61 protein-coding genes (1 of these 61 running past the window's edge) are annotated in these 57,671 nt (G+C 36.0%); all 61 read left to right on the forward strand.

The window, feature by feature from the left end:
- The first annotated feature begins 268 nt into the window (after nt 1–268).
- Complete coding sequence (rpsP, locus tag GHC26_RS10355; RefSeq protein WP_163971200.1) at nt 269–538, forward strand: 30S ribosomal protein S16; 270 nt, start codon at nt 269–271, stop codon at nt 536–538.
- Between the two features lie 14 nt (nt 539–552).
- Nucleotides 553–780: a KH domain-containing protein gene (locus tag GHC26_RS10360; protein ID WP_163971201.1), complete on the forward strand. Its 228-nt coding sequence runs from the start codon at nt 553–555 to the stop codon at nt 778–780.
- 62 nt (nt 781–842) lie between these two features.
- Nucleotides 843–1,232, forward strand: a complete 390-nt coding sequence (locus GHC26_RS10365; RefSeq protein ID WP_163971202.1) for a YlqD family protein — start codon at nt 843–845, stop codon at nt 1,230–1,232.
- A 21-nt stretch (nt 1,233–1,253) separates the two neighbouring features.
- The gene (gene rimM, locus GHC26_RS10370; RefSeq protein WP_404821789.1) at nt 1,254–1,757 is read left to right on the forward strand and encodes a ribosome maturation factor RimM; all 504 of its coding nucleotides are present in this window, start codon (nt 1,254–1,256) and stop codon (nt 1,755–1,757) included.
- Nucleotides 1,757–2,509, forward strand: coding sequence for a tRNA (guanosine(37)-N1)-methyltransferase TrmD (gene trmD, locus GHC26_RS10375; protein ID WP_163971204.1), 753 nt, complete (start codon nt 1,757–1,759; stop codon nt 2,507–2,509). Before rimM ends, trmD begins: the two co-directional genes overlap by 1 nt.
- 134 nt (nt 2,510–2,643) lie before the next feature.
- On the forward strand, nt 2,644–2,988 hold the full coding sequence (gene rplS, locus GHC26_RS10380) for a 50S ribosomal protein L19 (protein ID WP_163971205.1): 345 nt from the start codon (nt 2,644–2,646) through the stop codon (nt 2,986–2,988).
- 424 nt (nt 2,989–3,412) lie between these two features.
- On the forward strand, nt 3,413–3,973 hold the full coding sequence (gene lepB / locus GHC26_RS10385) for a signal peptidase I (RefSeq protein WP_163971206.1): 561 nt from the start codon (nt 3,413–3,415) through the stop codon (nt 3,971–3,973).
- Between the two features lie 6 nt (nt 3,974–3,979).
- Nucleotides 3,980–4,837 (forward strand): ribosome biogenesis GTPase YlqF, encoded by an 858-nt coding sequence (gene ylqF, locus GHC26_RS10390; protein WP_163971207.1) that lies wholly within the window; start codon nt 3,980–3,982, stop codon nt 4,835–4,837.
- 80 nt (nt 4,838–4,917) lie between these two features.
- The gene (locus GHC26_RS10395) at nt 4,918–5,691 is read left to right on the forward strand and encodes a ribonuclease HII (RefSeq protein ID WP_163971208.1); all 774 of its coding nucleotides are present in this window, start codon (nt 4,918–4,920) and stop codon (nt 5,689–5,691) included.
- Nucleotides 5,692–5,703: 12 nt separating this feature from the next.
- Nucleotides 5,704–6,972: a hypothetical protein gene (locus GHC26_RS10400; RefSeq protein ID WP_163971209.1), complete on the forward strand. Its 1,269-nt coding sequence runs from the start codon at nt 5,704–5,706 to the stop codon at nt 6,970–6,972.
- A complete protein-coding gene (locus tag GHC26_RS10405) occupies nt 6,969–7,238 on the forward strand; it encodes an EscU/YscU/HrcU family type III secretion system export apparatus switch protein (protein ID WP_163971210.1) in 270 nt (89 codons plus the stop codon). The genes GHC26_RS10400 and GHC26_RS10405 overlap by 4 nt, the downstream gene beginning before the upstream one ends.
- Before the next feature lie 124 nt (nt 7,239–7,362).
- Nucleotides 7,363–8,520, forward strand: coding sequence for an ADP-forming succinate--CoA ligase subunit beta (gene sucC / locus GHC26_RS10410; protein ID WP_163971211.1), 1,158 nt, complete (start codon nt 7,363–7,365; stop codon nt 8,518–8,520).
- A 60-nt stretch (nt 8,521–8,580) separates the two neighbouring features.
- Entirely contained in the window at nt 8,581–9,483 is a 903-nt protein-coding gene (gene sucD / locus GHC26_RS10415; protein ID WP_163971212.1) for a succinate--CoA ligase subunit alpha, read from the forward strand.
- A 325-nt stretch (nt 9,484–9,808) separates the two neighbouring features.
- The gene (gene dprA, locus GHC26_RS10420) at nt 9,809–10,591 is read left to right on the forward strand and encodes a DNA-processing protein DprA (protein WP_226376915.1); all 783 of its coding nucleotides are present in this window, start codon (nt 9,809–9,811) and stop codon (nt 10,589–10,591) included.
- A gap of 140 nt (nt 10,592–10,731) precedes the next feature.
- Complete coding sequence (gene topA, locus GHC26_RS10425; protein WP_163971214.1) at nt 10,732–12,810, forward strand: type I DNA topoisomerase; 2,079 nt, start codon at nt 10,732–10,734, stop codon at nt 12,808–12,810.
- Nucleotides 12,811–13,924: 1,114 nt separating this feature from the next.
- On the forward strand, nt 13,925–14,824 hold the full coding sequence (xerC, locus tag GHC26_RS10430; protein WP_163971308.1) for a tyrosine recombinase XerC: 900 nt from the start codon (nt 13,925–13,927) through the stop codon (nt 14,822–14,824).
- A 36-nt stretch (nt 14,825–14,860) separates the two neighbouring features.
- Nucleotides 14,861–15,391 (forward strand): ATP-dependent protease subunit HslV, encoded by a 531-nt coding sequence (gene hslV, locus GHC26_RS10435; RefSeq protein WP_163971309.1) that lies wholly within the window; start codon nt 14,861–14,863, stop codon nt 15,389–15,391.
- 20 nt (nt 15,392–15,411) lie between these two features.
- Entirely contained in the window at nt 15,412–16,806 is a 1,395-nt protein-coding gene (gene hslU / locus GHC26_RS10440; protein ID WP_163971215.1) for an HslU--HslV peptidase ATPase subunit, read from the forward strand.
- A gap of 30 nt (nt 16,807–16,836) precedes the next feature.
- Nucleotides 16,837–17,616, forward strand: coding sequence for a GTP-sensing pleiotropic transcriptional regulator CodY (codY, locus tag GHC26_RS10445; RefSeq protein ID WP_163971216.1), 780 nt, complete (start codon nt 16,837–16,839; stop codon nt 17,614–17,616).
- Nucleotides 17,617–18,011: 395 nt separating this feature from the next.
- Nucleotides 18,012–18,410, forward strand: coding sequence for a flagellar basal body rod protein FlgB (gene flgB / locus GHC26_RS10450; protein ID WP_163971217.1), 399 nt, complete (start codon nt 18,012–18,014; stop codon nt 18,408–18,410).
- 2 nt (nt 18,411–18,412) lie between these two features.
- Entirely contained in the window at nt 18,413–18,868 is a 456-nt protein-coding gene (flgC, locus tag GHC26_RS10455; RefSeq protein WP_163971218.1) for a flagellar basal body rod protein FlgC, read from the forward strand.
- Between the two features lie 51 nt (nt 18,869–18,919).
- Entirely contained in the window at nt 18,920–19,189 is a 270-nt protein-coding gene (fliE, locus tag GHC26_RS10460; protein ID WP_226376919.1) for a flagellar hook-basal body complex protein FliE, read from the forward strand.
- 37 nt (nt 19,190–19,226) lie between these two features.
- Nucleotides 19,227–20,825 (forward strand): flagellar basal-body MS-ring/collar protein FliF, encoded by a 1,599-nt coding sequence (gene fliF, locus GHC26_RS10465; RefSeq protein ID WP_163971220.1) that lies wholly within the window; start codon nt 19,227–19,229, stop codon nt 20,823–20,825.
- Between the two features lie 13 nt (nt 20,826–20,838).
- Nucleotides 20,839–21,849 carry a flagellar motor switch protein FliG gene (gene fliG / locus GHC26_RS10470; protein ID WP_163971221.1) on the forward strand — a complete coding sequence of 337 codons (1,011 nt, stop codon included), beginning with the start codon at nt 20,839–20,841 and terminating at the stop codon, nt 21,847–21,849.
- Nucleotides 21,842–22,582, forward strand: a complete 741-nt coding sequence (fliH, locus tag GHC26_RS10475; protein ID WP_163971222.1) for a flagellar assembly protein FliH — start codon at nt 21,842–21,844, stop codon at nt 22,580–22,582. The genes fliG and fliH overlap by 8 nt, the downstream gene beginning before the upstream one ends.
- A gap of 3 nt (nt 22,583–22,585) precedes the next feature.
- Nucleotides 22,586–23,908, forward strand: coding sequence for a flagellar protein export ATPase FliI (gene fliI / locus GHC26_RS10480; RefSeq protein WP_163971223.1), 1,323 nt, complete (start codon nt 22,586–22,588; stop codon nt 23,906–23,908).
- Nucleotides 23,905–24,351, forward strand: coding sequence for a flagellar export protein FliJ (gene fliJ, locus GHC26_RS10485; protein WP_163971224.1), 447 nt, complete (start codon nt 23,905–23,907; stop codon nt 24,349–24,351). The genes fliI and fliJ overlap by 4 nt, the downstream gene beginning before the upstream one ends.
- A gap of 5 nt (nt 24,352–24,356) precedes the next feature.
- Entirely contained in the window at nt 24,357–24,956 is a 600-nt protein-coding gene (locus GHC26_RS10490; protein ID WP_163971225.1) for a MotE family protein, read from the forward strand.
- 38 nt (nt 24,957–24,994) lie between these two features.
- Nucleotides 24,995–26,311: a flagellar hook-length control protein FliK gene (locus GHC26_RS10495; protein ID WP_226376920.1), complete on the forward strand. Its 1,317-nt coding sequence runs from the start codon at nt 24,995–24,997 to the stop codon at nt 26,309–26,311.
- On the forward strand, nt 26,312–26,818 hold the full coding sequence (gene flgD, locus GHC26_RS10500) for a flagellar hook assembly protein FlgD (protein WP_404821786.1): 507 nt from the start codon (nt 26,312–26,314) through the stop codon (nt 26,816–26,818).
- A gap of 1 nt (nt 26,819) precedes the next feature.
- Nucleotides 26,820–27,197 (forward strand): TIGR02530 family flagellar biosynthesis protein, encoded by a 378-nt coding sequence (locus GHC26_RS10505; protein WP_163971227.1) that lies wholly within the window; start codon nt 26,820–26,822, stop codon nt 27,195–27,197.
- A gap of 82 nt (nt 27,198–27,279) precedes the next feature.
- Nucleotides 27,280–28,374 (forward strand): flagellar hook-basal body complex protein, encoded by a 1,095-nt coding sequence (locus GHC26_RS10510; protein ID WP_163971228.1) that lies wholly within the window; start codon nt 27,280–27,282, stop codon nt 28,372–28,374.
- Nucleotides 28,375–28,434: 60 nt separating this feature from the next.
- A complete protein-coding gene (locus tag GHC26_RS10515) occupies nt 28,435–28,650 on the forward strand; it encodes a flagellar FlbD family protein (RefSeq protein ID WP_163971229.1) in 216 nt (71 codons plus the stop codon).
- Between the two features lie 17 nt (nt 28,651–28,667).
- The gene (gene fliL, locus GHC26_RS10520; RefSeq protein WP_318937002.1) at nt 28,668–29,066 is read left to right on the forward strand and encodes a flagellar basal body-associated protein FliL; all 399 of its coding nucleotides are present in this window, start codon (nt 28,668–28,670) and stop codon (nt 29,064–29,066) included.
- A 32-nt stretch (nt 29,067–29,098) separates the two neighbouring features.
- Nucleotides 29,099–30,097 (forward strand): flagellar motor switch protein FliM, encoded by a 999-nt coding sequence (gene fliM / locus GHC26_RS10525; RefSeq protein ID WP_163971231.1) that lies wholly within the window; start codon nt 29,099–29,101, stop codon nt 30,095–30,097.
- On the forward strand, nt 30,090–31,295 hold the full coding sequence (gene fliY, locus GHC26_RS10530) for a flagellar motor switch phosphatase FliY (protein WP_163971311.1): 1,206 nt from the start codon (nt 30,090–30,092) through the stop codon (nt 31,293–31,295). Before fliM ends, fliY begins: the two co-directional genes overlap by 8 nt.
- Nucleotides 31,296–31,317: 22 nt before the next feature.
- Nucleotides 31,318–31,680 carry a response regulator gene (locus tag GHC26_RS10535; protein WP_163971232.1) on the forward strand — a complete coding sequence of 121 codons (363 nt, stop codon included), beginning with the start codon at nt 31,318–31,320 and terminating at the stop codon, nt 31,678–31,680.
- Nucleotides 31,681–31,696: 16 nt separating this feature from the next.
- Nucleotides 31,697–32,392 (forward strand): flagellar biosynthetic protein FliO, encoded by a 696-nt coding sequence (locus tag GHC26_RS10540; protein ID WP_226376916.1) that lies wholly within the window; start codon nt 31,697–31,699, stop codon nt 32,390–32,392.
- A complete protein-coding gene (fliP, locus tag GHC26_RS10545; RefSeq protein WP_163971233.1) occupies nt 32,385–33,050 on the forward strand; it encodes a flagellar type III secretion system pore protein FliP in 666 nt (221 codons plus the stop codon). Before GHC26_RS10540 ends, fliP begins: the two co-directional genes overlap by 8 nt.
- Before the next feature lie 41 nt (nt 33,051–33,091).
- The gene (gene fliQ / locus GHC26_RS10550) at nt 33,092–33,361 is read left to right on the forward strand and encodes a flagellar biosynthesis protein FliQ (RefSeq protein WP_163971234.1); all 270 of its coding nucleotides are present in this window, start codon (nt 33,092–33,094) and stop codon (nt 33,359–33,361) included.
- 6 nt (nt 33,362–33,367) lie between these two features.
- Nucleotides 33,368–34,147: a flagellar biosynthetic protein FliR gene (gene fliR, locus GHC26_RS10555; RefSeq protein ID WP_163971235.1), complete on the forward strand. Its 780-nt coding sequence runs from the start codon at nt 33,368–33,370 to the stop codon at nt 34,145–34,147.
- A gap of 1 nt (nt 34,148) precedes the next feature.
- Nucleotides 34,149–35,237 (forward strand): flagellar biosynthesis protein FlhB, encoded by a 1,089-nt coding sequence (flhB, locus tag GHC26_RS10560; RefSeq protein ID WP_163971236.1) that lies wholly within the window; start codon nt 34,149–34,151, stop codon nt 35,235–35,237.
- A 20-nt stretch (nt 35,238–35,257) separates the two neighbouring features.
- Entirely contained in the window at nt 35,258–37,291 is a 2,034-nt protein-coding gene (flhA, locus tag GHC26_RS10565; RefSeq protein ID WP_163971237.1) for a flagellar biosynthesis protein FlhA, read from the forward strand.
- Nucleotides 37,288–38,409, forward strand: coding sequence for a flagellar biosynthesis protein FlhF (flhF, locus tag GHC26_RS10570; protein ID WP_163971238.1), 1,122 nt, complete (start codon nt 37,288–37,290; stop codon nt 38,407–38,409). The genes flhA and flhF overlap by 4 nt, the downstream gene beginning before the upstream one ends.
- A gap of 43 nt (nt 38,410–38,452) precedes the next feature.
- Nucleotides 38,453–39,262, forward strand: a complete 810-nt coding sequence (locus GHC26_RS10575) for a MinD/ParA family protein (RefSeq protein ID WP_226376917.1) — start codon at nt 38,453–38,455, stop codon at nt 39,260–39,262.
- 5 nt (nt 39,263–39,267) lie between these two features.
- Entirely contained in the window at nt 39,268–40,338 is a 1,071-nt protein-coding gene (locus GHC26_RS10580; protein ID WP_163971239.1) for a protein-glutamate methylesterase/protein-glutamine glutaminase, read from the forward strand.
- A 2-nt stretch (nt 40,339–40,340) separates the two neighbouring features.
- Nucleotides 40,341–42,371 (forward strand): chemotaxis protein CheA, encoded by a 2,031-nt coding sequence (locus GHC26_RS10585; protein ID WP_163971240.1) that lies wholly within the window; start codon nt 40,341–40,343, stop codon nt 42,369–42,371.
- An 18-nt stretch (nt 42,372–42,389) separates the two neighbouring features.
- Entirely contained in the window at nt 42,390–42,860 is a 471-nt protein-coding gene (locus GHC26_RS10590; protein ID WP_163971241.1) for a chemotaxis protein CheW, read from the forward strand.
- 5 nt (nt 42,861–42,865) lie between these two features.
- Entirely contained in the window at nt 42,866–43,498 is a 633-nt protein-coding gene (locus GHC26_RS10595) for a chemotaxis protein CheC (protein WP_163971242.1), read from the forward strand.
- Nucleotides 43,491–43,988: a chemotaxis protein CheD gene (locus tag GHC26_RS10600; protein WP_226376918.1), complete on the forward strand. Its 498-nt coding sequence runs from the start codon at nt 43,491–43,493 to the stop codon at nt 43,986–43,988. Before GHC26_RS10595 ends, GHC26_RS10600 begins: the two co-directional genes overlap by 8 nt.
- A 24-nt stretch (nt 43,989–44,012) precedes the next feature.
- Nucleotides 44,013–44,786 (forward strand): FliA/WhiG family RNA polymerase sigma factor, encoded by a 774-nt coding sequence (locus GHC26_RS10605; protein WP_163971243.1) that lies wholly within the window; start codon nt 44,013–44,015, stop codon nt 44,784–44,786.
- A 738-nt stretch (nt 44,787–45,524) separates the two neighbouring features.
- Nucleotides 45,525–45,812, forward strand: coding sequence for a hypothetical protein (locus GHC26_RS10610; RefSeq protein WP_163971244.1), 288 nt, complete (start codon nt 45,525–45,527; stop codon nt 45,810–45,812).
- A gap of 10 nt (nt 45,813–45,822) precedes the next feature.
- A complete protein-coding gene (locus GHC26_RS10615) occupies nt 45,823–46,275 on the forward strand; it encodes a DUF6115 domain-containing protein (protein ID WP_163971245.1) in 453 nt (150 codons plus the stop codon).
- A 193-nt stretch (nt 46,276–46,468) separates the two neighbouring features.
- On the forward strand, nt 46,469–47,206 hold the full coding sequence (gene rpsB, locus GHC26_RS10620; RefSeq protein ID WP_163971246.1) for a 30S ribosomal protein S2: 738 nt from the start codon (nt 46,469–46,471) through the stop codon (nt 47,204–47,206).
- 167 nt (nt 47,207–47,373) lie between these two features.
- The gene (gene tsf / locus GHC26_RS10625) at nt 47,374–48,258 is read left to right on the forward strand and encodes a translation elongation factor Ts (protein ID WP_163971247.1); all 885 of its coding nucleotides are present in this window, start codon (nt 47,374–47,376) and stop codon (nt 48,256–48,258) included.
- Nucleotides 48,259–48,474: 216 nt separating this feature from the next.
- On the forward strand, nt 48,475–49,197 hold the full coding sequence (gene pyrH, locus GHC26_RS10630) for a UMP kinase (protein ID WP_163971248.1): 723 nt from the start codon (nt 48,475–48,477) through the stop codon (nt 49,195–49,197).
- Nucleotides 49,198–49,199: 2 nt separating this feature from the next.
- Nucleotides 49,200–49,757, forward strand: coding sequence for a ribosome recycling factor (frr, locus tag GHC26_RS10635; RefSeq protein ID WP_163971249.1), 558 nt, complete (start codon nt 49,200–49,202; stop codon nt 49,755–49,757).
- Nucleotides 49,758–50,323: 566 nt separating this feature from the next.
- The gene (locus tag GHC26_RS10640) at nt 50,324–51,085 is read left to right on the forward strand and encodes an isoprenyl transferase (RefSeq protein WP_163971250.1); all 762 of its coding nucleotides are present in this window, start codon (nt 50,324–50,326) and stop codon (nt 51,083–51,085) included.
- Between the two features lie 15 nt (nt 51,086–51,100).
- Nucleotides 51,101–51,883 (forward strand): phosphatidate cytidylyltransferase, encoded by a 783-nt coding sequence (locus tag GHC26_RS10645; RefSeq protein WP_163971251.1) that lies wholly within the window; start codon nt 51,101–51,103, stop codon nt 51,881–51,883.
- A 201-nt stretch (nt 51,884–52,084) separates the two neighbouring features.
- A complete protein-coding gene (gene rseP, locus GHC26_RS10650) occupies nt 52,085–53,359 on the forward strand; it encodes an RIP metalloprotease RseP (RefSeq protein ID WP_163971252.1) in 1,275 nt (424 codons plus the stop codon).
- Between the two features lie 114 nt (nt 53,360–53,473).
- Nucleotides 53,474–57,671 carry the 5' portion of a PolC-type DNA polymerase III gene (locus tag GHC26_RS10655; protein WP_163971253.1) on the forward strand. The gene runs 92 nt beyond the window's last position, so 4,198 of the gene's 4,290 nt are visible here — the first part of the coding sequence; the start codon lies at nt 53,474–53,476; the stop codon falls past the right edge of the window.

A 57,671-nucleotide genomic window follows, 5' to 3' on the forward strand; every position in this document is an offset into this window, starting at 1 on the left:
ACTGTGAAAACGTAAAGTTTGAACAGATGTCGCACTTATGCCCATGGTGAAAGCGAAGTGTATTTCCGGAACGGGTAAACGTGCTAAACATCGCCTTAACTTACTGCGTATTATATAGATTATGCGTCGTAGAAAACAAACAAAGTATGCGAAAAGAGCCTTCAATTATGATACTATTTTTTAATGTAATGCAAAAACACTTTACAGACAAACAAGTTTCTGATAAAATCTAAACTTGTGAAAAACAATTTAATGGAGGTGCAAGAACATGGCTGTAAAAATTCGTTTAAAACGTATGGGATCAAAAAGAAATCCATTTTACCGTATCGTTGTAGCTGATTCACGTGCACCACGTGATGGTCGCCAAATCGAACAAATTGGAACATATAATCCTGTTGTTAATCCAGTTGAAGTTAAAATAGATGAAGAAAAAGCATTAGATTGGATGACAAAAGGTGCAAAACCAAGTGATACAGTACGTAATTTATTTTCAAAAGAAGGCATCATGAAAAAATTCCACGAACAAAAAAACCAGTAAAGTAGTGTGATATCATGAAAGCCCTGATTGAGTCCATTGTGACACCATTAGTTGATCACCCAGAAGATGTTGTGGTAACAAAGAAAGAAGAAGATACGAAAGTGGTTTATCATCTTACTGTTCACCAGGATGATGTTGGACAAGTGATTGGTAAAAATGGTCGTATTGCAAAAGCAATTCGTACAGTTGTTTATGCAGCGAAATCAGATAGTAAAAAGCGTATTTATTTGGATATTATGTAAAAAGGGAAAGGGAGATACCTTTCCCTTTTTACACATGTCACTTGAAGAGAGCGAGGGACAATATGCAAATTATAAAGAAAGTCCTAATCAAACAAATTGTTACGGAAAAAAGTAAATCTAAGTTACATGAGAATTTTAATGAACATAAAATGCGACTTGAACAAGAGTGTCAACAACTTCTGTTTGAACAACGTAAGTTACAACATAAAAAAGGTGTGTCCAAACAAGAAGTTGCACAACGTTTTCAACAAGAAATTAAAAATCGCAAAGAGAAAATGAAACTATTGGATTTTAAAATCGAACAACTCGATATGCTCGAAATAGGTAGTGAAATTGTCGAGAAGGAAGTTGAAGCTCTTGTTGAGGTGAAAGAAGGTACGCATTGGAATCAAATTATGAATGAAGCTGCAATTGTTATAAAAGATGATATCGTTATTCGAATCGATGAATAGCAGGTGATAAAAGTGGAAAAAATGTTTAATATTGGAAAAATCGTTAATACCCATGGGGTCCGTGGGGAAGTAAAAGTTTTACGTATAACAGACTTTGAAGACCGATTCAACGTAGGAAATACTATGTATATTGCAAAAGACAAGGATCAGCCAATTCCAGTAGAAGTAGTATCACACCGTATTCATAAAGGGTTTGATTTACTTCAATTTAAAGGAATCGAGAATATTAATGATGTAGAATCTTTTAAAGGTGCATTCTTGAAAGTAGCAGAAGATCAATTAAACGAATTGGAAGAAGATGCGTATTATTATCATGAAATTATAGGCAGTGCTGTTTATTTAACAAATGGTGAAGAACTTGGAACTATTAAAGAAATCTTATCTCCTGGTGCGAATGATGTTTGGGTTGTGAATCGAAAAGAAGGAAAAGATGTATTAATCCCATATATTGAAGATGTTGTAAAAGAAGTAGATGTAACAAATCAGAAGGTGGTCATTGAACCAATGGAAGGACTGCTTGATTAATGCATATTGATGTCTTAACACTGTTCCCAGAAATGATAGAAGGTATGTTTCGGTCATCCATATTAAATAAAGCACACGAAAAAGGAAAGTTACAATACAATCTTATCAATTTTCGCGAATACACCACGAATAAACATAAAAAAGTAGATGACTACCCTTATGGTGGGGGCGCGGGAATGGTGCTGACACCACAGCCAGTGTTTGATGCGGTTGATTCTGTTGTTAAAGAAAAACAAACTAATCCACGGATTATTTTAATGTGCCCACAAGGCGAACAGTATAACCAACAAAAGGCAGAAGAGTTAGCAAAAGAGGATCACCTTATATTTATTTGTGGTCATTATGAAGGATATGATGAACGAATACGTCAAAACTTGGTAACGGATGAAATTTCAATCGGTGATTATGTTCTAACTGGTGGAGAATTAGGAGCAATGGTTGTCATTGATAGTGTAGTTCGTTTACTTCCCGAGGTTTTAGGAAACGAAGAATCAGCATCAGCCGATTCTTTCTCAACAGGATTGTTGGAACATCCACATTATACAAGACCTGCTGATTTTAGAGGTTGGAAAGTTCCTAATGTACTATTATCTGGAGACCATGCAAAAATTGAAGCTTGGCGGAAAAGAGAATCCTTAAAGCGTACATTGGAAAGAAGAAGTGAATTGCTTGAGGCACGATCTTTATCAGAGGAAGAACAACATTTACTTAATCAACTACAAAAAAATATTAATCAAAGAAATAATAAATAAAAGGCTGCTAAATCTTGATTTAAGCCTATCATTATGGTATATTTAATTTTGTGCTTAAAGTCGTTTGAGTACGTATAAACGATGTTCCGCTATCATAGAAGATAAGAGCATTGGTTTGGAAGGAGTGAAGCAGGATGCAACAATTAATTGAAGAAATCACAAAAGATCAACTTCGCACAGATCATCCTGATTTCCGCCCAGGTGATACTGTAAAAGTTCACGTAAAAGTTGTTGAAGGTTCTCGTGAACGTATTCAGGTATTTGAAGGCGTTGTGATTAAACGTCAAAACGGGGGAATCAGTGAAACATTTACAGTAAGAAAGCTTTCTTACGGTGTAGGTGTTGAGCGTACATTCCCAGTACATTCACCTCGTATTGCGAAAATCGAAGTTTCCCGTCGTGGTATTGTTCGTCGCGCGAAACTATACTATCTTCGTGATCGTGTCGGAAAAGCTGCACGTATTAAAGAACGTATTTAATACAGTGCTCAAATGGATTGTAATCGACCTAAAAGTCGACATAAGAGTACTTTTACGAAAAGGGAGCTTGACAGAAATTGCAAGCTCCTTTTTGTATTTGAACTTAGGTTGTGGTATAACATATGAAAACCAAGATTACACTAATACTATATGAGTGTGTTCAAAAAGGAGGATAAAAAGGACCGAGTCGGTTAAGGTCTAGAGGCATCCTGTTCCAACACCGACACTAGCACGTCCTGTCGAGTTGAAAGTTCGAGTCGGCTAAGATTTAAGTAGCGGACTTCCGCTGGGTGGTGGTGACTTCTATGTTGGCGATCAACGTGAGCGACGGAAAAGTCAACGAAGAAATTCGATGTGTCATTTTTACTGGACTTTTTGAACAACCTCTATATACATACATTTTTCAGCTGTCGGAGGGGACGACATGGCCAAACAAAAAAATGAATGGTTTGACTGGATAAAGGCTCTATTAATAGCATTCGGATTAGCTTTTATCGTTCGAATGTTCTTTTTTGCACCGATTGTAGTAGATGGTCCATCTATGCTACCAACATTACAAGATCAAGATCAAATGATTGTGAATAAGTTTATCTATCAAATTTCCGAACCAAATCGATTTGATATTGTTGTATTTCATGCTTCTGATCAAAAGGATTTTATTAAACGAGTAATTGGTTTACCTGGGGAACATATTGCTGTTGAAGATAATATATTGTATGTTGACGGTAATGAAGTGGAGGAACCTTTTCTTAACGATCTGAAAGAAAATAGGAAATCCTATCAAATGTTAACGAATGATTTTACGTTAGAACAACTACCAGGTAACCACCAGACGATTCCAGAAGGCCATGTTCTTGTATTAGGGGATAACCGAAGTAATTCGACGGATAGTCGTGCATTAGGTGTTATATCCATCGATCAGGTTGTCGGAAAAGCCTCGTTGATATATTGGCCATTAGACAGAATACGTTTAGTAGGGGAGTAAAAAGTTATGACAATTCAATGGTTTCCAGGACACATGGCAAAGGCTCGTCGTGAAGTAGAAGAGAAGTTAAAACTGGTAGACTTTGTAGTGGAGTTAGTGGATGCACGTGCACCATTATCATCACAAAATCCAATGCTCCAACAAGTATTACAAGATAAAACGAAAATGGTTGTCTTAATGAAGAAAGATCTAGCTGACCAACAGAGGACACAACAGTGGATTTCTTATTTTCAAGATTTAAATATTACTGCTGTTGCGGTCAATGTAAATGACAAAGCAGATATTAAACGAATTATTCAACTCGCTAAACAATTAGGACAAACAAAAATGGATAAATTAGCAAAAAAAGGAATCCGACCTCGACCTGCTCGTGCTATGATTGTAGGAATTCCTAATGTAGGAAAATCCACGTTAATTAATCGACTAGCAAATAAGAAGATAGCTAAAACTGGAGATAAGCCAGGTGTCACAAAACAACAATTATGGATCAAAGTAGGGAAAGATTTTGAACTGCTTGATACACCCGGTATATTATGGCCAAAGTTTGAGGACGAACAAGTTGGACTTCGCTTAGCTGCAATTGGCACCATAAAAGATCAATTGTTACCATTACAAGACATTGTTGCATTTGTTATTTCCTATATGCAGGAATATTATCCTAGTCAATTAAGAGAACGATATAATCTGGACGAGACCATGCAAGATATGTGGGACATATTTGAGTTGATTGGGAAACAACGTGGAGCGCTTGAAAGTGGTGGCCATGTTAATTTTGACAAAGTTGCAGACCTTGTTCTTCGAGATTTGCGTACAGGTAGACTAGGAAATATAACATTAGAAGTTCCAGAAGAAGATGGCATTTGATCAAGAGATGCCATTTTTTTAATTGTATTATTATAATAGTAGGGTATTATGCCGATATAAACAAAAAGATAGGTGGTTAGATGGAACAACAATCAATTGCAGTATTAAAACAATTATTTCAACAGGATAAAATAAAGGAATCCCAATTAAAACAACTGAAGAAGGACCCACGTAAAGGCGTTCAACAACTTGTAAAGGCATATGAGAAAAAGCTAGCAAAAGTAAGACAGCTAGAGTTTAAGTTTAAAGAAATGAGTCGAATAGAAGACTATTATTATGATAGAGGATACCACTACATTGCTGGAATGGATGAAGCTGGAAGAGGTCCATTAGCTGGTCCAGTAGTTGCAGCCTGCGTTGTCTTACCTAAAGATTTTAAATTACTGGGCTTAAATGATTCCAAACAACTAACAGAAGCCACTCGTACTGAATTTTTCACCATTATAAAAAAAGAAGCAATTAGTTATGGAATAAGTATGATAGATAACCGAACGATTGATAACATGAATATCTATGAAGCTACCAAACTCGCAATGCTTCAAGCAATGGAACAACTTGATCCACAACCAAACCATATGTTAATTGATGCTGTGGAATTAGAGGGACTGACCTGTACATATGACGCTATTACAAAAGGGGATGCAAAAAGTATTTCGATTGCCGCAGCAAGTATTTTAGCAAAAGTAACTCGAGATAATAGAATGAAAGAAATACATAGTGAATACCCTGAATATGACTTTTCTTCAAATATGGGCTATGGAACAAAACAACATATGGAAGCCTTAGCACGTTTTGGAGCCTCTCCATATCATCGCAGGTCGTTTGCCCCTGTTCGCAATGTAACGAAATGTTAGGAGGGATTTAGCTTGAGTATCCAACAAATTTCTCATCGAACCTCAAATAAAGTAGGCCCATTAAGCATGCAGTTAAAACCAGGCCAAATTATACAAGGGAAGATTCAAAAGATTTTTCCTAACCAAAGTGCCAAGGTACAATTAGGGTCTAGGCATATGGTTGCTCAATTGGAAGCCTCCTTAACAGTTGGAAGTAATTATTATTTTCAAGTAAAATCTGCAAAGGATGTCATTCATTTAAAAGTTCTTGGACAATCATTAGAACAAGATGAACAAACAAGTTTAGCTAATCTTATGAAACAGCTAGGATTAAAAACAAACAAGTCCAATGTTCAATTTATACAATCATTAATTCAAGAAAAAATACCATTTGATAAGACACAATTAGGAAATGCATTTGTACTGTTAAATGGGACCGATGGGAATAGTGAGATACAAGCAGTTTTAAAGGAAATGATTAGTCGAAATATCCCAATAAACAATTCCACTTTTCAAGCATTGTATACCAAGCAGACATCAACTATATCTGAGCAGTTTCAAGATATGGTGCAAATTTTGCGTCAAGATACGACGGATATACCTAATAAACAGCAGTTACTCGAACGATTAAATGGTTTATTGGAACGACCTTCATTAAAGGGTGAATTGTCATTATTAACGAATCCTAAGGAACTGTTTTTATCCCATATGCGAAGTGTCTTACAGCAAACTGGTACCACCTATGAAAATCAACTAGCCAATAATTTGGTACAGTCCCAGTCCAATACCATAAAATCGATACTATTACAACTAGTACAAAAAGGTGGCGGAATTGTTCACGAACGATCACAAAAGTTGCTTCATTTTCTCAACGGTTTGCAAATCCAATCAGTAAATGAAACTCCTACATTTATACAAGCTAGTTTACAGTTACCTGGAAATAAAATTGGGTTAAGAAAAGATATAGATATGGAATTTGAAGGAAATAAAACAAAAGAGGGGAAAATCGATCCTGATTTTTGTCGAATTCTGTTTTATTTGGACTTAGCAAATTTGAAAGAAACGATTGTAGATATGCATATACAAAAGCGAACTGTTACGATTACGATATGGAATAATCATCCTAATCTTATAGAACAGGCATTAGTATTTAAACCAGAACTGAAAAAAGGATTAGTGGAATTAGACTATCAACTTTCTACTATAAATACGAAACACTTACAAGAAAAACAAGAATCGACTAAACATAAGGCCTTAAAAGCTTACCAATCAACTTATCAAGGAGTAGATTATCGTATATGAATTCAAATAGGAAGACTGCAACAGCACTTCAGTATGATAAAGATAATATGATCGCACCGAAAATATCTGCAACAGGTAAGGGATTAATAGCTGAAAATATTATTGAAACCGCAAAGAAAAACAATATACCAATCCAAGAAGATCCGTCACTAGTTGAATTGTTGGCCCAGCTAAATATTAATGAAACCATTCCAGAGGAACTTTACCAAGCTGTAGCAGAGGTATTTGCTTTTGTATATCGTGTAGATAGAGAACTAAAGAAATAAGTGTGCTGAACAGCAAATCAGAATGATAAGGGAGAGATTTATTGAGAAAGCCCACTTTTTGTTGTGAAATTTGTTGTTTTTTTATACAATGGAAATGCAGTGAATTTTGATGGGAGGATGAAAGATGAACATTCATGAGTATCAAGGCAAAGAAATTTTGCGTCAATTTGGTGTAAACGTTCCAAACGGACATGTTGCATATACGGTCGATGAAGCTGTTGAAGCTGCTGAAAAGCTTGGAAGTAATGTGACTGTTGTCAAAGCGCAAATACATGCCGGTGGTCGAGGTAAAGCTGGCGGGGTAAAAATTGCTAAAAATGCTGAAGAAGTGCGTACATACGCGAATGAAATCTTAGGAAAGACACTAGTAACACATCAAACAGGTCCTGAAGGAAAAGAAGTAAAACGCTTACTGATTGAAGAGGGCTGTGATATTCAAAAAGAATATTATGTAGGGATTGTCTTAGATCGTGCTACTTCCCGCGTTGTCATGATGGCATCGGAAGAAGGTGGAACAGAGATAGAAGAAGTTGCAGCAGAGACTCCTGAAAAAATCTTTAAGGAAGTTATCGATCCTGTTGTTGGTCTAGCAGGTTATCAAGCTCGCAGATTAGCATTTAATATTAATATTCCAGATGAATTAATCGGGCAGGCTGTTAAATTTATGACAGGTCTTTATAATGCATTTATTGAAAAAGATTGTTCAATTGCTGAAATAAATCCATTAGTCACTACAGGTGATGGGCAAGTACTAGCTTTAGACTCTAAATTAAATTTTGATGATAATGCATTATTCCGCCAAAAAGATATCCAAGAACTTCGCGATTTGGATGAGGAAGATGAGAAGGAAATTGAAGCATCAAAATATGATTTAAGCTATATCTCATTAGATGGTAATATTGGCTGTATGGTTAATGGTGCAGGTCTTGCGATGTCAACAATGGACATTATTAAACACTATGGTGGTGAACCAGCAAACTTCCTTGATGTTGGTGGTGGTGCAACTGCTGAGAAAGTTACAGAAGCATTTAAGATCATTTTGTCCGATTCCAATGTAAGAGGAATTTTTGTAAACATTTTCGGTGGAATTATGAAATGTGATGTTATTGCTGAAGGTGTTATTGAGGCAACGAAGCAAGTTGGATTAGATATTCCACTAGTTGTACGTCTTGAAGGAACAAATGTTGAGTTAGGAAAACAAATTCTAGATGAATCAGGATTAAACATTACATCTGCAGATTCAATGGCAGATGGTGCTGAGAAAATCGTTTCTATGGTTTAATGCCTTGCCATTTCTTGTAAGAAAAAGCGTGTTTAGATTGCAAAGAAAGGACGGACGAAAATGAGTGTATTTATTGATAAAGATACGAAAGTAATTGTTCAAGGAATTACTGGTGGTACAGCAAAATTCCATACAAAGCAAATGCTTGAATATGGTACGAACATTGTTGCAGGTGTTACACCAAAAAAAGGTGGTACCGAAGTGGAAGGGGTACCTGTATTTAATACAGTTCAAGAAGCTGTAGATGCAACTGGAGCAAATGCATCTGTTATCTATGTACCTGCTCCATTTGCAGCAGATGCCATTTTAGAAGCGGTAGATGCAGAATTAGATTTAGCTATTTGTATAACAGAGCATATTCCTGTTATGGATATGGTAAAAGTGAAACGCTATATGGAAGGTAAAAAGACTCGTCTAGTAGGTCCAAACTGCCCAGGTGTTATCACACCAGAGGAAAGTAAAATTGGTATTATGCCTGGTTATATACACAAAAAAGGCCATATCGGTGTTGTTTCTCGTTCTGGAACATTAACATATGAGGCTGTTCATCAATTATCAGAAGCAGGATATGGTCAATCATCGGCAGTAGGTATCGGCGGTGACCCTGTTAATGGCACAGATTTCATTGATGTGTTGAGTGCATTTAATGAAGACCCAGATACAGAGGCAGTTATTATGATTGGTGAAATTGGTGGTACAGCCGAAGAAGAAGCTGCCGAATGGGTGAAAGCAAATATGACAAAACCAGTTGTTGGCTTTATTGGTGGTGCAACAGCTCCTCCAGGAAAACGTATGGGGCACGCTGGAGCAATTATTTCTGGTGGTAAAGGTACTGCAGACGAAAAAATCCGCGTCATGAATGAATGTGGTATTAAAGTTGCAGATACACCAGCTGTCATGGGCGAAACAATGATCAAAGTTCTACAAGAAAATAACTTAACAGAAAAATGTAAAACACATTAAGTATGTCTAATGGAACCCAATATATTTTTGGGTTCCATTTTATAAAAGTGAATGCGTAGTGTATTTCCGTAGCGGTGTAATTATAGCGGAAACTTTACGACATATCATCTATCAACAATGCATTAAGGTTTATACTTGAAAAAGCAACAATCTTATAGAAAACAGACAAACAGTAAAGTATGCGAAAAATAAAATAAGAAAGGAAGCGACTAATTTGCAGCACATTCGAAAAAGGCTAATTCATATAATGAGGTGTCACGGAATTACCAGAAAAAATATACACCGATTATTCCACTATGACCCTACTCTGAAAGCGATCTACACCATGTCTTTAGAACAGCTACATCAAAATTTATCCATCCCCCGACATAAAACAGCTAAAGCATATAATGACCTTCATAACACAACACTGATTTCCCAAATAAAGGAAGATGAAAAAAACTATCATATTTTAACCATAGTTGACGAAGACTATCCAACTGTGTTAAAACCAATAAAAGACCCACCATTGGTTCTTTATGGTATGGGCAATCTATCATTATTAACAAAAAATCCTACAATTAGTGTAATTGGTACACGAAAACCATCACATGAGGCAATTCCAAAGATAAAACATATCGTTCAACCATTAGTAATGGAAAATTGGGTAATTGTAAGTGGGATGGCAAGAGGAATTGATAGTTTTGCACATCAATTAGCATTAAAGCATAAAGGAATGACAATTGCTGTTTTAGGTGGTGGCTTTCACCATATTTATCCAAAGGAAAATAAACCACTTTTTAGGAATATTGCTAATGATGGACTTGTGTTATCTGAGTATCCTCCTAACACCCCTCCACAACGGTTTTATTTCCCAGAACGAAATCGAATTATTAGTGGATTAAGTTTTGGAACATTAGTAATAGAAGCTACAGCAAAGAGTGGGACTCTTATCACGGTTGATCAGGCGCTTGATCAAGGAAGAGAGGTATATGCTGTCCCAGGCACTCCAATTATTCCACAAACTAAAGGCTGTCACCAAATGATACAGGATGGAGCAAAACTCATTCATCATGCGGAGGATCTAAAAGAAGATTGGGATAATTTACGGGAATATTGGTCATTTTAAATTAATACGATGAAAGAAAACGTTTTATTATATGGAATCATCTTACCAATTTGTTTGACAAATACTAGATATATATTTACTATTAGTGAAGATTTCGAATACTAGTAATCGGAAGACCTCATTGTGGGAGGAATTGAAATATGTCGGATTATCTCGTCATCGTTGAGTCGCCCGCAAAGGCGAAGACGATTGAACGTTATTTAGGAAAAAAATACAAAGTAAAAGCCTCGATGGGCCATGTTCGTGATTTGCCAAAAAGCCAAATGGCCGTTGATACGGAAAATAATTATACACCAAAATACATTACAGTTAGAGGTAAAGGTGACGTACTAAAGGATTTGCGCAAAGCAGCAAAAAAAGCAAAGAAAATTTACCTTGCAGCCGACCCTGACCGAGAAGGTGAGGCAATTGCCTGGCATTTAGCTCATAGTCTGGGAGTCGATGAAAACTCTGAGTGCCGTGTTGTTTTTAATGAAATAACCAAAGATGCAATAAAGGAGTCTTTTAAAAAACCCCGGACGATTGATAATGATTTAGTCGATGCACAACAGGCAAGAAGAATATTGGACCGGTTAGTTGGATATAACATAAGCCCAATATTATGGAAGAAAGTGAAAAAAGGCTTAAGTGCTGGACGCGTTCAGTCCGTCTCCGTAAAAATGATTATCGATCGGGAAAAGGAAATTGAAAACTTTAAACCAGAAGAATACTGGTCTATTGACGCTAATTTTATTAAGGATAAAGATACATTTGAGGGATCATTTTATGGTGTAGATGGAAAGAAACAAGAATTACCATCAGAACAATCCGTAAATGAAATATTATCTAAGCTGGATGGGAAATCCTTTACCATTGATAAAGTAAATAAACGGGAACGCAAAAGAAACCCTGCTAAACCATTTACGACATCTTCATTACAGCAAGAAGCTGCTAGGAAATTAAATTTTCGCGCTAGAAAAACGATGATGGTAGCACAGCAATTATATGAAGGTATTGACTTAGGCAAAAAATCAGGCGGTATTACAGGTCTTATAACGTATATGCGTACAGATTCTACCAGGATTTCGGAAACAGCTAAAAATGAAGCGAAGTCCTATATTGAATCGAATTATGGAAGGGAATTCTTAGGGCAAACGAAAAAAGAGAAAAAGCAGGATGGGGCTCAGGACGCACACGAAGCAGTCCGACCAACTTCTGTTATGCGGGACCCAAAATCATTGAAGGATATTCTATCCCGTGATCAATTCCGATTATATAAATTGATCTGGGAGCGTTTTTTAGCTAGTCAAATGGCACCTTCAGTAATGGATACGATGACAGTCCATTTATTGAATAATGGTGTTGAATTTCGTGCGACAGGATCAAAAGTAAAATTTAAAGGTTTTATGAAAGTTTATGTAGAAGGCACCGATGACAAGAAAAAAGATGAAAATAAATTTCTTCCCAACCTTGAAGAAGGTATGGTTGTGGAGGCAGAAGAAATCAATCCCAATCAGCATTTTACACAGCCGCCACCAAGATACACAGAAGCAAGGTTAGTTCGTACGATGGAAGAACAAGGAATTGGCAGACCTTCCACGTATGCACCTACATTAGATACCATTCAGCGTCGAGGGTATGTTAAGCTTGATAATCGCCGTTTTATACCAACGGAATTAGGAATAATTGTGAACGAGCTTTTAGAAGAGTTTTTCCCTGAAATCATAGATGTTGACTTTACCGTTAAAATGGAAGATGATTTAGATTCAATTGAAGATGGAAAAACCGATTGGGTAAAAATAATAGATGAATTCTATCAAGATTTTCAACCACGATTAGAAAAAGCAGAACAAGAGATGGAAAAAGTGGAAATTAAAGATGAGCCTGCTGGAATAGACTGTGAAAATTGTGGACATGAGATGGTTTATAAGATGGGAAGGTATGGGAAGTTCCTTGCATGTTCCAATTTCCCTGAATGCCGAAATACAAAACCAATATTGAAAAAAATTGGTGTTACTTGTCCGAAATGTAAAGAAGGAGATGTTGTTGAGCGTAAGTCGAAAAAACGCCGTGTATTTTATGGATGTGATCGATATCCAGAGTGTGACTTTGTATCATGGGATAAGCCAATCGCAAGAAGCTGTCCAAAATGTGAATCTCTTCTAGTTGAAAAGAAAAAGAAAAAAGAAACGCAAATTCAATGTACAAATTGTGATTATAAAGAAAGTGAACAACATTAAAACTGCTCCTATATAGGAGCGGTTTTTTCTCGGCAAGTAATCTTTTTTCTCTCACGTAGTGTCACGAAAAAGATCAACGCTATGTATTTTAATGAAAATGTTTAGAAAATAATCATTTTGTTTATACTATTAGTGTTCTTTTCTTAAAATTAAAAACCATGTAAACTTTCATAATCACAAGCTTACATAAGTATCACCCTGGATATAACAATATTTTCAAGGCTTTTTTTCTAAAATGAATAGTGCTTTAAAGTGTGAAACGTATTGCATATAAGATGGATTATGAGCAGTAAATGTTTAGCATGTCTTCCTTAATTCTTTATAAAGTGAGTGCTAAACCTACGCTGTGGAAAACACTCGCTTTCCACGGGGAACGCTTCAGCCTCCTCGCGAGCAAAAAGCGCTCGCTGTGGGGTCTTCAGACTGTTCCTTTTCCCGCAGGAGTCTCGCATTTTCCACAGCTTCAAATAGTTTGACTAACATGAAAGAAGATATGATTCGAAATTTATAATTATATTGAAATTCGACAATCCATTGCTTCATTGCAACGTATTTGCAACGTATTTTCTTCAAAAATGGTATAGGCAAAAAGGCATATCATCAGCGGAGGAAAAACACGAAGACTCCTGCGGGAAGTAGGAGATCGGTGAGACCCCACAGGGCGCTAGCCCGAGGAGGCTCACCACTCCCCGCGGTAAAGTAGACACTGTGAAAACATAAGTTTGAACAGATGTCGCACTTATGCCCCTGGTGAAAGCGTAGTGTTTTTCCGTAGCGATAATTATAGCTAAAAACTATTGCGCATTATATAGATTATGCGCAGTAGAAAACGACAAAGTATGCGAAAAGTGCCATTTTCAAAACAGGCGATTGCTGTATGACAAGTGACCATAAGTAAAAAGGTTTACTTTATAAGGGTTGTTAATTGACTATTCGATTTAGAACAGATATAATATCGCATTGGTAAGTTAATTTCCTTGACAGATAATTGAAGGAAAAAGGAATACCTACCATCAATTCAGAATTTTATTACAATTTTGTTAAATTTATTGCTTTCACTTTTGGACTATGTTATGATTTATTCGCTGTATAGCGGGGTGAAAAATTGAATACAATGGATCAACTTTCCAAAGCATTTGTGGAGTATTTACAAATTGAAAAAAATGCATCACCATACACGATAAAATATTATCGAGATGATCTGAATACGTTTTTTTCCTTTTTAAATCAAGAAAACATCGAAAGATTACAGAATGTAGACTACCGTGTTGTAAGGTTGTTCTTAACTACTCTATATGAAAAGAAATTGAATAGAAGGTCTGTATCTAGAAAAATCTCAAGTATAAGAAGTTTCTATACATTTATAGAACGAGAAGGTTTCGTCAAAACGAATCCTTTTATTCAAGTAACATTACCAAGGACAACTAAGCCAATACCAAGTTTTTTATATCAACAAGAATTGGAGAAATTGTTTGATGCAAATGATCTGACAGATCCAATTGGTCAACGGAACCAAGCGATTTTGGAGTTGTTATATGCTACTGGAATGCGTGTAAGTGAATGTGAATCACTAACATTATCTAATATTGATTTCTCCATAGGTACGATATTTGTAAAAGGAAAAGGGCGAAAAGAACGATATATTCCTTTTGGACGATTTGCAGAAATTGCTTTGGAGACCTACATACATGAAGGAAGAAACACACTACAACAAAAAGCAAAGTCAACAACGCAAGCAGTCTTTTTAAATGCTAAGGGAACACCGTTAACAGCCAGAGGGGTACGACATGTTCTAAAAAAGATGGTAGAAAATGCTGCACTTACTGTACATGTTCATCCACATAAATTACGACATACATTTGCAACGCACTTATTAAATGAAGGGGCAGATCTTCGTACAGTGCAGGAACTATTAGGTCATGAAAATCTATCGTCAACACAGATTTATACACACGTTACAAAAGATCATTTGCGAAATGTGTATATGAACAGTCATCCAAGAGCAAAGGATTAACAACTTTATGGAGAGGTGAGGCTAGTGTCGACAGAGATGCATGCCACGACAATATTTGCTATAAGGCATAAAGGACAATGTGCAATGAGTGGTGATGGGCAAGTCACCCTAGGAAATGCTGTTGTTATGAAACATAAAGCCAAGAAAGTACGTACATTATTTAATGGGCAAGTTTTGGCAGGATTTGCTGGATCGGTTGCTGATGCCTTTACTTTATTTGAGAAATTTGAAGGGAAACTGGAAGCATATGACGGTAACTTAGCCAGAGCTTCTGTGGAATTAGCAAAGGAATGGCGTAGTGATAAAGTGCTGCGTAAATTAGAAGCAATGCTTATTGTGATGAATAAAGAGAACATGTTTTTAGTTTCAGGTACTGGAGAAGTAATCGAACCAGACGATGGAATATTGGCTATAGGTTCTGGTGGTAATTTTGCTTTAAGTGCTGGTAGGTCATTAGCCAGACATTCAGATCTTAGTGCAAAAGAAATTGCTCAAACTGCTTTAGAAATTGCTGGGGAAATCTGTGTGTTCACCAATGACCAAATCACACTGGAGGTACTTGAATAGTAAGGAGGCCTTTGAAGAACATGGGTATAGATCTTACTCCAAAACAAATTGTAGATCGCCTGGATCAATATATAATTGGTCAAAACGATGCAAAGAAATCTGTGGCGGTAGCATTACGTAATCGGTATCGTCGCATGCAGCTTGATGATTCCATCAAGGAAGAAATAGTACCGAAGAATATCTTGATGATTGGTCCAACAGGTGTTGGAAAAACAGAGATTGCTAGAAGGCTTGCCAAATTAGTTGGTGCGCCGTTCATTAAAGTGGAAGCAACAAAATTCACTGAAGTTGGTTATGTTGGTCGAGACGTTGAGTCAATGGTCCGCGACCTCGTAGAAATGTCTTTACGTATGGTCAAAGAGGAAAAAATGCAAAAGGTTCGGAATAAAGCAGAACAAGAAGCAAATAAAAAACTTGTCGAGCTTTTAGTACCGAAAGCAAAAAAAGAACAAACGATGAAAAATCCGTTTGAAATGTTGTTTTCTGCTCAACCTGATCAGGATGAAGATGATCAGGAAAAGACACAAAATGACGAGATTCGTAATAAACGGAAGCGAGTAGAGCACCAATTAGCACTTGGCGAATTAGAAGATCAAATGGTAACAGTTGAAATTGAAGAAATGTCTTCTTCTATGTTTGACATGCTTCAAGGTTCGGGTATGGAACAAATGGGAATGAATATGCAGGATGTATTTGGGCAATTCATGCCAAAGAAAAAGAAAAAACGAAAGTTACCTGTTTCTGAAGCACGGAAAGTGTTGACACAACAAGAGGCGCAAAAGCTTGTAGATATGGAAGAGGCAGCACAGGAAGCGATTCAACGTGCAGAACAATCAGGTATTTTATTTATTGATGAAATTGACAAGGTCACAGGCCAACAAGAGAATTCCCCAAATGTTTCACGAGAAGGGGTACAAAGAGATATCCTTCCAATTGTAGAAGGTTCAACTATTGTAACGAAACATGGTCCTGTAAAAACAGATCATATGCTGTTTATTGCAGCTGGTGCATTTCATATTGCAAAACCTTCTGATTTGATTCCGGAACTGCAAGGACGTTTCCCGATCAGAGTAGAATTAGAGAAGTTATCTGTAGAGGACTTCAAACGAATTTTAAATGAACCATCTAATGCTTTATTAAAACAATACCAAGCTTTGTTAGAAACAGAAGGTATAAATGTTGTGTTTACCGACAAAGCTGTAGATAGATTGGCAGAAATTGCTTTTCACGTAAATCAGGATACAGATAATATCGGTGCTAGAAGGTTACACACCATATTAGAAAAACTAGTAGAAGATTTATCATTTGAAGCACCTGATATTAATATGGAAACAATTGAAATTACACCTGATTATGTAGATTCCAAATTAGCATCTATCGTCAAAAATAAAGACTTAAGTCAATTTATATTATAAAATTTTTAAATACTGAATGGAGGATCATTAATGGAACTATTAGACCGCGCAAGAAAAATTAATGCAATGTTACAAAAAGCCACTGGTAAGTCAGTAAATTTTAATGATATGTCAGCTACCCTACGTGATGTGATTAAAGGGAATGTGTTTATTCTAAGTAGAAGAGGTAAATTATTAGGGTATGCCATTAACCAAGAAATTGAAAATGAGCGTATGAAAACAATGTTAGAAGAACGCCAATTTCCAGAAGAATATACAGAAGGTTTATTTAACATACATGAAACAACAGCAAATCTGGATATTGAAAGCCCATATACAGCATTCCCAGTTGAAAATAAAGAACTATTTCAAAATGGGTTAACAACAATTGTTCCTATTATTGGTGGAGGAGATCGATTAGGTACCTTAGTGCTAAGTAGATTACAGGATAGTTTTAACGATGACGATTTACTTCTTGCAGAATATGGTGCAACTGTTGTTGGGATGGAAATTTTACATGAAAAAACAGAAGAAATTGAAATGGAAGCAAGAAGTAAAGCTGTTGTTCAAATGGCAATTAGTTCTCTATCCTACAGTGAGTTGGAAGCAATTGATCATATCTTCGAAGAGTTAAATGGTAAAGAAGGACTGCTTGTGGCAAGTAAAATTGCAGATCGAGTAGGTATTACAAGATCTGTGATTGTAAATGCACTACGTAAATTAGAAAGTGCTGGAGTTATCGAATCTAGATCACTTGGGATGAAGGGAACATATATAAAAGTTCTAAACGATAAATTCTTAGTTGAGTTAGATAAATTACGTTCCAGATAAACAGAATATAAAATTAGAAAACTTGGTTATCGCCAAGACCTTACGGCGATAGCCTTAGTTGCACTTATGCAGAAAGAAAGTTTTATACTTTCCTATCTGACAAAAAACTAGGAGGTAGTTACCTCCTAGTTTTTTTGTTTTGTTAAGAATGTTACAAATTTACAACATTTTTGTCGAATCTATGTATTTCTTGTCGTAGAGCGTTACAATAAATCGTGAGTTATTTGTAAATGATTACCATCTTTTAGTCCTAGATAATTTTAACTAAAATCTTACCAACTAGAGAATTTTGTCGAAATGTGATGGACTTTACACTATAGATAAATTACAATATTCGTATGTATTACTATAATTATGTCCGTTCCGTCAATTTTTTCCCGAGGAGGTTTTGAATGATGGATTTTTTCGGAGGAACCATTCGTTCATTAGAAAGCTCATTGGATTACGCAACGATGAAAAATCGTACAATATCCAACAATATTGCCAATGTGAATACACCTAACTACAAAGCAAAAGAAGTTACATTTAATAATGTGTTACAGGATGAGCTTTCATCTTCTATCAATGCAAAACGGACTAATGCAAAACACATTCCGTTTCAACAAAATGGAGAAACTAAATCATTTCACATTTCTACAAAAAATAATACCACTTATAACCATAATGGGAATAATGTAGATATTGATAAAGAGATGACCGAACTAGCAAAAAACCAAATCTACTATCAAAGTTTAGTTGATCGAATTAATGGTAAATTTAGCAGCTTACAAACTGTTATTAGAGGAGGGAATTAAGAATGTCTATATTCCATTCTATCAATAATAGTGCAAGTGCATTAACTGCACAACGACTACGGATGGATGTTGTGTCTTCCAATATTGCGAATGCACAATCAACACGTGCTACGATAAATGAAGATGGGGGATTTGAACCATATAGAAGAAAAATGGTAGAAGTTGCACCAAAGGACCAACATTTTCAAAGTTTTTTACAAAGGGCTGCAAATACCTCTTCTAATCCCGGTAATGGGGTAAAAGTGACGGGGATCGTTGAGGATCAAGCTCCATTTAAGGTAGTTTATAATCCGAATCATCCAGATGCAAATGAGAATGGATATGTCGAGCTTCCAAACGTTGACCCACTAAAAGAAATGGTTGATTTAATGAGTGCAACGAGGTCTTACGAAGCAAATATCACTTCTTTAAATGCAAGTAAAAATATGTTAATGAAAGCTTTAGAAATAGGAAAATAGTAGGAGGATTGCATAATGAGCCAATTTGTTAATGGAATCACAACACCAGCAATGGCCCAGCCACTAACAAAGAAACCAACTGTTTCACCTGGAGAGGCACAAGCAAATTTTGCCAATGTGTTAAAGTCTGCTGTTGAGCAAGTTAATGATGCACAACAAGCCTCAGATAAAAAAACACAAAGCTTAGCAAGTGGAAATATTGATGACCTGCATGATGTGATGATCACTGCACAAAAAGCTAGTATTACGTTAGACACCGCTGTTCAGGTACAGAAAAAAGTAGTGGATGCTTACAATGAAGTTATGAGAATGCAAGTATGATTATGTTCTAGAGTTTTAGAATTTGGCGGGGGAATATATGAAGGAAAAAATGATGAATTTCAAAGATAAAGTGACATCGTTTTGGTCAAACCGTTCAAAAACTCAAAAAGGGATCTTTTTTGGTTCTATCGGTATCGTCTTTGTTTTGATCATAGCGATAGTATTATTTACGTCTAATTCTAAATACGTTCCACTATATAATGATTTGTCACTACAGGAAGTTGGACAGATTAAAGCAGAACTAGATGCCAGAGGAGTTCCTTACGAGATTGAAGAAGGTGGAACAACGATAACGGTGCCCAGTGAACAGGTAGATAATTTACTTGTAGATCTTGCAGGTCAAGGCATCCCGAATAGCGGGAATATAGATTATTCGTTTTTTAGTGAAAATGCTTCATGGGGTATTAGTGACAATGAGTTTGATGTTATGAAATTAGATGCCATGCAAACGGAATTAGCAAATCTAATGCGTGGAATAGAAGGAATCAATAATGCTGAAGTGATGATAAATGTGCCAGAGGACCCTGTGTTTGTAAGTGACACAGCTGAAGAAACCTCCGCTTCGATTGTTCTTAATACACAGCCAGGATATGAATTTCAAGGAAACCAAATAAATTCTTTATATCATCTCGTGTCAAAGGCTGTTCCGAATCTACCAGAAGAAAATATTGTCATTATGAACCAGTACTTTGAATACTACGATCGTAATGCGCAAGACGGATATGGAACGCAGGATGTTTATGCCAATCAACAAGACATTAAAAAAGATGTTGAGCGTGACATTCAACGTAGATTACAGCAGATGTTAGGGACAATGGTTGGCCAAGATAATGTTATTGTCTCCGTTACAGCAGACCTTGATTTCACCCAAGAAAATCGGGTAGAGGAGCTTGTGGAACCGGTAGATTTAGAGGAAATGGAAGGATTACCTGTAAGTATTGAATCAATACAAGAATCATATACTGGAACTCCTCCTGAAGGGGGAATAGAAGGTACTGGTGATGAAGATGTTCCAGGATATGAAGGTACTGTTAATGGAAATGATGGAGAATATGAGTTAAATAAAGAGACGATTAATAACGAATTTAATAGAGTTCGAAAAGAGATTGCAGAAAGTCCTTATAAAATAAGAGATCTTGGGATTCAAGTTGCAGTAGACAATGTTCAACAACGTGATGGTGAAAATATACAATACCTAAGTCAGCAAGAGGAAGAAGCTGTCCAATCGGGTATTTCTTCAATATTAAACTCTATGGTAACGACCTCAATAGACAAAGAGTATGGCGAAATACAACCGGAAGAAAAAGTCTCGATTGTTTTTCAAGAGTTTAGTGGAAGTAAAGGAACTTCACCAACAACTGGGCCTGTAATTCCAACTTGGATGTATGTTGTAGGCGGACTATTATTAGCGATTATTATTGTTCTTGTTATTCTCCTACTTCGAAACCGTAAAAATGAGGAAGAAGAAATAATAGAAGAGACAACCGTACCCATTACAGAGGAAAAAGAAATACCAGATATTCCAGTTAATGAGGATTCAGAAGAAGTTATACGTAAAAAACAACTCGAGAAAATGGCGAAAGAAAAACCAGAGGATTTTGCCAAACTATTAAGAAGCTGGATTTCAGAAGATTAGGAGGGAGATAAAGGTGGTCAGACAACAATCATTAACAGGAAAACAAAAAGCAGCAATACTTCTAATCTCCCTTGGTCCAGATGTGTCAGCTCAAGTCTATAAACACTTAACAGAGGAAGAAATTGAAAAACTGAGTTTAGAAATATCATCGGTTCAAAAAGTGGAATCGAATACGAAAGAAGATGTTCTTGATCAATTTCACCAGCTGGCATTGGCACAAGATTATATTGCACAAGGTGGAATAGGATATGCAAAAACAGTATTAGAAAAAGCGTTCGGGAAACAAGAAGCAGATGGCATTATTAATCGTTTAACATCTTCCTTACAAGTTAGACCGTTTGATTTTGCCAGAAAAGCAGATCCGCAACAAATATTAAATTTTATTCAAAATGAGCATCCACAGACCATTGCACTTGTCTTATCCTATTTGGATGCAGAACAAGCAGGACAAATTCTATCGGAATTGCCAACAGATATGCAGGCTGATATAGCAAAACGGATTGCATTAATGGATTCTACTTCACCTGAAATTATTAGCCAAGTGGAACAGATTTTAGAACGAAAAATATCTTCTTCCATAACAGAAGACTACACACAAACTGGAGGCATTCAATCTGTCGTAGAGGTGTTAAACGGGGTAGACCGTAGTACAGAACGAACGATATTAGATGCATTAGAAATACAAGACCCTGAATTGTCAGATGAAATTAAAAAACGGATGTTTGTATTTGAAGATATTGTAATCCTAGATAATCGTGCCATTCAACGGGTTATTCGTGAAGTGGACAATGATGACTTACGTTTGTCCTTGAAAGTAGCTAGTGATGAAGTGAAGGAAATAGTCTTTAAGAACATGTCACAACGTATGGCCGATACATTCAAGGAAGAGATGGAGTATATGGGTCCAGTTCGCCTACGAGATGTAGAAGAAGCGCAAACAAGGATTGTGACTACGATTCGCCGCTTAGAAGAAATCGGGGAAATTGTCATCGCACGTGGTGGAGGAGATGATATCATTGTCTAGTTTGCAAGAAAAAGTAATCAAAATTAGACCGATTGAGCGAAAAGCGTCAATTCCAGACAAACAGGAAGAGCAGGACAATTTACACCACGAATACAAATTATTAGAAACACAGATTGCCGAAGCGAAACAAACACTAGCCGATTTGCAACAAGAACAAGATGCACTGCTCCAAGAAACAAATGAAAAAATTAACCAAGCAAAATCAAATTGGGAAACAGAAAAAAAGCAATTAATGGATGAGGCACAACAACAAGGATACAATGTAGGTTTTGACAAAGGGAAAGAAACAAGTCTAGAACAGTATCAGAACTTAATAGAACAAGGTAATCATATCGTTACGACTGCGCAAAAAGATTATTATACTACCGTTGAACAAAGCGAGGAAACGATTGTAACGTTGTCCATTCAAATTGCTGAAAAAATAGTAAAGCAACACCTAGCTTCAAATGCTGATGCATTTTTACCAATTGTAAAAGGTGCATTAAAAGAACTAAAGGATTTTGCTTCCATAGCTATTTATGTAAGTCCAGAAAAGTATGCATTTCTCATGGATCAAAAAGATGAATTAGTAAGCTATATTGATGCAGAAACGAAGCTGTCGATCTATTGTAAACAAGAATTGGAGCCTGATAGTTGTCTGATTGAACACCCGTATGGTCAGATTGATGCCAGTGTTGATACACAGTTAGAGCAAATTAAACAAGTGTTACACGAACTTGCGAGTGAGGAATAGGTGATGTATAAAAATCAGTATGAAGCTGCCATTGAACAAGTCGATACGTATAAACGGTATGGAAAAGTGTTGCGAATTGTCGGATTGATGATTGAATCACAAGGACCAGATGCAAACATTGGGGATGTGTGCTATATCCATACAGCAAATCAACGAAAGCAACCTGTTTTATCAGAAGTGGTTGGATTTAAAAAAGAAAAAATTATTTTAATGCCATACGGTGAAGTGAGAGAAATAGGACCAGGTTGTTTAGTTGAATCAACTGGAAAACCATTGACCGTTAAAATTGGCCGAAGCCTAATCGGACAAGTAGTTGATTCCATCGGCAGACCTTTAGATGGTTCTAAATTACCAAAAGGTCTTTCGAATTATTTAACAGAACAATCTCCACCTAACCCCTTATCACGAACAGCAATTTCTGAGCCTATTCAAGTAGGGGTAAAAGCGATTGATACGATGTTATCGGTAGGAAAAGGCCAACGAATTGGTATTTTTGCAGGAAGTGGTGTTGGAAAAAGTACACTACTAGGGATGATTGCTCGCAATAGTAGTGCAGATATTAATATTATTGCTCTAATCGGAGAGCGTGGACGTGAAGTCCGTGAATTCATTGAAAACGAATTAGGCGAACAAGGTCTTGCAAAATCAATTGTTGTAGTTGCCACGTCAGATCAACCCGCATTAATGCGTATTAAAGGAGCATATACCGCAACAGCCATTAGTGAATACTTTCGAGATTTAGGTTTTCAAGTGAACTTAATGATGGACTCAGTTACTCGAGTAGCAATGGCACAACGGGAGGTAGGTTTAGCTACAGGGGAACCACCAACCACAAAAGGGTATACACCATCTGTTTTTGCTACACTACCGAAATTATTAGAACGAACTGGTACAAGCGATACGGGAACTATCACAGCCTTTTATACCGTGTTAGTAGATGGGGATGACATGAATGAACCTATCGCAGATACAGTCAGGGGAATATTAGATGGTCACTTTGTACTAGATCGCAAGCTCGCAGAACAAGGACAGTTTCCCGCTATCAATATTTTAAAATCTATTAGTCGTGTGATGAATCATATCGCAACCAAAGAACATTTGGATGCAAGTCAACAGCTCCGAACCCTACTAGCAACTTATGAAGAAAATAGTGAACTAATTCAAATTGGAGCCTATAAACGTGGTACTGATCAGACGATTGATAAAGCCATTATGTACTATCCAAAAATTCAAGACTTTTTAAAACAAGGGATTCACGATTACCATACGTTGCAAGAGTCCATTGAACAAATGCAACAACTGCTTCTTGGGGGTGCTAAAAGATGACAAATACAGTAACCTTAACAAAAATCTTACACATACGAGAAAGAGAAAAAAAAGATGCACAAAAGGCTTATCAACATGCGATGGATAGCTTTGAAGATATCGCAACACAATTATATACACTTTTAAAGAAAAAAGAAGATGCTGAAAAAGCCTATGATCATTACTTACAATCGACGGCACCAATTGATAGATTAAAAGAACAATCAAACTACATTGAACGCTTAAGTCAACAGATTGTACATTTACAACAAAAAGTACAACAGGCTAGAAACCAAATGAATGGTAAACAGGATCAATTAACCAAAGCACACGTAGAAGTAAAAAAATTTGAGAAGCTTATTGAAAACCGTGAACAAAAACAAGCAGCAAGGCAAAAGCAAATGGAAAATATAGCGATGGATGAAACATCAGTTCAACAATTTTTAAGCTATCAGACTAGGTGAATATTATGGCAAATCAAGCAAAAGAAGAAAAAAAGAAATTACATCCGATTGTATGGTTCTTTTTTGCAATTATTATTCCACTCATCGTTGTCATTACGTTAACGGTTATTATTTTATCTGTGTCAGGATTTAATGTTTTGGACTGGACAAAAGAGAAAGTAAATAATATCCCTGTTTTATCGAATGTTGTCACAACAGAAGAGGAAAGGGAAGAAGAAACAAAAGACGACAATAATAACGAAAAGTTGACAGAACAGTTGGCAAGTAAGGATCAAGAGATAGAGGGTTTAAACCAAGAAATTAGACAATTTGAATCGATTATTGAGCAAATGGAACAAGAAATAGCTCGATTAGAGGGGAATATAGAGGACGCAGAAGCTGAGACAGCAGAAGAACAATCATCTTCAGAATCGACGAAAACGATCGCTAAATCATTTGAAGAGATGGATAATGGACAAGCGGCATCCATTATGGAAACAATGGGAACAGACTTAGCTGTATCCATTTTAAAAGAAATTTCTGATGATGTGCGTGGTAGTATTTTTGATGAAATGGACCCAGAGATCGCAGCTGAATTAACACAGTCATTTGTTGAAAGTAACTAAATAACTTACCTTGAAAGGGGGTGAAAAAGGTGAATGGAATGGCAATGGTTTTTCAACAATTGGTTCCCAAGCAAGCATCTAGTTTGCAAGTTCAATCATCTAATCTGCGTAAACCAGTAAATAATGAGGGAAATGCTTTTGGACGTTTATTAGGAGAAATGCAGGGAAATGAATCGGATGATAAATGGAACTTGATGGAACTTCTCTCATCCTTGCCTGACAATGTAAAGGATTCTGTAATGGATATGCTGTCACAAATAGAAAATGGTGAGCACAGTCAGTTAGGTGAATTATCAAAGCTCCTTGAATCTAGTGATTTTAACAAACAGGAAGAGGTATTGAAAAAGCTAGGTACATTACTAGATAATCAAATGCCTATTCAACGTACAGAAAATGATTCAATGTTAATCGGTAATCCGATCATGCAAAAAGTGGAAAATTTAATTTCTAGTGACGAACAGGTGCAAAGTGAGTTAGCAGCTCTTGTTAAAAAAATAGTGCCATTACTACAAGATGTGCAGAAAGCATCAACTCTGCAGGATATACAAAGAATAGCACCATCTATTCTAAAGCTATTAGAACAATGGACAGCACTAGATAAAAAATTGCAATCCCAACAAGGATCAAATACGTTAATTGATACTGCCTTTTCAAAAGTAGATCAGTCGTCAAAAGAACAAGCAATTTGGAAAGAGCTAATTCAAGCGTATCAAAAGCGGGATCAACTGGTGGCCAAACAGCAATATAATGCAAATGCAACAATCACCAGTAAGGATGTAGTGAAATGGTTGCAAAAAGCCTTTTCGAATCAATTGGCAAATACCGAGAATTCAAATGGTGTGTCATTCACAACAAATGCACCAATGTCACGAATTGAACAATATGTTATCCAGGTGAATCCGACACAGAGATCTAAATCGGTTGATCAACAATTGATAAATGAATTCCAAAAAGTAATGAAAACAAGTCAGTTCTTATCGATGAGTAATGGGAATTCACAACTCGCTATTAGGTTACAGCCGGACACACTTGGAGATATGATGGTTCGATTTACACAAGTAAATGGTGAAATGACAGTCAAAATTCTAGTTTCATCGGTAGCCGCAAAAGAGATGTTAGAGTCTAACTTACATCAGTTAAAAAACATGTTTTCACCACACCAAGTAACGATTGAAAGACAGGATCTGCAAACACAGCAATCACAAAATCTGAATGCCGATCAAGAAGATCAATCGATGAGCGAGCAAGATCAAGATCAGTCAAACCAATTTGATGAGTCTGATGAACATCGAGAAGGAGAGCAGGAGGATTTTGAAACACAATTCCAAGATATATTACAAAAAGAGGAAGTGTAGGTGAATAAATTGACTACCATAGATCCATCTTTGTACTTAAAAAATCAAACGACAGAAAGAACACCAAGTCCTAATCTCGGGAAAGATGAATTCTTGAAAATTTTAATGACACAATTACAAAATCAAGATCCATTAAAACCAATGGAAGATAAAGAATTCATTTCACAGATGGCATCTTTTTCTTCACTGGAGCAAATGATGAATATGACCAGCTCCATTGATCAGCTAGTCGCAAACCAAACTGTTTCTCCTATTATTGAGTATAGTCATATGATTGGAAAGGAAATTTCTTATCAAAGGTACAACAAAGAAACAGGGGAGCAAGAAGATATTGAAAAAAGCAGTGTAATTGCTGTTAGTCAAGATGAAGGTTATGCCGTTCTTGAGTTGAAAAATGGTGAAAAGATATATGCTGATGATGTTGTAAAAGTGAGCGAACCACAAAAAGAGACAGGTGAGCGTGAAGAAACCTCATCTGAAGTGGATGATATAGAAGGAAGTGAATAACATGGATCATCGTATTCATTCCATTCAGCCACACCATACAGTACATATCCCAAATGTCAAAAAACAGGAATCAAAACAATCATCAAACCTAAATTTTCGGGATATTTTGCAGCAACAACAAGATTTAAAAGTGAGTAAACATGCACAGCAACGAATGGATGAACGAAATATTCAATTGAATGAGAAACAGTGGAATACGATTACTGCAAAAATTGGAGAAGCAAAACAAAAAGGTGTGACCGATTCATTAGTGTTAACAAATGATACAGCACTATTAGTAAGTACAAAGAATAATACCGTTGTAACCGCAATGAATCGAGAAGAAGCAACTAGTAAAATTTTCACAAACATTAATGGAACCATTCTAATTAATGAATAGGCTGGACCCTTTTGGGAGGCCTTAAGCTGTTGACTGATTGATACAGCTTCACGCTATTTTAATAAAAGGGGAGAATGATAAAATGCTACGTTCAATGTATGCTGGAATTTCTGGAATGAAAAACTTCCAAACCAAATTAGATGTAATCGGAAATAACATTTCAAATGTGAACACGTCTGGCTTTAAAAAAGGGCGGGTTACATTTCAAGATATGATGAGTCAAATGACTTCTGGTGCACAAGGACCAACAGATACACGAGGTGGGGTAAACCCGGCACAAGTTGGTTTAGGTTCACAACTTGGATCAATTGATAATATTCATACCCAAGGTTTCCGCCAAACAACAAACAATCCACTTGATTTTGCCTTAGAAGGAGATGGGATGTTTGTGGTTGCGGAAGGATTTGAGGGGAATGGAGGTAATGTGAACCTAGATGATGTTAGTGTATCCTATACACGTGCTGGGAATTTTTATTTAGATGAGACAGGAAACATTGTGAATCCACAAGGTCTTTATTTGATGGGGTTCTCGGCAGCTGGAGAAGGACAAACAGCAAGTGTTATCAATGATGAAGAAGGTAATCCATTAGCTTTGGTCATTTCAGATGAAGATAATATTGTAAGTGTAACTGAAGTTGATGAAGAAGGTAATCTAGGTAATAATAATGTATCACCTAATACTGATGATACTTATCTATTAAATGGTGAGGACATAACGATCACCCTTGATGAAACAATATCCGCTAGTATTAATGGCACCACTCTTGATGTTAATGAGGGAAAAATCAATCCATTTGTTACCAGCCCAATCAACATCCCTGACACAGCTCAAAGCTTCAGTGTCCAAACTAACGGAACTGTTAATTACATTGACGAAAATGGACAAACCCAAGTCGCTGGTCAAGTTGCTATCGCTAATTTCTCTAACCCAGCAGGTCTGGAAAAAGCAGGAAGCAACCTTTTCCTCAATAGTGAAAATGCTGGTTATAACGGGTTATCGATCCCAGAAACAGAGGGTGTTGCCTCTATTGTTAGTGGTGCACTGGAAATGTCTAATGTTGATTTATCGGAAGAATTCACAGAGATGATAACAGCACAACGTGGATTCCAGGCAAATACCAAAATCATTACAACATCAGATGAAATATTACAAGAACTTGTTAACTTAAAAAGATAAGTAAGGGGGGAGGGAGTACCATTTAAGTAATTTCTGACTTCTCGGTACTCCCGCCAATTTATGATTCGCTTAACCAGATTAAATGGTGAACGATTTACTTTAAATGCATTTATGATCGAACAAATACAGTCCCATCCAGACACGACAATTACCTTAACAAGTGGAAAAAAATTAGTTGTGAAAGACTCAGAAGCAACCGTTATGGAGTTGGTAACATCATTTTATAGGCGTGTAGGATTGGTTGGATGGCAACAGCAGGTAGGTGATGAAGATTGAGTGGGCTTGTGAAAACAATGATCACTTCACTTATTAGTTTACTCGTAATTGGCATCATAGCCCTTGCTGTTTTCTTATACCTTACAAATGAAAAAGAAGCTAGTGGTGAACAAACCATTGATGATATAGTGGAATACTCTTATGAAACATCAGATATAACGACCGATTTAGAGGATGGTACATTTGTAAGGATTCAATTTCAAATTGTGACGGATGGAAAAGATGCAAAAGAAGAAATTTCCAAGCGTGAATTTCAGTTGAAAAATATCTTAATTAAAGAGTTAGCAACCATGAATGAGGAAGATTTTAAAGCAGGCCTATCTGATATTGAAGATGTCGTACAGCTACGGCTAAATGAATTGATGACAGAGGGTAAAGTTACCGATGTATATACGATTAATAAGATTTTACAATAGGCTTAAAACTCCAATATGGAGGTGAGGAATTCTTGGTAGAAGAGGTACTGTCGCAAAATGAGATAGATGAACTATTATCAGCCATATCTTCGGGTGAAATGAATGCCGATGAATTAAAGAAAGAAGAAAAAGAAAATAAAGTTCGCGTGTATGATTTTAAACGTGCGTTACGATTTTCGAAAGATCAAATTCGGGGGTTAGCACGTATCCACGAAAATTATGCTCGGTTATTAACAACCTTTTTCTCCGCGCAATTACGAACATATGTCAATATCTCAGTTGCGTCGGTTGATCAAATCCCTTATGAAGAATTTATAAGGTCTGTTCCTGAAATGACCATATTGAATATATATAGTGTTGCCCCGTTAGATGGGCGCATGGTAATGGAGATTAATCCCAATATTGCCTATTCGATGCTAGATCGATTACTTGGCGGAAGAGGTAGTAGTGTCAGTAAAGTAGAAAAGTTGACCGAAATTGAAACGTTATTAATGTCACAGTTATTTGAAAAGTCGATTGTTAATTTACAAGAAGCATGGGAATCGCTAATCGAAATTGATCCAGTGTTAGAGGATTTTGAAGTAAATCCACAGTTTTTGCAAATGGTTTCTCCTAATGAAACAGTAATTGTTGTATCATTAAATACGACAATCGGGAATGAAAGTGGCATGATTAATATTTGTATTCCCCATATTGTATTAGAGCCTATAATTTCAAAACTGTCCGCGCATTACTGGATGCAATCGAAACCAAAAGATCGTGATCCTGAAGCGTATAGTAAATTAACAGATAATATTCAAGAAGTAGAGGTAGAAGCGACAACAATATTAGGGAAAGCTTCTATTAATATAGAGCAGTTTTTGCAGCTACAAAAAAAGGACGTTATTGCTTTAGACCAATCGATTGAAAAACCATTAACCTTAACTATTAATAAGGAACCAAAATTTTATGTACAGCCAGGTAAATATAAAAATAAATTATCTGCACAAGTACTGGAGGATATAAAAGGGGTGAATGAATTTGATGAATGATGATGGAATGCTTTCCCAAGATGAAATAGATGCACTGTTAAAAGGGAACGAGGAGGAAGTCGAAACCCCAAACAATAAAGAAAAGGTAGAAGATTACTTATCAACAATTGAAATAGATACATTGGGTGAAATTGGAAATATTTCGTTTGGTAGTTCTGCTACAACACTATCAACACTATTAAATCAAAAAGTAGATATCACAACACCTGAAGTAACGGTGATTAAACTTGAAGAAGCAAAGGAAGCGCTGAACTTTGACCATATTACAATTCAAGTTGACTATATAGAAGGGTTCTCAGGCCAAAATGTGCTTATTATGAAAACAGAGGATGCTACCATTATTTCTGATATTATGCTAGGTGGAGATGGTACAAATCCAGATGAGACCCTAAATGAAATTCATATTAGTGCTGTCCAAGAAGCGATGAATCAAATGATGGGTGCTGCAGCAACAAGTATGTCTACTGTTTTTAGCAAACGTGTTGACATATCACCACCTACTATTGAGGAAATAGACCTTGATCGTAAGGATGAGGCACCATTGGATGACGATCCACTTGTTAAAGTGTCATTTCGGCTAAAGATTGGTAATTTGATAGACTCTAATATTATGCAGTTGATTCCAGTTCAATTTGCTAAGGAGCTAGCAGGACAATTGCTAAACCCAACGGAGTTAACAGAATCTACTCAAGATCAAACGCAACCAGAAATGGATTTTGCCAATATCGCAAAAGAAGAAGCGGCTGTAACGATGGAACAGCCAGTGAAAGATACAGCTCAGCCTGAACCAGCGGTAGCAAGTACTTCAATGGCAAATCAACCGCAAGCAACGAATGCACAACCACAATTTTTAGGAAATCAACTGAATCAAAATAACGCACAAATACAACAAGCCACTTTTTCTAATTTTGAACAGGAAGCGTTAAATAAGAATGAACAACGTAACCTTGATATGTTAATGGACATACCGTTAAAAGTGACAGTAGAACTCGGAAGAACGAAACGTACTGTGAAAGACATTCTCGACTTAACGTCTGGTTCGATTATTGAACTTGATAAATTAGCAGGAGAACCTGTTGATATACTTGTCAATGATAAATTAGTTGCAAAAGGGGAAGTGGTTGTAATCGATGAAAATTTTGGTGTACGAGTTAGTGACATCTTAAGTCAATCCGAAAGATTAATGAAATTAAAATAGATTACTAGGGGGATGTAACAAAATGGCTAATAGTATTTTAATTGTAGATGATGCAGCATTTATGCGAATGATGATCAAGGATATTCTAGAGAAAAACGGCTTTAAAGTAGTTGGAGAGGCTCAGGATGGAAATGAAGCAGTTGAACAGTATAATGAATTAAAACCTGACCTTGTCACAATGGATATTACAATGCCAGAAAAAGATGGAATTACAGCATTAAAAGAAATTAAACAATCCAACCCAGATGCAAAAATAATTATGTGTTCTGCTATGGGGCAACAAGCAATGGTAATTGATGCGATTCAAGCCGGTGCTAAAGATTTTATTGTGAAGCCATTTCAAGCAGATCGTGTGATTGAAGCAATCCAAAAGGCGTTGAACTAAGAAATGAGTGAGCATGGTGAATACAAAGACCTATCTACGTATATGTATGCTATTTATACTCCTAGTAAGTAGCATGGTATCTGTTGTACAGGCAGAAACACCAAGTATACCAAATGTATCGGACTGTTTAGAAGAAGGTGCAGATTGTCCCGATGAAGAACCTTCATCGATTAATGACACAGAAAACGAAACAAATGAGGAAAGTAATGGAAATGGGAATGATGAAGTAGTTGGCGGAAGTACTGGACCTTTATTTTTTGATTTTATCAAGCTAATTTTCGCTTTACTATTAGTACTAGCACTCATTTACTTTTTATTAAAGTTTGTCAATAAGCGAAATAAGCTATTTTCTAATGTGAAAGCATTAGATAACCTTGGTGGCATATCAGTTGGAACAAATAAGTCCATTCAGATTATACGTATCGGCTCACGCTTTTTTGTAATTGGTGTAGGGGACAACATCGAAATGTTACAAGAGATAACGGATGAAGAACTGATTAATGATTTAACGCAACAGAAGGATGTGGGAGGTTTTGATCCAAATGGGTTTATATCCTCCTTTTTACAAAAACGATCAAATCCTTCTAAGGACGATGGTAGTACAAACCAATCCAACCAAACATTTAAAAAGTTGTTTACAACAGAGTTAGATCAACTGAAACAACAACGCAAAAAAATCATGAACCAGCATAAGGAAGATTACCATGAATGAATTTATTGATATGTTTTCCAATTCTGATCCATCATCTGTTGCAACATCTGTCAAATTATTATTATTGTTAACCGTTCTCTCATTAGCACCTGGAATTTTAATCTTAATGACTAGTTTTACAAGAATTGTCATCGTTTTGTCGTTTGTGCGAACATCATTAGCAACACAACAAATGCCTCCAAACCAAGTGTTGATTGGGTTAGCATTGTTCTTAACTTTTTTTATCATGGCTCCAACATTTAGTGAGATTTATGAAGAGGCATTACAGCCACTTTTTGATGAAGAAATAACATTAGACGAGGCATATGATCAAGCCAGTATACCAATAAAAGACTTTATGGCTCAACATACAAGGCAAAAGGACTTAGCACTGTTTATGAATTATGCAGAGATGGATAGACCAGAAACTGTACAGGATATTCCATTAACAACATTAGTGCCCGCTTTTGCGATTAGTGAGTTAAAAACCGCATTTCAAATGGGTTTTATGATATTTGTTCCCTTCTTAATTATCGATATGGCAGTTGCCAGTGTTCTAATGTCTATGGGAATGATGATGCTACCACCAGTAATGATTTCTTTGCCATTTAAAATACTATTGTTTGTCTTAGTAGATGGTTGGTACTTAATTACACACTCATTACTAGAGGGTTTTTAATGTTAGGTTTATAAATTGTTCCAAAAGGAGGTTGTGTTTGCTTGAGTAGGGAGTATGTTTTAGCGTTAGCTGAAAATGGCGTTTATACCATATTATTGATAACAGGTCCCTTATTATTGTTAGCATTAGCGGTTGGGCTTTTAGTTAGTATATTCCAAGCCACAACACAAATTCAAGAACAAACACTTGCCTTTATTCCAAAAATAGTTGCTGTGTTAGTAGGGTTAGTATTTTTTGGTCCTTGGATGTTAACAACAATTCTTGATTTCACAGAAAATCTATTTCAAAACTTAAATAGATTTGTAGGGTAGACGACTATGTTAGACATGATCAACTTTTCGACGGTTCCGATGTTTTTACTAGTTTTTGTTCGTGTGATGGCATTTTTCGTAACAATGCCTTTACTTTCTTATCGGACAGTTCCAACACAATTTAAAGTAGGATTTAGTTTTTTTCTTGCCATGGTGATGTTTTATACTATTGAGCCAATAGATCTAATGTTTGATGAACAGTTTCTACTACTATTAATCAAAGAAATTATTGTAGGGTTATTGATTGGGTTACTTGCCTATATTATTCTTTCTGCAGTACAAATTGCAGGCGGTTTTATTGATTTCCAAATGGGATTTGCCATTGCAAATGTGGTAGATCCACAAACTGGTGCTCAAAGCCCGTTAATTGGTCAGTATTTCTATATTTTTGCGTTACTATTTCTTTTATCGGTCGATGGACATCATTTATTAATAGATGGAATTTTTTATAGCTACCAATTAATTCCAATTGATGCGTTTGTTCCTTTTCAGAATGAAGAGAATGTCATGTTTGTCATCGAAACGTTTAATAAAATGTTTCTAATCGCATTTCAAATAGCTATTCCTATTGTGGGCTGTTTGTTTTTAGTGGATGTTGCGCTAGGGATTATTGCTCGAACTGTTCCACAATTAAACGTGTTTGTTGTTGGGTTACCGTTAAAAATATTAGTTAGTTTTCTTGTTATACTCATTTTCCTTAGTCTTTATGTCGTTCTTGTTAAGAATTTGTTTGGCTTTATGTTTGAAGCAATTCGTACACTAATGCAGTTATTCGGAGGTGCTTAACTTGCAATTGAAACTAGATTTGCAATTTTTTGCAGGGGGAGCTGGCGAAAAAACAGAAAAAGCAACTCCGAAGAAAAGACAAGATGAACGAAAGAAAGGGAAAGTGGCCAAAAGTCAAGATGTTAATACAGCAATATTATTGTTATGTAGTTTCATTGTTTTATTTGTATTTGGCAGTATGATGAAAGAAAATCTGACAACGTTATTTGAATACACGTTTACGGAATATATCGAGTGGAATGTAACCGAACAATCCGTCTATCAAGTGTTTGTTAGTGGATCCATTGAAATGGCAAAAATGCTTGCTCCGATCATGATTGTAGCCATTATTGCTGGGCTAGCTGCTAACTTAACACAAATTGGCTTTCTTTATACAACGGAGCCATTAAAAATGGATCTCAAAAAAATTGATCCAATTCAGGGTGCAAAACGTATATTTTCCGTTCGTGCACTTGTGGAGTTATTAAAGTCCCTTTTTAAAATTGTTTTTATTGGGGTCATTACGTTTGCTGTTATTTGGTTATTTAAAGATGATATGATGATGCTCGCATTTAAAAATGCCGATAACGCAGTAGCTTTTTTTGGACAAACAACCATTATCATGGGGATTTCAACTGCTATAGCATTATTGTTTTTATCTATTTTTGATTATGTTTACCAACGATATGATTATGAGAAAAACATGAAAATGTCTAAACAGGACGTTAAAGACGAGTACAAGAACACGGAAGGTGATCCATTAATCAAATCCAAGATTAAAGAAAAACAAAGAGAAATGGCAAACCGACGAATGATGAGTGAAGTCCCAAAAGCAGATGTCGTTATTACGAACCCAACCCATTTTGCCATCGCTATAAGGTATGATGAAAATCAGGCAAGTGCTCCATATGTGATAGCAAAAGGTGCAGATCATTTAGCTTTTCGAATTAAAGAAATTGCTAAAGCGCATGATGTGGTGATGGTTGAAAATAAACCATTAGCTAGGTCCATGTATGATGTGATTGAAATTGGGGATGTCATACCAGAACAATTTTATCAAGCTGTAGCAGAAGTATTAGCCTATGTTTATCGATTAGAAAATAAAGTTTAAGCAATAAGGAGAGACACCTCATGAAGGCACGTGATTTATCCGTTCTTTTAGCTGTTATATTAATTATTATCATGTTAGTCATCCCATTACCTGGGTGGCTCTTAAGTATTCTTATTTTATGTAATATATCGTTAGCACTAATTGTTATTCTTGTATCCATGAATACTCAAGAAGCATTACAGTTTTCAATCTTTCCTTCTCTCTTATTGCTATTAACCTTATTTCGATTAGGACTAAATGTCTCGACTACGCGTTCTATTTTGTCGGAGGCTGATGCTGGTGGTGTTGTCGATACGTTTGGAACATTTGTAATTGGAGATAATCCTTTAGTAGGTTTTGTTGTATTTATTATTCTAGTCATTATTCAATTCTTAGTAATTACCAAAGGTGCTGAGCGTGTATCAGAAGTAGCAGCACGTTTTACATTAGATGCAATGCCAGGGAAACAAATGAGTATCGATGCTGATTTAAATGCTGGCTTAATATCAGAACAACAGGCAAAAGAACGACGAGAAAAAGTCGAAAATGAAGCTGATTTTCATGGGGCAATGGATGGTGCTAGTAAGTTTGTTAAAGGAGATGCAATTGCTGGGATCGTTATCGTTTTAATAAATATTATTTTTGGTTTAATTATTGGCATGGTTCAAATGGACTTATCCTTTCAGGAAGCAATTAATACGTATATGCGTTTAACAGTAGGGGATGGTCTTGTTAGTCAGATCCCTGCCTTATTAATTGCTACTGCAACAGGAATTGTTGTCACACGCGTAAGTAGTAAGGGTAACCTAGGTAGTGATGTCACTGAGCAGTTGCTACAATACCCAAAATTATTATTTATTGCAGCAGGAACCATTTTCTTCTTAGGATTAACGCCAATAAACTTCTTTTTAACGACTATTTTAGCAGGTTTATTAGCACTTAGTGGTTACTTATTGTTGCAACAAGCCAATGAAAAAGATGTACCAGATATAGAAGAAGATGATGAAACAGAGGCATCAGAAATGAAATCACCTGAAAATGTCATCAATTTAATAACAATGGATCCAATTGAATTTGAATTTGGTTATTCATTAATTCCGCTAGTAGATGCTAGTCAAGGTGGCGATCTGTTGGACCGTGTTGTCATGATTCGGAGACAATTGGCAGTAGAACTAGGATTGGTTGTTCCAGTTGTTCGGATACGTGATAATATTCAACTTAACCCAAATGAGTATCGATTAAAGGTGAAGGGAAATGAAGTTGCTTCTGGTGAACTATTATTAGATCATTATCTTGCGATGACACCAGATATGGATGATGACGCCATTGAAGGAATAGATACCAAAGAGCCAGCTTTTGGATTACCAGCAAAATGGATTTCAGAAGAGCAAAAGGATGAAGCAGAATTATCTGGTTATACGGTTGTAGATCCGCCATCTGTGGTTTCCACACATATAACGGAAGCAATTAAGCAACATGCACATTTTTTACTAGGACGTCAAGAAACGAAAGAACTGATCGATCATCTAAAAGAAAATTACCCTATACTCGTAGAAGAAGTGACACCAGAACCATTGTCAGTTGGAGATGTCCAGAAAGTACTTGCTAAACTATTAAGGGAAAATGTGTCTATACGAAATTTACCGATTATATTTGAAACATTAGCAGACTTCGCAAAAATGACTAATGATACAGAGTTATTAGGAGAATATGTACGACAGTCGCTTGCTTCACAAATAACGAAACAGTATGCATCTGAGGATATGTCTATCAATGTTATAACCGTATCTGGAGCAGTTGAAAAAATGATTGCAGAAAATATACAACAAACAGAGCATGGAAATTATTTAGCGCTTGATCCAGAATCACAACAAACGATTATTAAAACAATCCATGAAGAGGTAGAAAAATTAACGTTACAAGAGGAGACTGCGATTGTTTTATGCTCTCCTGCAATACGAATGTATCTGAAGCAGCTTCTTGATCGATTTTTACCACAGGTGGTTGTCTTATCTTATAATGAACTAGAACCAAGTGTTCATGTTCAAAGTGTCGGGGTGGTGAATGTAGCATGAAAGTAAAAAAATTTATTGCACCAACAATGCCAGAAGCAATGAACCAAGTCCGAAAAGAACTTGGAAAAGAAGCCGTTATTTTAAATTCTAAGGAAGTATATAAAGGTGGATTTTTAGGCTTCTTTAAGAAACGAAATATTGAAGTAATTGCAGCACTTGATCCACAACCAAAGGCACCAAAACAAATAAAGACGAAGCAAAAAAACATAGATGACAAGAAACCGTTAAAGCCGAAAGAGTCAACTGATCAAGATATATTAAATGAGTTAAAACAGTTAAAAAAACTGGTCAGTACCCAATCTATGCAGCTGGATAACACCTATAAACCAGTTTATCAAACAGCATTCCAATATTTGATTGATCAAGAAGTAGAAGAGGGTCTAGTAAAAGAAATTATTGATGAAGTGATGAAGACGTTTGAAGAGAAGGAAATGGAACCAGAGCAATCTATGGTATTTTCAGAAACAAAAAAAGAAATGGAAAGAAAGTTAGAAACAGTAACATTCGAAGGAATTACGATGGAAAAAAAGGTAATTCATTTTGTTGGACCAACAGGGGTTGGAAAAACCACGACCATTGCCAAGATTGCCGCAATGCACATGTTATCAAAAAAGAAAAAAGTTGCGTTTATCACAGCAGATACGTATCGGATTGCAGCAATTGAACAATTGAAAACATATGCACGAATTTTAGACGTACCATTAGAGGTTGCATATGATTTAGATGGGTATAAAACAGCGATTGAATCATTTTCTGATTATGACTTGATTTTGGTAGATACTGCTGGTCGAAATTTCCGTGATAAGAAGTTTGTCCATGAGTTAAAAAGCAATATTGATTTTAATGATGATATTGAAACCTATCTAGTTCTATCCCTTACAGCAAAAGCAAAAGACATTCAAGAGATTTACGAACAATTTCATCATATTCCAATTAAAGAGTTGATTTTCACCAAAATTGATGAAACAACACAATACGGGAGTATCTTCACTACAGCACTGAAAAACAACATTGGGGTAGCATATATTACGAACGGTCAAGATGTACCCGATGATTTGATTGAACCTTCTCCTTCTTATATAAGTAATCTGATAATGGAGGCGTATCGTGATGCGTGATCAGGCGGCGAATTTACGCTATAAACTTCAAAGGATGAATAGCATGAAGAAAGGGAAAACCATTTCGGTTGTGAGTGGTAAAGGTGGGGTTGGAAAATCAAATGTAGCATTAAATTTCGCATTGGAATTGATACAATATAAGAAAAAGGTACTTATCTTTGATTTGGATGTAGGTATGGGAAACATTGACATTTTACTAGGGTTACAGGCAGAGCAAACAATTGTTGATATGTTTACCAAACAACTATCAATCTATGATATTATTGAATCAGGGCCTAAAGGCTTATCCTATATTGCAGCAGGAACTGGTTTAACCAATTTTTTTGCGTTAGATCAAACGAAAATTGACTATTTTTTTCAACAGTATGATCAACTAATCGAGGTATATGATTATATTATTTTTGATATGGGTGCAGGGATTACCCAGGATAGCTTGCTATTTATTATGGCATCTGATGAGTGTTTTGTTGTCACAACACCAGAACCAACATCAATTACAGATGCTTATAGTATGGTAAAACATATCTTGAATAACAAAAAGAATATGCCGATATATATCATAATGAATCGAACTCCAAGTCTTAAAGATGGTAAAAAAGCACTAGAAAGATTTCAGCGTGTTGTGTCACAGTTTCTAGGTGTTACGATTCATATGATGGGGGTTTTGCCTGATGACAAAGTCGTTACAAATGCGGTTATGAGACAAATCCCCTTTACACTATTAAATGATCATGCAATGGTTTCCAAAGCAATAAGACAAGTTACTAGAAATTACATTACTGATACAAGTGATGCTAACAAACAGGATCCCTTTACATTTGTACAGAAATTAAAACATTTTATAAAGAGGTAATTTCGATGAATCCCATACGTGTAATTATAATTGATGACTCTGCTTTTATGAGAAAAATGCTCCAAGATATGTTGGCAAGTGATGATCGTATTGAAGTTATCGCTACTGCTAGAAATGGAGCCGATGGTGTTCAAAAAGTCGAACAATTGAAACCTGATGTCATTACGTTAGATGTCGAAATGCCAGTAATGGATGGAATAACAGCGCTAGAACATATTATGAAGTTAATACCTACACCAACAATCATGTTGTCAAGTGTGACAGGTGAAGGAGCGTCCAAAACAGTACAGGCAATTACAAGAGGTGCAATTGATTTTATTCAAAAACCATCAGGCTCCATCTCATTGGACATTATGAAATTAAAAGACGATATTATTGAAAAGGTTGTTACAGCCTCTCAAACTAAACCACATAAAGGGATGCATTCTGAAGCTACTAATTTAAAAGCAACGACAAAAGTGATCTATCAATCTATTAATAATAATGAAAAGAAAATCGTTGCAATCGGAACTTCTACCGGAGGACCAGGAGCGTTACAGCGCGTGATAACAGATCTACCTAATGATTTTACAACCCCTATTGTCATTGTACAACATATGCCACAGGGCTTTACAAAATCGTTAGCAGATCGATTAAATACATTAACAGATATACATGTAAAAGAAGCAAATCACGGGGAAATTGTACGAGAGAAAACAGCTTATATAGCACCAGGAGATTACCATATGAAAGTGAGACAGACAGGTACATCTTTAGCAATTGAGCTTACAAAAGATCCTTTGCGACATGGACACAGACCGTCTGTAGATACACTATTTGAATCATTGGCAGATATAAGGAACATTACGAAAATAGCGGTTATTTTAACTGGTATGGGATCGGATGGTGCGATTGGCATTAAGGCATTAAAGGAAAAGGATGATCAAGTGATTGTCATTACCGAATCAGCAGACTCAGCGATTGTCTATGGAATGCCAAAAGCAGCTGTCAAAACTAATTATGTAAACGAAATGGTTCATTTACATCAAATAGGAGATTACATAACAAGGATTGGTAATAAATCAGGGGGGATGTAAGAATGGATACATCACAATACTTAGATGTGTTTATTGATGAGAGTACAGAACATGTAGAGGATCTGTATAATTATTTACTAGAATTGGAGAAAAACCCAACCGAGACGAACCTAATCGAAGAGATTTTTCGTGCTGCACATACACTAAAAGGAATGTCTGCAACAATGGGATTCCAAGATGTTGCAAATTTAACACATAAACTAGAGAATGTTTTTGATGGGATCCGTTATGAACGGATAAAAATTGACGCTACCATCATGGATGTTATCTTTCAGGCAGTGGATAACCTTAATGCCATGATAGAAGATATTGCTGCCGGTGGAGATGGAAAAGGTGATGTAAGTACAATCGTTGCTAATCTAGAAAAAATTGAAAACGGTGAAGTTGTAACGAAGGAAAATGATGCTGCAGCGACGGTAGAGGGTACTGTAGAAACTGATACTACTACTTCAAACTTGGATGAATTTGAATTATCGATTCTAGAGGAGTCCCGCGACCGTGGCTTTCATAATTATGAGGTTACAGTCCAGTTACGAGAGGATTGTCTTTTAAAAGGTGCACGGGTTTTTATGGTTTTTGAAGTACTTGAAAAGTTAGGGGAAGTTATTAAATCAACCCCACCTGTAACCGATCTAGAAGAGGAAAATTTTGATTATTCATTTACTGTACTTTTCGTATCACAATCAAGTAAAGAAGAAATTCAAAAAAGTATCGAAAAAGTGTCCGAAATCGAACATGTTACGATAAATCTTTTTTCAGTTGAAGCATACAAACAGCAACTTATCGATCAAGAAGAACAGTCATCAGTGCTAACTTTTGAGGAGAAAAAAGAAAAAACAGAGGATAAATCTGATAAGGCACCGAAAGCAAAATCCAAAAAACCGACAAGTAAAACAATTCGTGTCAATATTGAACGATTGGATATTTTGATGAATTTATTCGAAGAACTGGTCATTGATCGTGGACGTTTAGAACAAATTGCATCGGAGTTAAATAATAATGATTTACAAGAAACAGTAGAACGAATGACACGGGTTTCGGGTGATTTACAAAATATAATTCTCACCATGCGAATGGTTCCAATTGACCAAGTATTCAACCGTTTCCCACGAATGATTCGTCAATTAGCACGGGATTTACAAAAAGAAGTTGATATCGAGATTATTGGTGCTGAAACAGAGCTAGATCGGACTGTAATCGATGAAATTGGAGATCCATTAGTCCATTTGATCCGTAATGCAATCGATCACGGCATTGAAACGCCTGATGTACGAAAGCAAAAAGGAAAACCAACACAAGGAACTATTAAACTACAAGCATACCATAGTGGTAACCATGTCTTTATTGAAATATCAGATGATGGTGCCGGGATCAATAAAGAGAAAGTATTAAAAAAGGCATTGGAAAATGGGGTTATTACGGAAAGTACAGCTAATAATCTAACCAATCAACAAATCTATGAATTAATTATGGAAAGTGGTTTTTCTACTGCAGATTCAGTTTCTGATATATCAGGTCGTGGTGTAGGGTTAGATGTTGTAAAAAATACAATTGAATCACTAGGTGGCAACATCACAATAAATGCTGAAGAAAATCAAGGGTCAATCTTTTCTGTACAACTACCGTTAACATTATCCATTATGTCTGTTTTATTAGTAGAACTTAGTGATGAAACGTATGCGATCCCATTGTCTTCTATCATCGAAACGGCAATTATCCAAAAAAGTCAAATCATGCATGCACATAATAAGAAAGTCATTGATTTTAGAGGAAATATCGTACCACTAACATTCTTAAATGAAGTGTTTGAAACCGAACAAACAATAGCCGATCAAGATTATATTTCAGTTGTTATTGTTCGGAAGGGTGATAAAATGACTGCACTTGTTGTAGATTCTTTTATTGGTCAACAGGAAGTAGTATTAAAATCATTAGGTAATTATTTATCCAATACCTTTGCTATATCAGGAGCAACGATATTAGGTGACGGTCAAGTTGCCTTAATTATCGATAGCAATGTACTTGTAAAATAAATTTTGGGGGGATTTAACATGGAAAATGAAATGACAAATGATAAAAAGGTTATTGTATTTCAATTGAAGGATGAGGAATATGCTGTATCCGTTCAACAAGTAGGCTCCATTGAACGCATGCAGCCGATTACACGTGTGCCTCAAACGGCAGATTTCGTAAAAGGTGTAATCAATTTACGTGGTGTTGTTACACCAATTATTGATTTAAGAGCTCGCTTTGGAATAGAAGCAAGTGAAATGAGCGAATCAACACGTATCATTATTGTCTACTTGGATGATATGGAAGTCGGATTGATTGTGGATGCTGCTAATGATGTAATTGATATCCCAGAAGATGCTATTGAACCTGCTCCAGAAGTGGTAGGTACTGTTGATGCAGACTATATAGATGGAGTAGCAAAATTAGATAATCGACTTCTAATATTATTAAATTTGCCAAAAGTGCTATCGAAAGAAGAAATAAATGAACTGAAAACAGTAGAAGGGTAAGTCCAATGGATTTCAAACAACTTTCTAATGAACAATTAGATGTCTTAAGGGAAATAGGTAATATCGGAGCAGGAAATGCAGCTACATCCATGTCAGCAATTATCAATCGAAAAATAGAGATGGAGATGCCATCTGTTAATATTGTGGCTTTTGATGATCTAATGGACTTAATTGGAGGACCTGATCAACCAATAGTTGCCATTTTTATTCGTATCCAAGGAGAAGCACCAGGTACTGTTTACTTTTTATTATCTATTAAGGAAGCGGAATATTTAGTAAGAGAGATTACAAATGATCCTAGCTTCACGCTATTAGACGATCAAGAACCAAGTAAAATAGCAATCTCCGCATTACATGAGATAGGTAATATATTAGCAGGTTCTTATTTATCAGCACTATCTGATTTTACAAATATAATGATGCAACCATCGATCCCACACTTGAGTATTGATATGGCAGGAGCTGTTTTAACTGTAGGGTTATTGGAGCTGTCGCAAGTTACAGATTATGCCATTGTCATTGATACAACCATTAATGATAAGGATACAAGTGGTATACACGGGCACTTTTTCCTGTTACCAGATCCTGAATCTTTTGATAAAATATTTTCTGCATTAGGAATACAACATGATGGATAATATGAAATCAATCGTTAAAGTAGGTATTGCAGATTTAAATATTGTTACAGCCCCAGATATTATTCGTACTTCTGGTTTAGGTTCCTGTGTGGGTATTGTAATCTATGATTTATCCAAAAAAATTGCTGGATTAGCTCATATTATGTTACCTGATTCAACATTAGCTAAAAGAAACTCAATTAATACGTTCAAATATGCTGATACAGCGATTGATAGCTTAATAGAAAAACTTCTCCAAAAAGGTGCAAAAAAATATGCTCTAAAAGCGAAACTGGCTGGTGGAGCAGAAATGTTTCAATTCGCATCTCCTTCTGAAATGATGCGAATTGGACCAAGAAATGTTGATGCAACAAAAGTGAAGTTAAAGGAATATAATATTCCAATTGTCGCAATGGATGTTGGAGGAAACAGTGGAAGAACCATTGAATTTAATCCAGCTACAGGTGAACTAGCCATACGAACTGTTAACAAAGAACTGAAAACAATTTAATGTAAAAGTAGGGGGAGCACTCCAATGCAACCAACAACATCTCCTCTAGAGCAAACTTTATGGGAAAAGTGGATACAATATCAAGATATGGAAGCAGCCAATGGCTTGATTGAACATTACATGTATCTTGTTCATTTTCATGTAGAAAGAATAGGAATACATTTACCTCGTAATGTTAATAAAGACGACCTTCATAGCTTTGGACTATTAGGTTTATATGATGCCTTGAAAAAGTTTGATATTAGTCGCGACTTAAAATTTGATACGTATGCGTCTTTTCGTATTCGCGGAGCAATTATGGATGGTTTGCGAAAAGAAGACTGGTTACCACGTTCTACTCGAGATAAGACGAAAAGGGTTGAACAAGCTATTGAGCAATTGGAAAAAAGTAATCATCGTTCACCAACAGCGAAAGAGATTGGAGAATACCTTGACCTTCAAGTAAATGAAGTAGAGTCCATTTTAAAAGATTCGCTTTTTGCTAACATTTTATCGATTGAAGAAAAACCCAAAGATAATTATGATGATTTTAAAGAGGGTGTCGGCTATATGGTCGCAGATGAAACCAATCAGACACCTGAAGAACGTGTGCAACAAGTAGAACTTGAAACAGAACTAGTTGAAGGGATAAAATCTCTGAATGAAAATGAGCAAATGGTTATTAGTCTGTTTTATAATGAAGAATTAACATTGACCGAAATTGGACAAGTTTTGAATTTAACTACTTCAAGAATTTCACAAATACACAAAAAGGCAATCGTAAAACTAAGGGAGACCCTGAATAAACTTTCACCATGATATTTCTCCCATTTAAATTTCTTTCATGTCTTTTCGTTTAAGGCTGTTTTATAAAAGATTGTTGCTTTTTCAAACATTAAACTTAATGCATAGTTGATGTATTATGCGCAGTAGTTTAGCTTATGAATACCGCTACGGAAAAACACTTCGCTTTCCGCGGGGGAGTGGTAAGCCTCCTCGGGCTATCGCCCTGTGGGGTCTCACCGATCTCCTACTTCCCGCAGGAGTCTCCGTGTTTTTCCTACGCTAGCTCGTGTTCTATTTCTTATTAATATCATCATTAATGCTAATACAATAGTTGATTGGAGCGTAGGACAGTCGACTCCTGCAAGAAAAGCACGTGTCCGAAGACCCCGGAGGAAGCGGTCTTCTTCCGATGTCTAGCTACAGCGCCTACCCCCTCGAGGTCTTAAGTCAATCCTCTTTGTGGCAAAAAACGCCACACCGAGGCTCGGCTTAAGCTTGTCGGGGGTGACCAAGGCACTTACGCTTTTCTATAGAGGAGGCTAAGGTCATGCCTGCGGTAAAGAAGACACTGTGAAAACGTAAAGTTTGAACAGATGTCGCACTTATGCCCGTGGTGAAAGCGACTGTCCGAAGCGGAAATCAATGGCACCATTTATTGCGCATTATATAGATTATGCGTTGTAGAAAACAACAGAGAATGCGAAAAAGAGCCTTGTTTAATTACTATTTTTAGGTAAGGAAGTGGGTCTATTGAGTTGGAGGTCAATAGAAATGCAGGTTGCGCTTCCAAGAACACAAGATGCAGGGAAACTCCAAGAAAATATGGCGAAGCAAAACCAACATTTTCAAGAGTCGCTTGCACAAAGTCAATTGAAACAAGACTTAAATAACAAAAAACGTGTAACGAAATTTGAAGATATAACAAAGGCTAGAATTAAGAAAGAAGAAAAACGTCATTCATCCATACCAGATGAGGAACAGGATAATCAAACTGATCAAGAATCTGATCAATATTTGAAACATCCTTTTTTAGGCAACCAAATTGATTATAACGGATAGAAGGGATTTTATGACAGCATTTTTATTTATCATTAGTTTTCTATTACACATCATTTCACTTATGATTATTGTCCAATTAAGTAAACAAGTACAAAAAATGCGGGCCAATAACCCAAGTGATATAATGGAGATTTTTGAAACGTATTTACAAGAAATAAAAGAAGAAAATAAAAAGTTACAGAGTACATTTCCCTTACATGTCCGTAAAAATGACCATATGGAAGATGAACAGACTAGTGAACAGGAAATCCCCGCTGAAGAAGGTGAAGCTGTCAGTGATACACAGCAAGATACATCTGAGCCAACACCACCAGATGTGCAAATAAACGATCAATTTGAAACGTCCATACAAGCACGAGTATTACAACTGTATGATTTGGGGTATACTGTAGAACAAATAGCGCAGGCATTAGATTGTGGAACAACAGAGGCAGCGTTAATTATTAAATTACATAAAAAATAGTAATTAATGCTTGAATGCATATATGTCATATGGTATATTTATTTTTGGTGTAAATACTATGCTTGATATGACTAAAGCAAGTAACTTACCACACACGTTAAGTAATTTGTATAATCGGTGCTGCTCCTAGAGGACAGTCTTTATACAAAGATGATCTTTAACGGAGGAATAAACCATTTAGGAGGAAAATATTATGTCAGTTATTTCAATGAAGCAATTGCTAGAAGCTGGTGTACATTTTGGACATCAGACACGCCGTTGGAACCCGAAAATGAAAAAGTATATTTTCACGGAGCGTAACGGTATTTATATCATTGACCTACAAAAAACAGTGAAAAAGGTTGATGAAGCGTACAATTACGTAAAAGATGTAGCAGCTAATGGTGGTACAATTCTTTTTGTTGGTACAAAAAAACAAGCACAAGACTCTGTACGTGATGAAGCAACACGTTCAGGCATGTTCTATGTGAACCAACGTTGGTTAGGTGGAACATTAACAAACTTCCAAACAATCCGTAAACGTATTAATCGTTTGAAAGATATTGAGCGTATGGAAGAGGATGGTACATTTGATGTACTACCGAAAAAAGAAACAGTAGATTTACTCAAAGAAAAAGAACGTCTCGTAAAATTCCTTGGTGGAATTAAAGAGATGGATAAACTTCCTGACGCATTATTTGTTATTGATCCTCGTAAAGAACGCATTGCCATTGCAGAAGCACATAAATTAAACATTCCAATCATCGGAATTGTTGATACAAACTGTGACCCGGATGAAATTGATTATGTGATTCCTGCTAATGATGACGCAATCCGTGCTGTTAAATTGTTAACTTCAAAAATGGCAGATGCTATTTTGGAAGTGAAACAAGGGGAAGAAACAGAAGAAGTACAGCAGGAAGAAGAAACAACAACTGCTGAAGCAGAATAATGGTGTAATCTTTTAAAAAGGACAGGTGATAAGGGGATAAGCCTTTTATCACCTTTTTTTAAAACAATACTTATGATAACTCTTAAAGGCTATTATTGCGAATTTTGTTGATAAACATCATTATTCGTACTAGCTATACTTATTATTTTGAAGGAGGATATATACTTATGGCAATTACAGCAAAATTAGTAAAAGAACTTCGTGAAAAAACTGGTGCTGGCATGATGGATTGTAAAAAGGCACTTACAGAAACAGATGGCGATATGGATAAGGCTATTGATTTCCTAAGAGAAAAAGGGATGGCAAAGGCTGCGAAAAAAGCAGATCGTATTGCAGCCGAGGGATCAACCTTTATTGAAGTCGATGGAAATAATGCTGTTTTATTAGAAGTAAACTGTGAAACAGATTTTGTTACCAAAAATGACCAGTTCAAACAATTACTAGCAGATCTTGGGAAACACCTTGTAAGCCAAAAACCATCAACAGTAGAAGAAGCTTTACAACAAAAGCTTCATGGTGAAGGTGATACGCTAGAAACACATATCAATTCTACAGTAGCTAAAATTGGTGAAAAAATTTCCCTTCGTCGTTTTGAAGTATTAACGAAAACAGACAATGATGCATTTGGTGCTTACCTTCATATGGAAGGACGTATTGGTGTACTAACTTTACTTGAAGGTACTACAGATGAGGAAGTTGCAAAAGATATTGCAATGCATGTTGCAGCAATTAACCCACAATATGTTTCACGTGATGAAGTACCAGAAGATGAAGTGAATCGTGAGCGTGAAGTATTAAAAACACAAGCATTAAATGAAGGTAAACCAGAGAATATTGTAGAAAAAATGGTAGAAGGACGCCTTGGTAAATTCTTTGAGCAAACTTGTCTATTAGAACAAGACTTTGTTAAAGATTCTGATCAAAAAGTGAAGAAGTATGTTGCAGATAAAGGTGCTACTGTTAAAACATTCGTTCGTTATGAAGTTGGGGAAGGAATGGAAAAACGTGAAGATAACTTTGCCGAAGAAGTAATGAGCCAAATGAAACAATAACCAAAGATGGGATTGGGGAACACAATAAGTTGTTTGCAATAAGAAAGTATAAACTTTCCTATCTGCATAAGTGCAACTAAGGCTTTTCACCATAAAGGCTTGGTGAAAAGCCAAGTTTTCTAACCTATTTCTCCATTATTGATGAAAATAAAACAGTTTGTTACATACTAGTCATAATGAAGTATGACACTAAACAAAATGTCTATGGAGGTTATTATGACAACAGCTCGTTACCGTAGAATTGTACTTAAATTAAGTGGGGAAGCTTTAAGTGGAAACCAAGGGTATGGAATTGAACCACAGGTGATTCAATCGATTGCCAGTCAAGTTAAGGAGATAGCTGAGCTAGGTATTGAAGTAGCTATTGTAGTAGGCGGCGGAAATATTTGGCGTGGCAAAGTTGGTAGTGAGATGGGAATGGATCGTGCTACGGCTGATTATATGGGGATGCTAGCAACTGTTATGAATTCACTTGCATTACAAGATAGTTTGGAAAATAATGGAATCCCTACTCGTGTTCAAACATCTATTGAAATGCGACAAGTTGCTGAGCCATATATTCGCAGAAAGGCCATCCGTCATTTAGAAAAAAAACGTGTTGTTATCTTTGCAGCAGGTACAGGAAATCCATATTTTTCCACAGATACGACAGCAGCTTTACGTGCAGCTGAAATTGAAGCAGAAGTCATTTTAATGGCCAAAAATAATGTAGATGGTGTATATACAGATGATCCAAAACAAAATAAACAAGCAGAGAAGTATGATTCCTTATCATTTATGGATATGTTGAATGAAGGATTAGGTGTTATGGACTCAACAGCTTCATCACTTTGTATGGATAATGACATTCCACTAATTGTATTTTCCATTATGGAAAAAGGTAATATTAAAAGGGTTGTAGAAGGCGAACCTATAGGAACAATAATAAGGGGGAAATAAAAATGTCAGATGCTGTTATAAAAAACATGCGTGATAAAATGAAACAAGCAGTGCAAGCTTATAAAAGAAATTTAGCAACTGTTCGTGCTGGACGTGCGAATCCTTCTATATTAGACAGTGTTTTTGTGGATTATTATGGTGCTTCAACTCCACTAAATCAGTTAGCCAATGTTTCCGTCCCAGAGGCAAGATTATTAATGATTACACCATATGATAAATCCGCATTAGGAGATATAGAAAAAGCTATTCAAAAGGCTGATTTAGGATTATCTCCATCAAATGATGGAAATGTTATTCGTATTAGTATCCCTGCACTTACGGAGGAACGTCGAAAAGATTTGGTGAAAGTTGTAGGAAAATATGCAGAAGAGGCACGTGTACGAGTTCGTAATGTTCGTCGAGAGGCAAATGACCAATTGAAGAAAGATGAAAAAAACGGGGACCTAACAGAAGATGAATTACGTAGTGCGCAGGATGACGTACAAAAAGAAACGGATCGCCATATCGATGAAATTGATCAACTAGCAAAAGAGAAAGAAAATGAAATAATGGAAGTATAAGCAGAATGATAGGAAACAAAGAAAAACCCCTCTTGTTTTAAGAGGGATTTTTCTTTGTTGCAATCTTTTCCTATTTTTAGACTGTTTTCTAAAGGTTGTTTTCTAAAAGTAAGTATAAATCATAATGATTAGTTGATAGATTATGCGTTTTAAATTTGTGGGTAAAAGCACCTTTTCATAATATACATGTTGAGACGTTAAAAAATAGCAAAGAAACGAAAATATCCTTTCCAAAAGATTGTTCCGTTCCACAATCTATTTTAAGTGAGAAAGGTGAAAAATAGGCTAGAATGTGATTGATTAATATTGAAATGCTTGTAATTTGTAAAATGAAAGTATCACATATGTGTAAAATGCTAACCATGTTAACAGAACTCATAAAATCGGTCTTGCTAACTTTGTAATTAAATCGTTATAATAAATAATGGCTATTAGTGTTATAATGAATACTTACACTATGATGAAAAACAATTCTATATATACATATGTTATATAGTACTTTCATCAAACATAATGATGATAATGAAGCGGATTTTAAATAATCATCGATGCTCGGAGGACAAATGATGTCAATTAAATTTCCTTTTTTTAAAAAGCGAAAGAAAAAACGAAATATATCACTAGATCGTGATAATATGCCACGTCATGTTGCTATTATAATGGATGGGAATGGACGATGGGCACAACAAAGGGGCTTGCCACGTGTAGCAGGCCATAAAGAAGGCATGAAAGTAGTCAAGGATACTGTAAAAACAGCTGTTAAACACAACATAAAAATATTAACCTTGTATACGTTTTCCACTGAAAATTGGAGAAGGCCTAAATCGGAAGTAGATTATATTTTAAGATTACCAAAAGAATTTTTACATACGTACCTACCAGAATTAATGGAAAATAACGTGCGAATTGAAACCATTGGGGACTTTAATGGATTACCAAAACACACGAAAGAAGCAGTACAATATGCAAAAGATCAAACGAAGAATAATAATGGATTATTATTAAATTTTGCATTAAACTATGGGAGTAGGTTAGAAATTATTAATGCCATTAAACAAATTAATCAAGATATTAATCAAGCTAAACTATCAATCGAGGCATTAGATGAGACGCTATTTTCCAACTATTTATATACGAATAATTTATTAGATCCTGATTTATTAATACGTACGAGTGGCGAACAGCGTTTAAGTAACTTTTTGTTATGGCAATTAGCATATACAGAATTTTGGTTTACCGATGTACTTTGGCCAGATTTTAAAGAAGAAGTATTTAACGATGCTCTCCATGAATATCAACAACGTAAGAGGAGATATGGAGGAATTTAAGGTGTTGAATCTTGTATGAAACAACGAATAATAACAGCAATCATTGCATTATTGATATTTATTCCTTTTATCTTATATGGAAATATGCCCTTTACGATATTAATTTATATCATGGCAGCTATTGGATTAAGTGAATTTATGAAAATGCACCAGTTAAATATTGTTTCTTTCCCAGCTTTATTAGCGTTTGCCTTACTGTTTGTCATGCTAGCACCGTTAGATAGTACGATTTTCTCTTGGTTTACAAAAACAGAGGCTATTATGCTTTTTACATTAATTTTGTTAGCCTATACTGTACTAGTAAAAAACGAATTTACATTTGATGATGCAGGTTTTATATTAATTTCCACATTATATGTATCAATGGGATTTTACTTTTTATTGGTCACAAGAGAAGCTGGCTTGGATTATGTGTTTTTCATTTTATTTATTATTTGGGCAACCGATACAGGTGCTTACTTATTTGGACGAGCTTTCGGAAAGCGGAAATTATGGCCGCAAATTAGTCCAAATAAAACAATTGAAGGCGCAATAGGTGGTATAATAGCAGCATGTATTGTCGCCTTAGTATTTCACTTCATACAGCCATTTCCTCACTCTTATATTGTTATATTAGGAGCAACCATACTAGCTTCTAGTTTTGGCCAAATTGGAGATCTTGTGGAATCAGCCTATAAAAGGCATTACCAAGTGAAGGATTCAGGAAATCTGCTGCCGGGTCATGGTGGGATTTTAGACCGGTTTGATAGTCTTTTATTTGTGTTACCATTATTGCATTTTATCGGATTTATTCAATAGTAATGGGTAAACTTAATTAATATACATTTCATTTTTGAATATACTTATATCGTCACCATAGATAATTAGGTATTTTGTTTTATGTGAAATACGGACAAACTAAAGACTGATATGATGGGTTAATAGCGACCTTCTTATCTACAACAAAAGGACAACGATGATGTTAGCACCATTGTAAACCGATAAAGGAAGGTGTCTTATTTGAACACGGTTATTGCGTTTATTTTTATGTTTGGTTTACTCGTCTTTATTCACGAGTTTGGTCATTTGATATTTGCAAAACGAGCAGGAATGCTAGCTCGTGAATTTGCGATTGGTATGGGGCCAAAAATCTTTTCATTTACTAAGAACGAAACATTGTACACGATCCGCCTTCTACCAATTGGAGGATATGTACGTGTTGCTGGAGAAGACCCTGAAATTATTGAACTAAAACCAGGCCATCATATTGGTCTTGAATTTAATGAGTTCGGGAAAGTGAACAAAATTATTGTTAACAATAAATCCAAACACCCCAATGCACGTGTGATTGAAGTAGAAAGGGCTGATCTTGATCATCAATTACTTATTGAAGGGTATGAAGTTGATGAAGAAGAAAGTGAGAAACTTTCTTTTGATGTAGACCAAAAGGCCTTTTTTGTAATGGATGAACGGGAAACACAAATCGCGCCATATGATCGACAATTTGCTTCCAAATCTCCAGCACAACGTGGGATGCAACTATTTGCAGGACCAATGATGAACTTCATTTTAGCAATTGGTATTTTCTTTATCCTAGGAATTGTTCAAGGTGTACCAGTTGAGGAAGCTAAAATAAGTGAAGTTGTACCAGATAGTCCAGCTGCTGAGGCGGGTTTTCAAGCAAATGATGAGGTAATCCAAATTGAAAATAGTGCCATTTCGACATGGGAAGAGTTTACTACAATTGTAGAAAATAATCCTAATGAATCAATAGAGATGATTGTTGCACGTGATGGTGAACGTGTTACATTAAACGTTACACCAGAAGAAGTGACTGGAATGAATCCTGAGGGTGAAGAAATTGCAATAGGACGTGTAGGAGTTTACCAAGCGTTAGAAAAATCAGTACTTGGTACCATCGCATATGGGTTCACAGAAACGTTCGAGACAACAAAGATGATTTTAACGAATTTAATGATGTTAATAACTGGTCAGGTTTCAATTGAAATGTTATCAGGACCAGTGGGAATATACGATGCGACAGATCAAGTAGTCCAAACTGGTTTTATGAATTTCTTAATGTGGACAGCTATCTTAAGTATTAACTTAGGTATTATTAATTTAGTTCCATTACCTGCATTAGACGGGGGACGATTATTGTTTGTTGGAATTGAAGCTGTTCGAGGGAAGCCGATAGCACCAGAAAAAGAAGGGATTTTCCATTTTGTTGGATTTGCTTTATTAATGTTATTAATGATCGTCGTTACATGGAATGACATTCAACGATTGTTTTAGAAAATACGTTTAGTTGTGTACATCTAGATCTTAATTAACCCTTGTCTTAATAGACGGCAAGGGTTTTCCATCATTATGAATGAAGTTGTTAGCTGTAACAGGAGGAATATGAGAATGGATATATCAAAAAAAGAAAAAATGGATGTTTTGCTTAAGCAGCTACAAATACCATCTGAGCATATAGAAACATATTTTCAGGATAGTGAACTACAACGGTTAGAAGTATATAAAAAGACGAAGACATGGCATTTTCATATCCGACTTCAACAGTTGTTACCAGCTACGATCTATCAACTACTTTTAGCAAGATTACAAGAGTCTTTTCAACAAATTGCTACGGTTGATTTAACACTATATACCAATGATAAATCATGTGATAACCAATTAATTCGTGATTACTGGATGCAATTTGTCAAGACAAATGAAAATTTGTTACCAGCATACAAAGATTTAGTTTTTCAGCAAATCCCAGAGGTTTCCAATAATAAGATTATGTTAACTGCCAGGAATGATGCAGAAGCACATGCATTAAAAAAACGTTTGGATGAACCTTTTCGGAACTTCTGTAAAAAAATAGGTGCCCCATTATATACGTTAGATGTAGGTGTTAAAACAGAAGAAGAAGATTATAAAAAATTTAGAGAACAAAAGGCCTTAGAAGATCAGCAAATGGTTTTAAAAACAATCCAAGATAAAGAAAAAAGAGAACAAAAATCACAAACTGAAGATAATAAACCTTTAATACTTGGATATACCATTAAAGATGAAGCAACACCAATGGAAGATATACTGGAAGAAGAGCGCAGTATGATCGTACAGGGGTATGTATTTGATGTAGAAATCCGAGAATTGCGATCTGGAAGAAGTCTTTTAATCATAAAAGCTACCGATTATACGGATTCATTACAAATCAAAATGTTCTCTAAAGGGGACGAGGATCGTTCGCAATTTGAAAATGTGAAAAAAGGAATGTGGATAAAAGCTAGAGGAAGTATACAGACGGATATGTATACAAACGAACTTGCGATGATGGCCAAAGACATTCATGAAGTGAAAGTAGTTCAACGACAAGACAAGGCACCAGAAGATGCAAAGCGTGTGGAACTTCATGCACATACGACAATGAGCCAAATAGATGCCGTTGTTTCAGCAGAACGAATAATTGAACAAGCTGCAAAATGGGGGCATGAAGCAATTGCCATTACGGATCATGCAGGTGTACAAGGGTTTCCAGAAGCATATGGTGCTGGGCAAAAACATGGGATAAAAGTTTTATATGGAGTAGAGGTCAATTTAGTCGATGACGGGGTACCAATTGCCTACAATGAACAAGATCGTGACTTAGGAAATGGCACTTATGTTGTATTTGATGTGGAAACAACGGGATTATCCGCTGTTTATGACACTATTATCGAACTAGCTGCAGTGAAAGTCTATCAAGGAGAGATTATTGATCGTTTTGAATCATTTGCCAATCCACATCATCCTTTGTCTCAAACAACTACAAACTTAACCGGAATTACCGATGACATGGTGAAGGATGCACCAGAAATTGGAGATGTTTTAAAGGACTTTTATGACTGGTGTGAAGATGGAATATTGGTTGCACATAATGCTAGTTTTGATATTGGCTTTTTAAATCAAGGCTATAAACAAATTGGATATGAAAAAGTAACAAATCCTGTAATCGATACGTTAGAATTAGCGCGCTTTCTATTTCCAGAATTAAAAAACCATCGCTTAAATACATTGTGTAAATATTTAGATATTGAATTAACGCAGCATCATCGTGCGATTTATGATGCCGAAGCAACGGGTTATTTATTATGGAAACTTGTAAAAGGATTATTAAAGGAAACCATAACGAACCATAACCAATTAAATGATCATATGGGGGAAGGAAAGGCTTACCAGCGTTCAAGACCATTTCATTGTACGTTAATTGCCCAAACCCAAGAAGGATTAAAAAATTTATATAAATTAGTGTCACATGCACATATTGATTATTTTTATCGTGTTCCTCGAATCCCTAGATCGTTACTGACAAAACTACGACAGGGAATCATAGTTGGTTCGGCATGTGACCAAGGAGAAGTATTTGAAACAATGATGCAAAAGTCAGCTGATGAGGCTGAAAAGGTTGCAGAATTCTATGATTATATTGAAGTACAGCCTCCTAGTAATTACGCTCATTTAATAGAAAAAGATTTAGTACAAAATGAAGCGCAAATTATTGATATCATTAATAAATTAGTAGCATTAGGTGAAAGAATGGAAAAACCTGTAGTTGCTACTGGGAATGTACATTATATAGAGGATCACGAAAAGCGGTATCGCGAAATATTAATCGCATCACAAGCAGGTAATCCATTAAATCGTCACACCCTTTCCGACACACCATTTCGTACGACAAACGAAATGTTAGATTGCTTCCAATTCTTAGGAAAAGAAAAAGCAAAAGAAATCGTTGTAGAAAATACACAACAGCTTGCAAATAAAATGGAAGATATTTCTCCAGTGAAGGATGGTCTATTCACACCTACTATTGAAGGTGCAGATCAAGAAATGCGAGATTTATGCTATAACCGTGCAAAACAATTATATGGAGAGCCTGTTCCACAAATTGTTGTGGATCGTTTAGAAAAAGAATTGGATAGTATCATTAGTAATGGATTTTCTGTTATTTATTTAATCTCCCAAAAACTTGTGAAGAAATCTTTAAATGATGGTTATTTAGTAGGATCTCGAGGCTCGGTGGGTTCATCTCTAGTAGCTACAATGACTGAAATTACCGAAGTAAATCCACTTCCGCCACATTATGTGTGTAGCAATTGTCATTATCATGATTTTATTACAGACGGTTCGGTAGGAAGTGGTTTTGACTTACCAGATAAAGAATGTCCAAATTGCGGAACAGAGCTTACAAAGGATGGACAAGATATCCCATTTGAAACATTTTTAGGGTTCAAAGGGGATAAAGTGCCAGATATTGATTTGAATTTCTCGGGTGAGTATCAACCACAAGCACATAACTATACAAAGGTTTTATTTGGAGAAGACAATGTATACCGTGCGGGTACAATTGGTACCATTGCAGAAAAAACAGCATATGGGTATGTGAAAGGATATGCTTCTGACAAACAGCTTGTGCTCAAAAATGCAGAAATTGATCGGCTTGTACAAGGGTGTACGGGAGTTAAACGTACAACGGGCCAACACCCGGGTGGTATTATTGTTGTTCCAGAAGATAAGGAAATTTATGATTTTACACCAATTCAATATCCAGCAGATGATCAAAAAAGTGAGTGGCGAACAACTCATTTTGATTTCCATTCTATTCATGACAACCTGTTAAAGTTAGATATACTTGGTCACGATGATCCAACCGTTATTCGAATGCTCCAAGACCTAAGTGGAATTGATCCGACAACTATTCCAACTGATGACAAAGAAGTCATGAAAATATTCTCTAGTCCTGAATCACTTGGAGTGACAGCAGAACAAATAAACTGTAAAACAGGAACATTAGGTGTTCCAGAGTTTGGAACACGATTTGTGCGACAAATGCTGGAGGATACAAAACCAAAAACATTTGCAGAGCTTGTAATCATTTCTGGTTTATCACATGGTACCGATGTTTGGTTAGGGAATGCAGAACAGTTAATTAATGATGGGATATGCGAGCTGCCAGACGTAATTGGGTGTCGTGATGATATCATGGTTTACTTAATGCATAAGGGGTTAGAAGCATCTCTCGCTTTTAAAATCATGGAATTTGTTCGTAAAGGAAAAGGATTGCAGGATGAATGGATAGAAGAAATGAAAAAGCATGATGTGCCAGATTGGTATATTGAATCCTGTAAAAAAATCAAATATATGTTTCCTAAAGCGCACGCAGCAGCTTATGTATTAATGGCTGTACGAATCGCTTACTTTAAAGTGCATTATCCAATTTATTTTTATGCAGCATATTTTTCTGTACGTGCTGGTGATTTTGAATTAGATACGATGGTCAAAGGGTCTGAGGCTATTCGCAGCCGGATTGAGACGATTATGGAAAAAGGAAACGATGCCTCTCCTAAAGAGAAGAACTTGTTAACGGTATTAGAAGTAGCACTCGAAATGTGTGAGCGTGGATTTTCCTTTCAAAAGGTAGATTTGTATCGATCAACCGCATCTGAATTTGTTGTGGATGGGAATAGTTTAATCCCTCCATTTGATGCAGTTGATGGCCTTGGTACCAATGCAGCAATTAATATTGTAAAAGCTCGTGATAATGGTGAATTTTTATCCAAGGAAGATTTACGTGAAC

This window comes from Oceanobacillus halotolerans (assembly GCF_010993955.1).
GTDB lineage: Bacteria > Bacillota > Bacilli > Bacillales > Amphibacillaceae > Oceanibacillus_A > Oceanibacillus_A halotolerans.

Bases quoted from the DNA above. Each gene is read 5' to 3' on its own strand.
- GHC26_RS10605 (WP_163971243.1), top strand. From the start codon at position 44,013: ATGCAACCAACAACATCTCCTCTAGAGCAAACTTTATGGGAAAAGTGG.
- fliJ (WP_163971224.1), top strand. From the start codon at position 23,905: ATGACAAATACAGTAACCTTAACAAAAATCTTACACATACGAGAAAGA.
- rplS (WP_163971205.1), top strand. From the start codon at position 2,644: ATGCAACAATTAATTGAAGAAATCACAAAAGATCAACTTCGCACAGAT.
- GHC26_RS10405 (WP_163971210.1), top strand. From the start codon at position 6,969: ATGAATTCAAATAGGAAGACTGCAACAGCACTTCAGTATGATAAAGAT.
- codY (WP_163971216.1), top strand. From the start codon at position 16,837: ATGGAACTATTAGACCGCGCAAGAAAAATTAATGCAATGTTACAAAAA.
- GHC26_RS10640 (WP_163971250.1), top strand. From the start codon at position 50,324: ATGTCAATTAAATTTCCTTTTTTTAAAAAGCGAAAGAAAAAACGAAAT.
- fliI (WP_163971223.1), top strand. From the start codon at position 22,586: ATGTATAAAAATCAGTATGAAGCTGCCATTGAACAAGTCGATACGTAT.
- GHC26_RS10495 (WP_226376920.1), top strand. From the start codon at position 24,995: ATGGCAATGGTTTTTCAACAATTGGTTCCCAAGCAAGCATCTAGTTTG.
- GHC26_RS10490 (WP_163971225.1), top strand. From the start codon at position 24,357: ATGGCAAATCAAGCAAAAGAAGAAAAAAAGAAATTACATCCGATTGTA.
- GHC26_RS10610 (WP_163971244.1), top strand. From the start codon at position 45,525: ATGCAGGTTGCGCTTCCAAGAACACAAGATGCAGGGAAACTCCAAGAA.
- GHC26_RS10510 (WP_163971228.1), top strand. From the start codon at position 27,280: ATGCTACGTTCAATGTATGCTGGAATTTCTGGAATGAAAAACTTCCAA.
- sucC (WP_163971211.1), top strand. From the start codon at position 7,363: ATGAACATTCATGAGTATCAAGGCAAAGAAATTTTGCGTCAATTTGGT.
- flgC (WP_163971218.1), top strand. From the start codon at position 18,413: ATGTCTATATTCCATTCTATCAATAATAGTGCAAGTGCATTAACTGCA.
- xerC (WP_163971308.1), top strand. From the start codon at position 13,925: ATGGATCAACTTTCCAAAGCATTTGTGGAGTATTTACAAATTGAAAAA.
- GHC26_RS10580 (WP_163971239.1), top strand. From the start codon at position 39,268: ATGAATCCCATACGTGTAATTATAATTGATGACTCTGCTTTTATGAGA.
- GHC26_RS10590 (WP_163971241.1), top strand. From the start codon at position 42,390: ATGGAAAATGAAATGACAAATGATAAAAAGGTTATTGTATTTCAATTG.
- GHC26_RS10365 (WP_163971202.1), top strand. From the start codon at position 843: ATGCAAATTATAAAGAAAGTCCTAATCAAACAAATTGTTACGGAAAAA.
- GHC26_RS10360 (WP_163971201.1), top strand. From the start codon at position 553: ATGAAAGCCCTGATTGAGTCCATTGTGACACCATTAGTTGATCACCCA.
- fliF (WP_163971220.1), top strand. From the start codon at position 19,227: ATGAAGGAAAAAATGATGAATTTCAAAGATAAAGTGACATCGTTTTGG.
- lepB (WP_163971206.1), top strand. From the start codon at position 3,413: ATGGCCAAACAAAAAAATGAATGGTTTGACTGGATAAAGGCTCTATTA.
- hslU (WP_163971215.1), top strand. From the start codon at position 15,412: ATGGGTATAGATCTTACTCCAAAACAAATTGTAGATCGCCTGGATCAA.
- fliP (WP_163971233.1), top strand. From the start codon at position 32,385: ATGAATGAATTTATTGATATGTTTTCCAATTCTGATCCATCATCTGTT.
- frr (WP_163971249.1), top strand. From the start codon at position 49,200: ATGTCAGATGCTGTTATAAAAAACATGCGTGATAAAATGAAACAAGCA.
- rpsB (WP_163971246.1), top strand. From the start codon at position 46,469: ATGTCAGTTATTTCAATGAAGCAATTGCTAGAAGCTGGTGTACATTTT.
- GHC26_RS10535 (WP_163971232.1), top strand. From the start codon at position 31,318: ATGGCTAATAGTATTTTAATTGTAGATGATGCAGCATTTATGCGAATG.
- fliR (WP_163971235.1), top strand. From the start codon at position 33,368: ATGTTAGACATGATCAACTTTTCGACGGTTCCGATGTTTTTACTAGTT.
- GHC26_RS10600 (WP_226376918.1), top strand. From the start codon at position 43,491: ATGGATAATATGAAATCAATCGTTAAAGTAGGTATTGCAGATTTAAAT.
- sucD (WP_163971212.1), top strand. From the start codon at position 8,581: ATGAGTGTATTTATTGATAAAGATACGAAAGTAATTGTTCAAGGAATT.
- fliY (WP_163971311.1), top strand. From the start codon at position 30,090: ATGAATGATGATGGAATGCTTTCCCAAGATGAAATAGATGCACTGTTA.
- flhA (WP_163971237.1), top strand. From the start codon at position 35,258: ATGAAGGCACGTGATTTATCCGTTCTTTTAGCTGTTATATTAATTATT.
- rpsP (WP_163971200.1), top strand. From the start codon at position 269: ATGGCTGTAAAAATTCGTTTAAAACGTATGGGATCAAAAAGAAATCCA.
- GHC26_RS10595 (WP_163971242.1), top strand. From the start codon at position 42,866: ATGGATTTCAAACAACTTTCTAATGAACAATTAGATGTCTTAAGGGAA.
- ylqF (WP_163971207.1), top strand. From the start codon at position 3,980: ATGACAATTCAATGGTTTCCAGGACACATGGCAAAGGCTCGTCGTGAA.
- trmD (WP_163971204.1), top strand. From the start codon at position 1,757: ATGCATATTGATGTCTTAACACTGTTCCCAGAAATGATAGAAGGTATG.
- flgB (WP_163971217.1), top strand. From the start codon at position 18,012: ATGGATTTTTTCGGAGGAACCATTCGTTCATTAGAAAGCTCATTGGAT.
- GHC26_RS10515 (WP_163971229.1), top strand. From the start codon at position 28,435: ATGATTCGCTTAACCAGATTAAATGGTGAACGATTTACTTTAAATGCA.
- fliL (WP_318937002.1), top strand. From the start codon at position 28,668: ATGATCACTTCACTTATTAGTTTACTCGTAATTGGCATCATAGCCCTT.
- rimM (WP_404821789.1), top strand. From the start codon at position 1,254: ATGTTTAATATTGGAAAAATCGTTAATACCCATGGGGTCCGTGGGGAA.
- GHC26_RS10585 (WP_163971240.1), top strand. From the start codon at position 40,341: ATGGATACATCACAATACTTAGATGTGTTTATTGATGAGAGTACAGAA.
- GHC26_RS10395 (WP_163971208.1), top strand. From the start codon at position 4,918: ATGGAACAACAATCAATTGCAGTATTAAAACAATTATTTCAACAGGAT.
- GHC26_RS10505 (WP_163971227.1), top strand. From the start codon at position 26,820: ATGGATCATCGTATTCATTCCATTCAGCCACACCATACAGTACATATC.
- GHC26_RS10575 (WP_226376917.1), top strand. From the start codon at position 38,453: ATGAAGAAAGGGAAAACCATTTCGGTTGTGAGTGGTAAAGGTGGGGTT.
- topA (WP_163971214.1), top strand. From the start codon at position 10,732: ATGTCGGATTATCTCGTCATCGTTGAGTCGCCCGCAAAGGCGAAGACG.
- flhF (WP_163971238.1), top strand. From the start codon at position 37,288: ATGAAAGTAAAAAAATTTATTGCACCAACAATGCCAGAAGCAATGAAC.
- tsf (WP_163971247.1), top strand. From the start codon at position 47,374: ATGGCAATTACAGCAAAATTAGTAAAAGAACTTCGTGAAAAAACTGGT.
- hslV (WP_163971309.1), top strand. From the start codon at position 14,861: ATGCATGCCACGACAATATTTGCTATAAGGCATAAAGGACAATGTGCA.
- fliE (WP_226376919.1), top strand. From the start codon at position 18,920: ATGGCCCAGCCACTAACAAAGAAACCAACTGTTTCACCTGGAGAGGCA.
- GHC26_RS10615 (WP_163971245.1), top strand. From the start codon at position 45,823: ATGACAGCATTTTTATTTATCATTAGTTTTCTATTACACATCATTTCA.
- pyrH (WP_163971248.1), top strand. From the start codon at position 48,475: ATGACAACAGCTCGTTACCGTAGAATTGTACTTAAATTAAGTGGGGAA.
- dprA (WP_226376915.1), top strand. From the start codon at position 9,809: ATGTCTTTAGAACAGCTACATCAAAATTTATCCATCCCCCGACATAAA.
- GHC26_RS10645 (WP_163971251.1), top strand. From the start codon at position 51,101: ATGAAACAACGAATAATAACAGCAATCATTGCATTATTGATATTTATT.